The following is a 57,671-nucleotide window of genomic DNA, read 5'->3' as shown; positions in this document are numbered from 1 at the left end:
CATCGCCAGCGCCTCCCGGCTGGTGATTTCCACCGGCGTACAGCGCGAGGCCGATCCGCTGGACATGCTGGCGACCACCTCCATTATTCTGGTCCTGGCGATATTTGATGCCGCCTGCGCCTGTCTGATGAGCGAGAGTGGCTACTCTAAAGAAACGCTGTTAGCCGTGCATCCTGGCGGCGATGTGGGATTAACGCTGAGCCGTGGGCAGTAACGCCAGACAGCTGTTCCGGAGGTAATGGATCTGTTGCCTCCGGTATATTGCTACGTTCACCTTATGTTTTTCACTTATCTGAAATGATAGTACCCGTGAACGTGACCCTGAGCCGGAATCACATGTTCTCCATAATGCTTAACTGACAAACAGTACAGCCACTGGTAGTGTTTTTTTATATTGCAACAAAAGATAAAACAGTGAAAAAACGTGTTAACGCGCTGCGTTTAACTCCCGCCCACTGTTCCTCGCGTTAAAAATTCTGTGACGGTCTCCAGCATTCCTGGCGGAAAGGATTCCATTCTTCATTTCTATGAGCAAACTTTAGCTATTCTTACCAAACATACTTTCGGGAGACTCTACAGATGATGACAACGCTTGCCCCGCCATCTGTACTTTCTGCTCCCCAGCGCCGCTGCCATGTGCTGCTGACGCTGTTCCAGCCGGGGCAAATCGCGACCACCCAGACATTTAGCACCCTCAATGGCGTCGAAGTCGATGTGGTCCGCGAGGATATCATCGGCGCGGGGATTGAAATCCAGCGCTATCATCGTCTTACTATCATTGCCACGCAGAATGGTGGCTACCAGATCGAAGGATCGGCACTCAATCAACGATTGTGCTTTCTGCACTGGCTACGACGCGGCCTGCGGCTGTGCCCGGGCTTTATCACCGGGCAGTTCACACCCGCGTTAAAAATGCAGCTCAAACAACGCGGTATCGCCCGCACGCTGTATGACGACACCAATCTGCATGCGCTCATCAACCTCTGTTCCCGGCGACTGCAAAAACCGTTTGAATGCCGGGATGTCCAGTTTCTGCGCCTGTTTTTACAGTACAGCCTGCTGCAACATCACGCCGGGCTCCACCCGGAGTTTAACCCGCTACAACAGCGCTGGGCGCAATCCTGCGCCGAGTATGCGCTCGCCGAAGAAATCGGTCGTCACTGGCAGCGCCGTGTGATGCAAAGTGCGCCACCGGGCGAGTCGCTGTTTATGGCGCTGCTGTTCTCGATGATCCGCATCCCCGATCCCATTCGCGATAACCATCAGCAGGACCGCCGCCTGCGTCTGGCCATTGCCCGACTGGTGCTACGTTTTCGCGAGAGCGGCAACGTCCGCTTCAGCGACGAACAAGGATTGAACGACCAGTTGTACGTGCATCTTGCTCAGGCGTTGAACCGTAGCGTGTTCGCGATTGGCATTGATAACACCCTGCCGGAGGAGTTCAGTCGGCTCTATCCCCGGCTGGTGCGCACCACGCGAGAAGCGCTCAAGGGATTTGAAGCGGAATACGAAGTGCATTTCTCTGAAGAAGAAGCGGGGCTGGTCGCCGTCATTTTTGGCGCATGGCTGATGCAGGAAAAAGATCTGCACGAGAAGCAAATCATTCTGCTGACGGGCAATAATGAACGACTGGAGACGCATATCGAGCAGCAATTGCGTGAGCTGACCCTGCTGCCGCTGAACGTAAAACATATGCCAATGCAGGACTTTCAGAAACAGGGCTCGCCGCGTGGCGTGGCGCTGATTATTACCCCGTACACCACGCCGCTACCGCTGTTTTCACCGCCGTTGATTCATGCGGATCTGTCGCTTACGCTGCATCAGCAGCAGCAGATCCGCAAAATCCTCGAATCATAACACCGGTGATTGCGCCGTCACTTTAGGCCGCAAGACGATGGCGGGCAGCGCCACCAGCGCCATAACCCAGAATACACCGCTGCCCATATTCTGGTACAGGTAACCAGCGAACACGGTCATAATGGCAATACTGCCGCCCATCGCAATGGCGGAATAGACCGCCTGCAAACGAATCACTTCGCTGCTCTGGCGTGCGGCAATGTAGCGCATGGCCGCCAGGTGACACACGGTAAACGTACCGCAATGCAGGATTTGCACCACGATAAGCCACGGCAGCTCGGTGCTCCAGCCCATCAACCCCCAGCGCACCACGCCACACACGGCGGAGAGCAGCAACAGATCGCGGGCGCTAAAGCGGCGGAACAGCTTGTGGCTGAGAGCGAAGATAATCACTTCCGCGACCACACCCAGTGACCATAAATAGCCCACCGCTGACGCCGAATACCCGGCAGACTGCCAGTAAATAGCGCTGAAACCATAATAGGCGGCGTGCGCCCCTTGCAGCAGGCTCACGCAAGCAAGAAAGCGCCAGCTCTGCATAATAAGCTGACGCCATGCTGGCCATCCGGTACTCTCCTGCTGGCGAACTTCTCCCGCAGGCTGCACGCTCGGGCGGATCATCATACCCAGCAGCATTGACGCCAACGCCAGTGACAGCAGCACCAGGATCACCCGATAGTCATACAGGGTCACCAGCTTACCGGTCAGCGCCGAGCCAATCACAAAGGCCACAGACCCCCACAACCGCACCCGGCCATAGTCCATGGTGATTTGCTTTTGCCAGGTATTCGCCAGCGCATCCGTCAGCGGCACCAGCGGCGAGAAGAACAGGTTAAACCCGACCATCACCACCATCAGCCACGCCACGTGCGTCCCCGCCCAGAAGGCCAGCGCAAACACCAGCGTCAGCAGCGCTAAAATGCGTAAAGCGGAAATCAGACGAGAGGGATCGCTCACGCGCGGCGCAATGAGCAAACTACCGAGAAAACGGGCAATTAACCCCGCGCCTAACAGCAGGCCGATGGTTTCAGGCGTCAGCCCCAACCCTTCGAGCCACACGCTCCAGAAAGGCAGAAAAATCCCGTAGCTAAAAAAGTAGGTGAAATAACCGAGCGCCAGCCAGCGCGTGGAGTGCAAAACCATGATTCCCTCCCGTTTGGAGGCGATAGTCTGGCGATAAACCCCGGCTGGCGCAAGCGAGTATTAACAGGCAGATAACATGATAATTGCCCTATTCTACGCGAATTTGCAGCGCAAAATGGCACTGTTCTCCCTGCGCTAAAAGGCGTAATCCCGGCTGGCCCAGCATGTGGTGGGCATTCACCGGATGCGTCTGCGGTTCGAGGCAAAGGAACTCCTCACCCGACATTCTGAACAGCATAAGCCACGGAGTTTGCGCCAGAATCGTGAGCTTCATCACATCGCGTTGAATGACCGCCTGCCCGCCCCAGCCGGAATACCCCACGTTCAGCCAGGCGTCCTCGCCATACTGTGCGCGAGTGAAATCAGCCGCTGGTGGGATATCGTGCTGCCAGGGTAACGGCAGGTGTTGCTCCCCCTCCGGCCAGTAGCCGCTGGCCGAAAACTGCGCCGTACTGCGCGCATCAAAGGCAAAAAACGGATGGAAGCCACAGCCGTACAACATCGGTTGTTCACCACTGTGGGTGAGGGTCAACGAGGCATGCAGGCTGGATGCTTCCAGTTGATAGCACAGCTGCGCCGTATAGTCGTAACCGCACGGATGCCAGCCGCGTAAGCGCAGCAAACAGCCACTTTGAGTCGCATTAACCACCTCCCAGCGCCGCAGCCAGCCGTCACCGTGTAAGAAGAATTTATCGTCCGCCTCATGCTGCGGCAAAACCACCTCTTCCCCCCGCAGCAGAAAGCGATTACCTGCCACCCGGTTAGCCAGCGGTAACATGGGGAACAGGCCGCAATCCCCCGGTTGTTTCCCCTGGCCCTCACGTAAAACCGGTTGTTGATGTTGTAACGACACCAGACTCAACAGCGACCCGCCCTGAGGGTCAACGCACATCCGCAGATGTGCGTTTTGTAGCATCAAAAGGTTGTCCATTACCGGGCGCTACGTGGTTGGGCCGAAGGGCTGGCTTTACTATGCTGCGCCGCCAGCTGTTCTTCCAGCGCTTCCAGGGTGACGCCCTTGGTTTCCGGCACATGGCGCAGAACGTAAACATAACCCATGGCACAAATCACACCGTACAGCAGGAAGCTCCCAGCCGCACCCAGGCTGGCATTGAGCAGCGGGAAGGTGTAGGTCAGCAGGAAACAGGCAATCCACAGTGCCAGCGTACCCAGCGACATCGCCAGACCACGCACGCGGTTAGGGAAAATTTCCGACAGAAGCACCCAGGTCACCGGGGCCAGCGTCAGGGCGTAAATAGCGATTGCCGCCAACACCAGTACCAACACCGGCCATCCCATAATGCCCAAGCCGTAGGCACTGGCAATCAGCACATAGATAACGGTCAGCCCCGATGCGCCAAACAGCATCAGTTTGCGACGGCCAATTTTGTCCACCAGCGGCAGAGCGGCAAGGGTGAAGACCAGATTAATGATCCCCGTCGCCACGATCGATTTTAACGTACCGTTGATATCGAACCCGGCGGAGGCAAAGATCTCCTGCGCATAGTTGAAGATCACGTTGATTCCACACCACTGCTGGAATACGGCCAGCACCATACCAATAATCACGATCGGTTTGATCTGCGGTTGCAGCAGCGTAGACCAGGCGACCTTGTGATTATCTTTTTGCAGCGTGTGTTCAATCTCCTTCAGGGTTTGCTCTGCATACGCTGTACTGCCAATCCGTTGCAGCATGGCGCGTGCGCGCTCAGGTTTCCCGGCCTTCACCAACCAGCGCGGAGATTCCGGCACAAAGAACATCAGTACAAGAAACGCCAGAGCGGGGACTAACTCGGCACCGAACATCCAGCGCCAGCCCGTCTGACCGTTCCAGCTTTCCACAATCGCCTGCTGGGTCGCGCCAGTGGCAACGGGTTCAGCAATCATCAGATTGATAAGCTGCGCCGCCAGCACGCCAATCACGATGGTCAGTTGGTTAACGGCAACAAAACGACCGCGCTTTTCAGCCGGGCTGACTTCAGCGATGTACAGTGGACTCAGCGCCGACGCCAGACCAATCCCCACCCCGCCGACGATACGATAGACAATAAACATATCGAAATTGCTGGCAACGGCGGTGCCCCAGGCAGAGGCACTGAAGAGTATCGCAGAGAGGATCAGCGGCATTTTTCGACCAAACTTGTCGGCACACCAGCCGGAGATCAGCGCACCAAAAATACAGCCGACCAGCGCCGAGCTCATCGCCCAGCCGGACTGCGCCGGATCGGTAATCGAGAAATACGCTTCATAGAAGGGTTTTGCCCCACCAATCACTACCCAGTCATAGCCAAACAGTAAACCACCGCAGGCCGCAACCAGGCAGATAGTCCAGACATAGCCAATCTTTAAATGTGTCTGCGCGTTATTCATTATCATTCCTCTTTCAGGGAAACGCAGGGAACAGAAGGTTTCAGGTGGGGTTGCCCCCACCCGATCAGGGTGTTACTGGAAAAGCGATATGTTGATGGCGTGACGCAGCAGCAAGGCTTTGTCGTGCGCCGGATGACGTTGCAATAGCGCATCAAGGTCATGCTGGCAGGCAGGCAGATTGCCCAGCCCCAGGTGCCCAAGCGCATTGATGAACAGACAGTGTTGCTGATGTTTCTCGTGTGCAGAGGTATCCAACACCACTAAATCAGGCAGCGACACGGCAAAGAAATCGACGTCCGGCACCTGGTCATGCTGCGTATCAACCCACTGCAGGAAGCTGTGGAACAGCGTGTCCGCTTGCGCGGTGTCCCCCATCGCTTTCAACGCCATGCCTTGCCAGAACAGATAGTCCACCGGCTGGTCGTTGTAATAACGTCCGGCGTCAAGCGAACTACCGCCCCGCGTTGCCCGCACAAAATAGCGCTGGGCCTCGTCATGGTGTCCCTGCTGCTGTGCGCAATATCCCAGCAAATACCAGATGTCGTTATCCGTTTGTCCGGGTAAACGTCCTTCGCCGAGGTTCTGCGGGTAGTGCAGCGCCTGCTGCAGCAAGACGATGGCAGCCGTGAAATCGTTGATGTGAATAGCGGCCAGTGCCCGATGCAGGTGATTGAGCAGATACTGCCCGGTGGCTTTGCCTTCACCGCCTTCCCACGGGTGGAACACGCGCTCGTTGAGCACGGCCGCCGCGGCATCATAGTGACCCACGCCATTCCATAAACTGAGCAGTTCTACCGTCAGGTCATCACGATGGAAAACCACCTCCTTGCTGGCTTCCAGCCTTGCCAAACGCTGTTTAGCCGGTTGTGCCAGTAGTTTATTGAGGTAGTCGAGCTCAAACAGGAAGCGCGCATTTTTCGGCTCCAGCGCCACGGCCTGCGACAGATAACGCTCTGCCAGTTGAGCATCATGCTGCTTGTTCCAGGCATAAATCCCCAGCAATCGGTGTACCGGGGCAAAATCCGGCTCCTGCTCAAGCGTGAATTGCCAGCAGGAGACCGCCTCGTCATAACGTCGTTTGCTATACCAGAAACAGCCGAGCAAATAGCGGGCAAACGCGCTATGCGCCAGCGTTTGTAGCATCTGCACTTCATCCAGCGTATTGGGGAATCGCACACGGTTTTGCAGACACTCGCGAGCGCGCATGATGAAAGACTGAGGGTTATCACTGAGTGAAGCCCGCCACAACATCGGCAGCGTTTCCTGGCTGTCGAGCAGTTCCAGCACATCGCGCGCCGCATCTTGCTGCCCCAAAGAAGTCAGCCAACCCGCCAGCTCGCAGGCATTGGTACCACGTCGCCCGGTAACGTACAGCAGTGCGGCGGCTGAATCTTCGTCCTGACCGATGGCCCAGCGCGCATAGTGCAGGGTGTAACTCAGCGGATAGTCAGCCAGCTGTTGGCGAATATATTCCAGCGCCTGCTCGCTGCGATCAAGCTTCGCCAGCACCAACGCTTTCAGCCCCATCGCCAGGTTATTACTGCCGTTGAAACGCAGACTCTGATCGACCTTCTCCAGCGCACCAGCATAGTCTGCACGCTTCATCGCCAGACGAGCCAGCGACCAGAAGGCGGCATCGCGACAGTTACCGCTCCAGCTTGCCTTGTAGTAACTCTCCCACGCACCGTCATTATCACCCTGACGTTCCAGAGCGGCGGCCAGCAGCATGCTCGCCTCGCCATCACGCGGATTTTTATTGAGTTTATGCGCGCGTTCAAGCGCCGCACGCGCACAGTGCTCGGCCAATGCCCAGTCCGCCCGGTTTAGCGCCAGCGTTCCCAGCGCCACATTATTGCGGTAATCAAGCGGATCAACCTCCAGCGCGCGGCGATAATAATCCTCTGCATAACGGCTGGCGTGATTGTATTGTTCCAGATGCTGACCAATAAAATAGAGTTCATCGGTATTGGACAGCGCCTCTGGCAGTGCCGGCGCAACGGCGGCCGAAGGCAGCGGTAATTCTTCGGCAATGTGCTCTTCGTATTGCAGCAGCGACGAGCCATCCGCGTGGGTCACGGCTATGGTCACCCGCTCGTGACCGCTATCGGACACCTCAGCCAGCCAGCTTTTCCCCGGCTCAAGGGTCAGAATCTGTTCATAAAACGGTTTCCCATCAGCAGAAAGCGTAACCAACACGTCGTGCAGCGGCGCAATAGCGTAAACGCCAACAGAGAGCTGGCCATTGTCACGCACCAGACGCAGCGCCAGTTGAGTGCTGGCGTTTTGCACCATGCCGAGTTCGCTGTAGGGCAGGAAGTTTTGTACGAAGACTTTCTCTTCGTACGGCGCAAGCCAGGTAAAGTCCGGCTGATTATCAGTAAAGACCCCGGTCATCAGTTCAATATACGGCCCGTTGTCATCGGTCAGGTTGCGATCCCAGGCGACGCCAAACTCACCGTATCCCCAGGTCCACTGTTTTTTCCCTGGCGAAACGTGGTGATCGGCGACATGCAGCAGTCCGCCGCGTTCGCCATGGTGCCACGCGCCGACAAAGTCATAGTTCGATTTTTCAGCCATATAGGAGGTCGGAACCGGCACGTTTTTGTAGCGTGAGATATCCACGCCCGCGGAGTAATCCACTTTGTAATAAGTGCCGGTCGCTATCGGGAACGCGGAAACATCGCGCTTACCATGGTCAAAAACGGCAGTCACATCCGGCGGGAACACGCTCTGATGATCGTCCCCGCCCTTCACCGCAGGATTCGCCCACCATAAGAAATGGCGCGGAGTGGCATTACCGTTAAACACTTTTCCGGTTATCTCAATCAGGGCGCGATCCGGATACAGCGTGAATCCTGTCATCACCTGCAAGCCACGCATCGGCTCAACTTCACCCATCCACACCGTGTATTCGCCCTGCTCGCCCTGCTGTTGAGTAAAATCAACCGGCATAAAGGTGGTGGGACGGTGATGCTGAGGCCAGTTAAACTCAATGCCGCCGGAGATCCACGGCCCGAGCAGGCCCACCAGCGCAGGTTTGACGACTTCGTTGTAGTAGACGAAATCGCGCTGTTGTACTTTGTCATAGGCGCGATGAATACGCCCCCCCAACTCCGGCAGCAGCATGATGCGAATGAAGTCATTCTCCATCCACACCGCTTTGTAGTCGCGCATTTCACGCTTGCCGGTTAGCGTATCAATCACGCCATAGGGATACACCGCACCAGAAGATCCCTGATAAACCCGTTTCTCAAGGAACATCGGGTTAACGTCTTCCTCGCCTGCCGTCCACGTTGGGAGGGTGATCGTTTCCTGCCAGACCTTCACTGAACCGTACATGCCGCTCTCCACTCAATAAACAAAAGTAAAAATTTAACTTGAGGCTATTCTGCGGCAGTTAAGTGGCGTTAAAATGCGCAATGCTCACGCAATACAGTAAAGGGAGTTAAGTGAATGCAGCGTTCGGGGTTCAACAACGCCAGGGTTCGCCAGGCGAATAAACAGATCTTTTTGTCGCACCTGTGGCGGGAAAAGCAGCTCAGCAAATCACAACTGGCACAGCTCACCGGCTTGTCGATCCCGGCGGTCAGCAATATTCTCGAAGAGTTGATGGATGAAGGGCGGATCGACCATTCCCGCGAGACATTAAGCCAGCGCGGTTTGAGCAGCGGCAGCTTTCATTTGCCGGAAAAAGGGGCCTGGACATTATGCATCAACGTCACCCCCACCAGCATCACCAGCCAGTTGGCAGATGCGCGCCTGGTCGCAGTCGGTGACTGGCGGCATGAACTGATCAATCCCGAGACGCCAAAAGCGCTATTGACCGCGTTGGCAGCGCACTGGCGGGAATACCGTCGGCACTATCCTGAGGTCACAATCAACCTCGCGCTGGGCGTTCACGGTCAGGTTGATCCGATTACCGGCGCATCAAAGACCATGCCACAGGCACCGTGGAAAACAGCGGTGGAAATAAAGTATTTGCTGGAAGAAATGCTCGGCGTGCAGGTCCTGCTGGATAATGACTGCGTGATGCTGGCGCTGGCGGAAAAGTGGCAGAACCCGGCGGCGAACGGCGATTTTTGCGTGATTAACGTTGATTACGGCATTGGTTCATCGTTCGTCATCAACGACAACATCTGGCGCGGCAGTTTGTTTGGCAGCGGCCAGATTGGACATACCATAATCAACCCTGACGGCATCGCCTGTGACTGCGGTCGTTACGGCTGTCTGGAAACGGTCGCCTCATTAAGCGCCCTGAAAAAGCAGGCTCGCGTGTGGATGAAATCTCAGCCTGCCCCCCATTACGATCCAGAAACGCTGACCACCGATCAGCTGATTGACGCCTGGCAACAGGGCGATGTCCGTATTCAGGCGTGGGCCGAGCACGCTGCCAGCGCCATTGGCCTGAGTTTATATAACTTTTTGAATATATTAAATATTAACCAGATTTGGTTATACGGTCGCAGCTGTGCCTTTGGCGAAAGCTGGCTCAATACGCTGGTACAGCAAACCGGGTTTAATCCGTTTGATCACGGCGATAGCCCACGTGCCAGAGCCACGCAAATAAGTTTCGGTCAGCTTAATCGCTCGCAGCAGTTGATGGGTATTGGCTATCTGTATGTGGAATCACAGCTTAGCGAACTGTCATGATAATGCCGCCAGGGGCACGGCTAAACGATCCTGCGCCAACGCGATAAAATCCTGCAGGGCGGGCTTCAACTCGCCCTTTTTCCAGGCCATCAGCAACGCAATGGTCGGCACATCACCGGCGATAGGGCGAAAAACCACCTGGCCGGTATTAAAATTATTCATATAACCGGGTATCAAAGTCACCCCCAGCCCCATACCAACCAGGTTCATGGTCACCAGAATATTGGTGGCGACCTGCACAATATTGGGTTGGCTTTCCTGCTGTTGAAACCACGCTTTGACAATCTTCGCCAACGCGCCGGAATAGGCCGGATCGGTACTGACAAAGTTCACGCCGTTCAACTGCTGGGCTGAAATCGTTTTCTCGCTGGCTAACGGGTGGTTAACTGGCAGTACCACGACCAGCGGCTCATGAATCAGTTCCAGATAGTCGAGTTCCGGGCTGTAAATCGGATGGCGCATTAAGCCAACATCCAGCTCGCCGCGCAGGATTTTCTCTTCCTGCTCAGTGGTTATCAGGCTCACCAGTTCAATATGCGTGTCCGGTTGTTTTAAACGAAACAGCGGCAGAACCTTCGGCAGCAGATTCACCTCCGCGGAAGGGACAAACCCAATCGAGAAATGACAGTCTTCCTGCACCGCCTTACGGGCGCGAATTTTGGCATTTTCTGCCTGTTCAAGGATCGCCAGCGCATCCTGCAAAAAGCACTCCCCTGCTGCCGTCAGCGCGACTTTGCGTTTATCCCGCACCAGCAGCGTCACTCCGACGCAGGCTTCCAAATCGCGGATCTGGCTGCTTAACGACGGCTGAGAGGTATGCAACTTCTCTGCAGCACGGGTGAAATTCAGCGCCTGCGCCACCGCGACGAAATAGCGTAAGTGCCTCAGTTCCATACCCTGCTCCTTGTTATCGAAAAAACGTCTCAGCTGGTAGATATTTACTATTTCACAGATTGATAACTAACCAGCAACATCCTTGGGGTACAAAAAAAGAAGGTCAATACATCTTAGCTTTCGGGATTAAAAAATATGACCACACCCTCAAATTTAGACATCTACTCACTGATCGACACGCAAAATGGTCGCGTAACCCCACGGATTTATACCGACCCCGACATTTACCAACTGGAACTGGAACGCATCTTCGGACGCTGCTGGCTGTTTCTCGCTCACGAAAGTCAGATCCCGAAGCCGGGTGACTTTTTCAATACCTACATGGGCGAGGATGCGGTGGTGGTCGTGCGACAAAAAGACGGCAGCATCAAAGCCTTTCTCAATCAGTGCCGACACCGCGCCATGCGTGTCAGCTACGCCGACTGCGGCAATACCCGCGCTTTTACCTGTCCGTATCACGGTTGGTCTTACGGCATTAACGGCGAGCTGATTGACGTGCCGCTGGAGCCACGCGCCTACCCGCAAGGGCTGTGCAAGTCCCATTGGGGGCTGAACGAAGTGCCCGGCGTCGAGAGCTACAAGGGGCTAATCTTCGGCAACTGGGACACCACCGCGCCTGCGCTGCGTGATTATCTCGGCGACATCGCCTGGTACCTGGACGGCGTACTGGATCGTCGCGAAGGCGGCACCGAAATCGTTGGCGGCGTACAGAAATGGGTGATCGACTGCAACTGGAAATTCCCCGCTGAGCAGTTCGCCAGCGACCAGTATCACGCGTTGTTTAGCCACGCTTCTGCCGTGCAGGTGCTCGGCGCCAAAGATGACGGCAGCGACAAACGCCTCGGCGACGGGCAAACCGCACGTCCGGTGTGGGAAACTGCCAAAGATGCACTGCAGTTCGGTCAGGATGGGCACGGCAGCGGATTTTTCTTTACTGAAAATCCCGATGCCAACGTCTGGGTCGACGGCGACGTCTCCAGCTACTATCGCGACACCTACGCCGAAGCCGAGCAACGACTGGGCAAGGTTCGCGCTCTGCGTCTGGCGGGTCATAACAACATTTTCCCGACGCTGTCCTGGCTGAACGGCACCGCCACACTACGCATCTGGCACCCGCGCGGGCCGGATCAGGTCGAAGTGTGGGCGTTCTGTATTGCCGATAAAGCGGCCTCTGATGACGTAAAAGCCGCATTTGAAAACAGCGCCACCCGCGCCTTCGGCCCGGCTGGTTTTCTTGAACAAGATGATTCAGAAAACTGGTGCGAGATCCAGAAGCTGCTCAAAGGCCACCGCGCTCGGAACAGCCAGCTGTGTCTGGAAATGGGCTTGGGTCAGGAAAAACGTCGTGAAGACGGCATTCCGGGGATCACCAACTACATCTTCTCGGAAACCGCCGCACGCGGGATGTACCAGCGTTGGGCCGATTTGCTAAGCAGCGAAAGCTGGCAGGAAGTGCAGGAAAAAACCACCGCTTACCAGCAGGAGGTAATGAAATGAGCGCGTTAGTTTCTCTGGAACTGCATCATCGCATTACCCAGTTTCTCTACCACGAAGCCAGCTTGCTGGATGACTGGAAGTTTCGCGACTGGCTGGCGCAGCTTGACGACGAGATCCGTTACACCATGCGTACGACGGTGAATGCCCAGACTCGCGACCGCCGCAAAGGGGTGCAGCCGCCGACCACCTGGATTTTCAACGACAACAAAGATCAGCTCGAGCGCCGCATTGCACGTCTGGAAACCGGCATGGCCTGGGCAGAAGAGCCGCCGTCGCGCACCCGGCATCTGATCAGCAACCTGCAAGTTAGCGAAACCGACGTTCCCGATGTGTTTCGCGTCCGACTGAACTACCTGCTGTCTCGCGCACAAAAAGAGCGGGATGAAACCTTATACGTTGGCATGCGCGTGGACAAAGTACGCCGCTTGCCGGGCGATGAGTGGCGTTTACTGGAGCGTGAGATCGTGCTGGATCAGGCGGTGATCTCCTCCCATAACCTGAGTGTACTGTTCTGATGAATCGTGTATTTGCCTGCCCCGTAGGGGATTTGCCGGAAGGTGAAGCGCTGCGGCTCGACACCTCGCCGGTCATCGCGTTGTTTAACGTTGGCGGTGCATTTTATGCCATTAACGACCGCTGCAGCCACGGTAATGCCTCGATGTCGGAAGGGTATCTGGAAGACGATGCCACCGTGGAGTGCCCACTGCACGCCGCCAGTTTCTGCCTGAAAACCGGCAAAGCGTTGTGCCTGCCCGCCACCGATCCGCTGACCACCTATGCGGTGCACGTGGAAGGCGGCGAGGTATTTATTGATATGCCTGAGGGGGCCTGATGAGCGATTTACGCGATAACGTCGTCTTTATTACCGGCGGCGGTTCCGGCCTGGGCCTGGCGCTGGTCGAGCGCTTTATTGAAGAGGGTGCGCGGGTCGCTACACTGGAGCTCTCCGCTGCCAAAGTCGCCTACCTGCGCGAGCGTTTTGGTGAGCATGTGCTGGCGGTGGAGGGGAATGTCACCCGCTACGCCGACTATCAGCGCGCGGTGGATAACATTCTCACGCGATACGGTACGCTCGATTGCTTTATCGGCAATGCGGGAATTTGGGATCATAACGCCTCGCTGGTAAACACCTCTGCCGAGGCGCTGGAAACCGGCTTTCACGAGTTATTCAATGTCAACGTGCTGGGATATCTGTTGGGGGCCAAAGCCTGCGCCCCCGCGCTTATCGCCAGCGAAGGCAGCATCATTTTTACCCTGTCCAACGCAGCATGGTACCCCGGAGGCGGCGGTCCGCTGTATACCGCCAGCAAGCATGCAGCAACCGGTCTGATTCGCCAGTTAGCCTACGAGCTGGCACCCAAAGTTCGCGTCAACGGCGTGGGGCCATGCGGTATGGCGACCGATCTGCGCGGCCCGCAGGCGCTGGGTCAGAGCGATACATCGATTATGCAGTCGCTAACGCCGGAAAAAATTGCCGCCATTTTGCCGCTGCAGTTTTTCCCGGAGCCGGCAGATTTTACCGGCCCGTATGTGATGCTGGCGTCACGGCGCAATAACCGCACGCTGAGCGGCGTGATGATCAATGCCGACGCCGGTCTGGGCATTCGCGGGATTCGTCACGTTGCCGCCGGACTGGATCTCTGAGGAGGCATTATGTACCACAATATCATCGCCATTGTCGGCGGCGGACAGGCCGCGGCAATGGCGGCAGCCGCACTGCGTCAACAGGGGTTTGACGGCGAGATCCATCTGTTTTCCGATGAGCCGCATCTGCCCTACGAACGCCCTCCACTTTCCAAAACCATGCTGTTGGACGACGTGCCGCAGCTGCAGCCGGTGCTGAACGCAGACTGGTGGCGGGATAATAATGTTCAGCTGCATCTGGGCGTCACCGTTCAAACGCTCGGGCGAGAAACGCAAACGCTGGTACTGGCTGACGGACAGACCTACCCGTGGGATCAATTACTGATTGCCACAGGCGCAGCGGCACGCCCGTTCCCATTACTGGATACGCTCGGTGACCGCGGCTTCACGCTGCGCCACGCCGGAGATGCAGCGCGTCTACGAGACGCGCTCAGCCCCGGGCAGTCGATCGCTATTGTCGGAGCCGGAACCATCGGACTTGAGCTGGCTGCCAGCGCCACGCAGCGCGGTTGTCAGGTCACCGTCATTGAACTGGCTGCCACGGTGATGGGTCGCAACGCTCCGCCGCCGATACAACGTTATCTGGCCGCCCGCCACCAGCAGGCTGGCGTACATTTGTTGCTGAATAATGCGATTGAACAGGTGGCTGGCGGGGAACGCATCGCCCTCACGCTGCAACGTGGCGAACAGCTTCAGGTTGATAGCGTGATCTACGGTATCGGGATTGTCGCCAACGACGGGCTTGCCCGTGATGCGGGTCTTGATGTGGCAAACGGCATTATCATTGATGCGTCGTGCAGAACCGTCGATCCGAACATTTTTGCCGCCGGAGATGTGGCAGTACAGCGTTCGCCAGACGGTACGCTGCAACGTTGCGAAAGCTGGGAAAACGCCAATAATCAGGCGCAAACTGCCGCGGCAGCCATGCTGGGGCTGACACTCCCGACGCTACCTCCGCCCTGGTTCTGGACCGATCAGTTCAGCGACAACCTGCAGTTTATTGGCGATATGCGTAGTGATGGCTGGGTCGTGCGCGGCAGTCCAGATGACGGCAAGGCTATCTGGTTTAACCTGCAAAACGAGGTGATAGTCGGCGCGGTAACGCTCAACCAGGGACGAGAAATGCGGCAGCTGCGCAAGTGGATTCAGGCAAAGAAAAAGCCGCTGTTAGCGGCTTTACTTGATGAGACGGTGACGCTTAAGTCGATATAACTGCCGGATGGCACTGCGTTTATCCGGCCTACAAGTAACTCATATGTAGGCCGGATAAGGTGTTTACACCGCCATCCGGCAATCCGTATGACTTATGCGTAAACCGGGAAGCGAGCGCAGATATCCAGCACTTTGGCTTTAATGCGTTCGATAGTGGCTTCATCATTGATGTTGTCCAGAATGTCACACATCCAGCCAGCCAGTTCTTTCACTTCCGCTTCTTTAAAGCCGCGACGGGTCACTGCCGGAGAACCAATACGGACACCGGAGGTCACGAACGGGCTCTTCGGATCGTTCGGTACGCTGTTTTTGTTAACCGTGATGTTCGCACGGCCCAGCGCCGCATCGGCTTCTTTACCGGTCAAGTTTTTGTCGACCAGATCCAGCAGGAACAGGTGGTTTTCAGTGCCGCCAGAAACCACTTTGTAGCCGCGGTTCAGGAACACTTCAACCATCGCTTTGGCGTTTTTCGCAACCTGCTGCTGGTAAACTTTGAACTCTGGCTCCATCGCTTCTTTCAGCGCCACAGCTTTTGCCGCGATCACGTGCATCAGCGGGCCGCCCTGTGCGCTTGGGAACACAGCGGAGTTCAGTTTTTTGTACAGCTCTTCGCTGCCGTCTTTTGCCAGGATCAGGCCGCCGCGCGGACCCGCCAGGGTTTTGTGGGTCGTGGTGGTAACAACGTGTGCATGCGGAACCGGGTTCGGGTATACGCCTGCAGCAATCAGACCGGCAACGTGTGCCATGTCGACGAACAGGTATGCACCGATGCTGTCAGCGATTTCACGCATTTTTGCCCAGTCAACCACACCGGAGTACGCAGAGAAGCCACCGATAATCATCTTCGGTTTGTGGGCCTGAGCCTGCTTAGCCATGTCTTCGTAGTCAATCTTGCCGGATTCATCGATGCCGTAAGGGACGATGTTGTACAGTTTGCCGGAGAAGTTGACCGGGGAACCGTGAGTCAGGTGACCGCCTTGCGCCAGGTTCATACCCAGAACGGTATCGCCCGGCTGCAGCAGCGCAGTGTAGACCGCGAAGTTAGCCTGAGAACCCGAGTGCGGTTGGACGTTAGCGTAGTCGGCACCAAACAGCTCTTTCGCGCGGTCAATCGCCAGTTGCTCAACGATATCCACATACTCGCAACCGCCGTAGTAGCGCTTGCCCGGATAACCTTCAGCGTATTTGTTGGTCAGCTGAGAACCCTGCGCCTGCATGACACGCGGGCTGGTGTAGTTTTCGGAGGCGATCAGTTCGATGTGCTCTTCCTGACGTACTTTTTCCTGCTCCATAGCCTGCCACAGTTCGGCATCATAATCGGCAATGTTCATTTCACGCTTTAACATCCGCATCTCCTGACTCAGCTAACAATAGAATTTCGGCCTAAAAAGGCAGTCCTGTTGGACGACGGCCAACAGTATAACCGAATCAATCTTCGATAACAGGTCTTGACAAAGGATTTTACGCAAACGATTACCTTCACAGCACACAAGGCTTTGGAGAATAATGACATGGCAAATTTCAACGGATTTCTTTTCAGGTTTGTGATGCAGATTTTTCAAGTTGTAACCTTTACAACGTAAAGTTACAAAGAACCATTTACAATGCAGGGGTATTTTTTATAAGATGTATTTGACATACATCATTAAAGCCTCAGATAAAGGAAGACCGTATGCTTGACGCACAAACCATCGCTACAGTGAAAGCCACTATTCCCCTGCTGGTCGAAACCGGCCCGAAACTGACCGCCCATTTCTACGATCGCATGTTTACGCATAACCCAGAACTCAAAGAAATTTTCAACATGAGTAACCAGCGTAATGGCGATCAGCGTGAAGCGTTGTTTAACGCTATCGCCGCTTACGCCAGCAATATCGACAACCTGGCGGCGCTGTTGCCTGCGGTCGAAAAAATTGCCCAGAAGCATACCAGCTTCCAGATTCAGCCTGAGCAGTACAACATCGTGGGCGGTCACCTGCTGGCAACGCTGGACGAGATGTTCAGCCCAGGGCAAGAAGTGCTGGACGCTTGGGGTAAAGCGTATGGCGTGCTGGCTAACGTCTTCATCAACCGCGAAGCGCAGATTTACAGTGAGAACGCCAACAAAAATGGCGGCTGGGAAGGTACCCGTCCCTTCCGCATTGTGGCAAAAACGCCGCGTAGCGCATTAATTACCAGCTTTGAATTTGAACCCGTCGACGGCGGTGCGGTGGCTGAATACCATCCGGGCCAGTATCTGGGCGTCTGGCTTAAGCCGGAAGGTTTCCCGCATCAGGAAATTCGTCAGTACTCTCTGACCCGCAAACCGGATGGCAAGGGCTACCGCATTGCAGTTAAGCGTGAAGACGGCGGTCAGGTTTCAAGCTGGCTGCATAACCATGCGAAAGTCGGTGACATCGTTCATTTAGCCGCACCGGCAGGCGATTTCTTTATGGATGTCGCCACCGATACTCCGGTGTCGCTGATTTCCGCAGGCGTTGGTCAGACCCCGATGCTGGCAATGCTGGATACACTGGCGAAAGCCGGACACACGGCGCAGGTAAACTGGTTCCACGCGGCAGAAAACGGCGATGTGCATGCCTTTGCTGATGAAGTGAATGAGCTGGGCAACTCACTGCCGCGCTTTAGTGCCCACACCTGGTATCGTGAACCGAATGAAGCAGACCGTGAAAAAGGCGCGTATGACAGCGTGGGCCTGATGGATCTGAATAAACTGGAAGGTGCAATCAGCGATCCGGCGATGCAGTTTTATCTGTGCGGTCCGGTCGGCTTTATGCAGTTTGCCGCGAAGCAGCTGATCGGTCTGGGTGTGAAGAACGAGAATATTCATTACGAATGCTTCGGTCCGCATAAAGTCCTGTAATTACGTCATGCCTGATGGCGCTGCGCTTATCAGGCCTACGGGGTTTTGTAGGCCTGATAAGGTGTTTACACCGCCATCCGGCAAGCACGGCGCGGCTTAAATTGCTGCGTCGTCTTCTTCGCCAGTACGGATACGCACCACGCGTGCCACGTCAAAGACAAAAATCTTACCGTCGCCAATTTTACCCGTTTGAGCCGTGCGAATAATGGTATCGACACAGGTATCCACGATGTCGTCGGTAACCACAATTTCAATTTTTACCTTCGGCAGAAAATCCACCATATACTCCGCACCACGGTACAGCTCGGTATGGCCCTTCTGACGGCCAAAGCCTTTCACTTCCGTTACGGTCATACCGGTAATGCCCACTTCTGCCAGCGCTTCGCGGACGTCGTCGAGCTTGAAGGGTTTAATAATCGCATCAATCTTTTTCATGGTTTTCCTGTCGTTTTTATCGCGTAACCGGCTGCTCACCGTATCATAAATCAGTCGTATTTACGGTGCTACTCTTTAAAGTCGTTTGCATCCAGCTCGTGTCGAGAAAGCAATTTATAGAATTCGGTGCGGTTGCGCCCCGCCATTCGCGCCGCATGCGTTACGTTGCCTTTGGTAATTTGCAGCAGCTTACGCAGGTAGTTCAGTTCAAACTGGTTACGCGCTTCAACAAAGGTTGGCAAGGCGGTATTTTCACCTTCCAGCGCCTGCTCCACCAGCGCGTCACTGATCACTGGCGATGAGGTGAGCGCCACGCATTGTTCGATAACGTTGACCAGTTGACGCACGTTGCCCGGCCAGCTGGCGGTCATTAAACGCTTCATGGCATCGGTCGAGAATGCGCGCACAAACGGTTTGTGCCGTTCAGCGGACTGACGCAGCAGATGGTTTGCCAGCAAGGGAATGTCTTCCGTACGTTCAGCCAGCGGCGGGATCTTCAGGCTCACCACGTTAAGGCGGTAGTAGAGATCCTCACGGAATTCGCCCCGCGCCATCGCTTTGGGTAAGTCGCGGTGCGTTGCGGAGACAATCCGCACGTCAATGTCGATATCACGGTTGCTGCCAAGGGGGCGAACTTTACGCTCCTGCAACACACGCAGCAATTTCACCTGCAATGGCGCGGGCATATCGCCTATCTCATCCAGAAACAGCGTCCCGCCCTCGGCGGCCTGAAATAGCCCCTCACGATTGCTCACCGCCCCGGTAAACGCGCCACGCGCATGACCAAACAGCTCGGACTCGAGCAATTGTTCCGGCAACGCGCCGCAGTTAATCGCAATAAAAGGTTTGCTACCGCGCGGGCTGGCGTTATGGATAGCCTGGGCAAAAATTTCTTTGCCGGTACCGCTTTGGCCGTTAATCAGCACGCTGACGTCCGATTGCGCCACCATACGCGCCTGCTCTAACAGACGCAGCATCAACGGGCTGCGGGTGACAACCGATTCGCGCCAGCCGTCATCGGTCGCCGGGGCAGATTGTTCCAGCGCCCCGTCAATGGCGTTGTATAACGCGTCTTTATCGACCGGTTTGGTCAGAAAACTAAATACGCCCTGCTGAGTTGCAGCTACCGCATCCGGAATTGAACCATGCGCGGTCAGGATAATAACCGGCATACCCGGCTGGACTTTCTGGATTTCGGTAAACAACTGCATGCCGTCCATTTCATCCATGCGCAGATCGCTGATGACCAGATCCACCTTTTCACGGTTAAGCACCCGTAACCCTTCCTGCCCGCTTTCCGCCGTCACGACGCTGTAGCCTTCACTGGTTAAACGCATGCCGAGTAATTTCAACAATCCCGGATCGTCATCGACCAGCAGCAAATGTGCGGGTTTACGGCTTATCATGGCGTTACCTCCTCGCTCGAGGACCCGGTGCCCCCGGCATCGTCAGGTGTGGAGAGTTTTTCATTCCCGTGCAGCGCATCAGGATTATAACTGCCGGCAGGCTTGCGCGTGGAAAGCTGACGCTCAATATCGGTCAGATTTTCCAGTTTGCGGGTAGTGAGATCGAGCTGCGTCTGCAAATGCTGTTGCTGCTGACGCAGCGTATCAAGATCGCTGTCTGACGACTGTTGAAGTTTGCTGTAGCGCATGCGCTCTTCGGCCAACTGTAACTGCAGAGTTTGGCCGCTAAACCAGACCTGATACAGCGGCCGTACCTGCGCCGGAATTTGCGGACTGAGCGCATCAAGTCGCGTCACCACATCTCGTCTTTCCGGCGGCGTGATATTGGCACTGGCGAGCAGGATCCCGCGCTTGAACGCGCCCTGCCAGGTGTCAGTGAGTTGGGTACTGGCTTCACTACGGGCTTGAACCGGCATCAGGCGGTCAGCACAGTCCATGGCGCGCAGCCAGTACAACGGATTGCTGTCCGTAGACTGCCCCTGCAGTGACCAGATATCTGCGCACTCGGTTGAAAGGTAATCCGCCAACTGATGGGGCGGAATTTTCTCCTGTGAAGGATCGCCGATAATATGATCCACCGCGTTCGGCACACACCCCACCAGCGCCAGGCACGGCAAGCTTAGCAATAATGCGCGGCGGAAAAAATGTCGTTTAAGCATTCGGACAACAACGTGTGGCATACTCACCAGACTTAGATTCATTTTAATGGTTTTTCATTGCAGATAGCGGCAGTTCGATGCGAAAACAAACGCCTTGCGCATAATCGTCGACCAGGTACAGCTCCCCCCGCATACGGCGGATGCAATCTCTGGCGATACTGAGTCCTAATCCGCTTCCTTTTACCGCCCCTTTTCGCTGATGGCTTCCCTGGAAAAAAGGCTCGAAGATCATGGTCTTTTCTGCTGGCGGAATCGGCTCGCCGGTATTCATTACGTCAATGTACACCGTCGCACCATGCAAGCTGCTGCGGATGCAAATGGTACCGGATTCAGCACCATAGTGCACCGCATTGGAATAAAGATTGTCCAGCACGCTCGTTAACAGCACCGGCTCTGCCAGACAGCCGCTTTCTGCCAGCGCCACATCAGTATGTATCATTTTGGCGCGCGCGGGCAGACTATGTGCAGAAACCACTCTCTCCACGAGCGGCGCGATTTCAACCCTTTCCAGTTGAATCGCGTCATCGGCCAGCTTGCGGTTGTAATCAAGCAGTTGCTCAATCAGTTTTTGCAGATTGCGGCTGCTGTCATCCAAAATTCCGACAACTTCTTTTTGTTCCGGCGTCAGTGGGCCAACGACCTGATCGGCCAGCAGTTCGGTTCCCTCACGCATACTCGCCAGCGGCGTTTTGAGTTCATGTGAAAGATGGCGTAAAAATTGATGCCGCTGAGATTCAAGCCACGACAGGCGCTCACTCAGCCAGATAATACGCTGCCCCACCGATCGCAGCTCTCGCGGACCGGTAAACGATACGGTATCGCCCAGCGAGCGGCCTTCCCCCAGACGGTTGATCATTCGTTCAATGGATTTTACCGGACCGATGATCATCCGCGTGAACAGCAGCACCATCGCCAGGCTAACGAGAAACAGTACCAGCGCCTGCCAACCAAAGAACTGACCACGTTCAGCAATTTCTTGTTGCAGCTGCTGGCCGCGCGAGAAGACCACGGTTCGCGTGGCCTGCACCATCTCGGTATTGGCATTGGCAAAAGCCTCAAGACGTTCAGCCGCCACACTGTCGGGGCCGCTGTTTTGACACTGCAACTGCGCGAGATCGTTCAGATCCTGGCGAAGCGCCTGATAGAGTTTGACGTCAGGCAACACACCCGCATGGGCATCCAGCATATCGCTGTAACGTTTACGCTGCCCCTGATAAACCTTCGCCAGTGTCGGGTCATCCAGCACGCAGTATTGCCGATAGCTGCGTTCCATCTCCAGTGCCGCGTTAGTCATCGCCTCACTCCGCCGGGCGTCAATCAGCGTGGTGCGGTTGGTTAGCGCCGCCTGGGCGCTTAGGGCATTCAGACTTTGCCATGCCTGCCAGGCCAGAACTAACAGAGGCAGCAGGATCAGCAAAAATGCCAGCGTAACCAACTGACGTAAAGACCGGGGGAAAACAGACCAGCGCTTCAAAGCGTTACTCTCAACGAAAAGGGATAGGACGATGCTAACTGAGGGGAACGCCAGATACAACAAAGCCGGGAATGACCCGGCTTTGTTATGGAATAAGGCGGTGCCTAACTCGACGTTTCGCCCGGAGTTTGATATGCGCAAGGCAAATATCAGAAGTTGGACGGCAGGCACCTTGTTGTGCGTCATTCGAAGTTTATGTAGCGCGTCCCGAAGGGGCTGACATAAGAAGGTGAATGAGCCACTGCTTAGTATTATGCAGCAAGCGTGCCAATATTCAAAACATTATATTAACACAATGATAAATATACAAAATATATTCATTTAATCGATGAATGGTTTTGGCTGTTTTTTGCGCCATGTGTCGCTAATTAGCAACACCTGTAGCACTTAAAAACAAAATACTTATAAATCAATTAATTAAATGTCTCTTTTTGACGACACCACCCTACCCTCGATGTCGGGAATTCCCGACACTTTAATTTTGCGGCGCAAACACTGAGTTTATTGCCGGATGGCGGCGTAAACGCCTTATCCAGCCTACAACCGCTCTTCCCCGTAGGCCTGATAAGCGCAGCGCCATCAGGCAGTATCGCGCACATTGCCAGATGACGGCGTAAGTGCCTTATCCGACCTACAACATAAAAAAAGCCCCTCACGTAGAGGGGCCTTGAACATCACACGGTCGTGTTAGCCGAGTTGTTTACGCGCATTACGGAAGATGCGCATCCACGGGCTGTCCTCGCCCCAGTTTTCCGGGTGCCAGGAGTTGCTCACCGTGCGGAACACACGTTCCGGATGTGGCATCATGATCGTTACGCGGCCATTTTCGGTGGTCACCGCCGTGATCCCGTTTGGCGAACCGTTCGGGTTAGCCGGATAGGTTTCGGTGACTTTACCAAAGTTGTCGACGAAACGTAACGCCACCAAACCTTTACTTTCCAGTGCCGCCAAATGCGCATCATCACAGACTTCCACACGCCCTTCACCGTGAGAAACGGCAATCGGCATCATGGAACCCACCATACCCTGCAGCAGCAGCGACGGGCTTTGCGTTACTTCTACCAGGCTAAAGCGCGCTTCAAAGCGATCGGAGTGGTTACGCACAAAACGTGGCCACAGGTCGCTACCCGGGATCAGTTCACGCAGATTAGACATCATCTGACAGCCGTTACACACCCCGAGCGCCAGCGTCTGCGGGCGATGGAAGAAGGTTTCAAACTCATCACGCACGCGGTTGTTGAACAGAATGGATTTCGCCCAACCTTCACCGGCACCTAATACGTCACCGTAAGAGAATCCGCCACAGGCCACCAGCGCCTGGAAATTCCCCAGACCAATGCGCCCGCCCAGCAGATCGCTCATGTGAACGTCGATGGCGTCAAAGCCCGCGCGGTGGAACGCCGCAGCCATTTCAACGTGAGAGTTAACACCCTGCTCGCGCAGCACGGCCACTTTGGGGCGTGCGCCGGTGGCGATGTACGGGGCTGCAACGTCTTCGTTTATATCAAACGACAGTTTTACGTTAAGACCAGGATCGGCATCGTTGGCTTTGGCGTCATGTTCCTGATCGGCACATTCCGGGTTGTCGCGCAGACGCTGCATCTGCCAGGTGGTTTCTGCCCACCACATACGAAGCGTGGAGCGGCTTTCGCTGAACACCGTCTGACCATTAGCTGTAATCACAAAACGGTCGCTGGCTTCAGCCTGGCCAACATAGTGAACGCAGTCGCCGAGGCCATGCTGTGCCAGCAGCGCTTCTACCGCCTCACGATCCGCCGCGCGAACCTGAATCACCGCACCTAACTCTTCGTTAAACAGTGCCGCCAGGCGGTCATCGCCGAGCGTGCTGATATCCGCCTGAATACCGCAGTGACCGGTAAAGGCCATTTCCGCCAGCGTCACCAGCAGACCACCGTCAGAACGGTCGTGGTAGGCCAACAGCTTACGCGCAGCAACCAGCGCCTGCATGGCATCATAGAAGCCTTTCAGCTGCGTAACGTTGCGGACATCCGCCGGTTTGTCGCCCAGTTGGCGATAGACCTGCGCCAGTGCAGTCGCACCCAACGCGTTATGACCCAGACCAAGGTCAATCAGCAGCAGGGCGTTGTCTTCGGTTGAGAGTTCAGGGGTGATGGTGTGACGGACATCTTCCACACGGGCAAACGCGGTGATCACCAGCGACAGCGGCGAGGTCATTTCACGCTGTTCGTTGCCTTCCTGCCAGCGGGTTTTCATCGACATGGAGTCTTTACCCACCGGGATAGTCAGGCCAAGCGCCGGGCATAGCTCTTCCCCTACCGCTTTGACCGCTTCGTACAACCCAGCATCTTCGCCAGGGTGGCCGGCTGCCGCCATCCAGTTTGCGGAGAGCTTGATACGTTTGATATCGCCAATCTGCGTCGCCGCAATGTTGGTCAGCGCTTCCCCCACTGCCAGACGGGCAGAGGCAGAGAAGTCCAGCAGCGCAACCGGCGCACGCTCACCGAGAGACATCGCTTCACCATAATAGCTATCCAGGCTGGCGGTGGTCACTGCGCAGTTCGCCACCGGGATCTGCCACGGCCCGACCATTTGGTCGCGTGCTACCATGCCGGTGACGGTACGGTCGCCGATGGTTACGAGGAACGTTTTTTCTGCGACGGCAGGCAGGTGCAGCACGCGGTTGACCGCATCGGCCAGCGTAATCTGCTCACGCGCAAGCTGCTCGCCCTTCGCTTTCAGCGTTTGCACATCGCGGGTCATTTTTGGTGTTTTGCCCAGCAGCACATCGAGCGGCAGATCGATCGGCTGATTATCGAAATGACGGTCATTCATCGAAAGATGCTGCTCTTCGGTGGCCTCACCGATTACCGCATACGGTGCGCGCTCGCGCTTACACAGTTCGTCAAACAGGGGCAACTGATCTGCAGCAACCGCCAGGACGTAACGCTCCTGAGATTCGTTACACCAGATCTCCAGCGGACTCATGCCTGGCTCATCACTTAAGATATCGCGCAGCTCAAACTTACCACCACGTCCGCCGTCACTGACCAGCTCAGGCATCGCATTAGACAGACCACCCGCACCCACGTCGTGGATGAACAGAATCGGGTTCGCATCCCCCATCTGCCAGCAGCGGTCGATCACTTCCTGACAACGACGTTCCATTTCTGGGTTGTCGCGCTGTACGGAAGCAAAATCCAGATCGGCATCGGACTGGCCGGAGGCCATTGAAGACGCCGCCCCGCCGCCAAGCCCGATGTTCATTGCCGGACCACCGAGGACGATCAGTTTCGCACCGACGACGATCTCGCCTTTCTGCACGTGATCGGCGCGAATGTTGCCGATCCCACCGGCCAGCATGATGGGTTTGTGATAGCCGCGCAGCTCTTCACCGTTGTGGCTATTCACTTTTTCTTCATAGGTACGGAAATAGCCGGTCAACGCCGGGCGACCGAATTCGTTGTTAAACGCCGCGCCGCCCAGCGGGCCGTCAGTCATGATATCCAGTGCGGTAACGATCCGATCCGGCTTGCCGAAATCTTCTTCCCACGGCTGTTCAAAGCCCGGAATACGCAGGTTGGACACGGAGAAACCCACCAGCCCAGCTTTCGGCTTCGCGCCACGCCCGGTCGCACCCTCGTCGCGGATTTCACCGCCGGAGCCAGTTGCTGCGCCCGGCCATGGAGAGATAGCGGTCGGGTGGTTGTGGGTTTCGACCTTCATCAGGATATGCGCAGGCTCCTGATGGAAATCATAACGACCGGTTTGATGGTCGGCGAAGTAGCGCCCGACCTCAGAGCCTTCCATCACTGCCGCGTTGTCTTTATAGGCAGACAAGACGTGATCCGGCGTGGTTTCGAAGGTGTTTTTAATCATCTTGAACAGCGACTTCGGCTGCGGTTTACCGTCGATTACCCAGTCGGCGTTAAAAATTTTATGGCGGCAGTGCTCAGAGTTGGCCTGCGCAAACATGTACAGCTCGATGTCGTTCGGGTTGCGTCCCAGTTTGATAAACGCATCCTGTAAATAGTCGATTTCATCGTCTGCCAGCGCCAGACCCAAACGCAGGTTCGCGTCGATCAGCGCCTGGCGACCTGCACCCAGCAGGTCAACGCTAGAAACCGGCGCCGGCTGGTGATGAGCAAACAACGCTTGTGCATCGTCCAGCGCAGAGAAAACCGTTTCCATCATGCGGTCGTGTAACACGGCAGCCACTTCCTGCCACTGTTCAGCGCTTAGCGTGGAGGCTTCAACATAGTAGGCAACACCACGTTCCAGACGGCTAATCTGTTGCAAGCCGCAGTTATGGGCAATATCAGTCGCTTTAGAAGACCAGGGGGAGATGGTTCCCGGGCGAGGCGTAACCAGCAGCAGCTTGCCCTCAGGGACGTGGCTGCTGAGACTCGGACCGTATTGCAACAAGCGTGCAAGTTGCGCATGCTCATCCTCGTTTAACGGGGCATTCAGGTCAGCAAAATGGACATACTCGGCGTAAATAGTGTGAACCTGAAGATTGGCCGCCTGAAAACGCGCCAGCAATTTGTTAATACGGAATGCAGACAGTGCAGGCGAACCACGCAGAATTTCCATCATAAGTCTCTCGTCTTCGAAGCGCCTGAGGCGCTTATAAGTGTGCGCAAGGGGGGAAACGGGCGTCATTATAAAGAATCTGCCGCGCCGACGAAACCGTTTGCGTCGAAATAAAATCACAACCGTCAGTTATCCTCAAATGCGGCTCCCCTGCTGAAGGAGTTGCCAACTGACGCAAGTTTAAGCAAAATGCCGCTCATTGATGATGAATTCACTTCTTAATCGCGAGCATAGCAGGCTGAAACAACGCACGGTTCAGAGAATTAACTAATTGAAAAAATTAAAGATTAATTATCTGTTTATCGGCATTTTGACGTTGCTGCTGGCAGCGGCCTTGTGGCCATCCATTCCTTGGTTCGGTAAAGCCGACAATCGTATCGCCGCCATTCAATCGCGGGGAGAGCTGCGCGTCAGTACCATTGACTCTCCGTTAACGCATTCCACCCTTACCGGGAAACGCTTCGGGCTGGATTATGAGCTGGCCCAACAGTTCGCCCGTTATTTAGGCGTGAAGTTAAAAATCACCGTGCGCCAGAATATCAGCCAGCTTTTTGACGACCTCGACAACGGCAAGGCCGATCTGCTCGCCGCCGGTCTGGTCTATAACAGCGAACGGGTCAAAAATTACCAGCCAGGCCCCACCTACTACTCGGTTTCCCAGCAACTGGTGTATCGGGTCGGGCAATATCGTCCACGCACCCTGGCCAACGTGACAGATAAACAATTGACTATCGCCCCCGGGCACGTGGTGGTGAATGACCTGCAACACCTGAAAGAAACAAAATTTCCTGAGCTGAGTTGGAAGGTCGATGATAAAAAGGGCACCACGGAACTGCTCGATGATGTCATCAACGGCAAGCTGGACTACACCATTGCCGATTCCGTAGCGATCAGTCTGTATCAGCGCGTACACCCTGAACTGGCCGTCGCACTGGATGTCTCTGACGAACAACCGGTGACCTGGTTTAGCCCGCTGGACGATGACAATACACTTTCCGCCGCCCTGCTTGATTTCTTTAACACCATCAATGAAGACGGGTTACTGGCTCGGCTGGAAGAAAAATATCTCGGGCATGGCAATGATTTTGACTATGTCGATACCCGCACGTTCTTACGGGCGGTCGACAGCGTATTGCCTGATCTCAAGCCGCTGTTTGAGAAATATGCGCAAGAGATAGACTGGCGATTGCTGGCGGCCATCTCTTATCAGGAATCGCACTGGGATGCGCAGGCCACCTCGCCGACCGGCGTACGTGGTCTGATGATGCTGACCAAAAATACCGCCCAGAGTCTGGGATTAACGGACCGCACCGACGCCGAGCAAAGCATCAGCGGGGGCGCTCGCTATCTGCAAGATATGATGAGTAAAGTTCCGGATACCGTCCCCGAGGGCGAACGGATCTGGTTTGCGCTTGCCGCCTATAATATGGGGTATGCGCATATGCTGGATGCCCGCGCGCTGACGGTAAAAACCAAAGGTAACCCGGACAGTTGGGCCGACGTAAAACAGCGCTTGCCGCTGCTCAGCCAAAAGCCCTGGTACAAAAAACTGACCTATGGCTATGCACGCGGCCACGAAGCCTATGCCTACGTAGAGAATATCCGTAAGTATCAGATAAGTCTGGTGGGATATCTGCAGGAGAAAGAAAAGCAGGCGATCGAAACGCAGCAACTGGCGCAGGATTATCCGGCGGTTTCGCCCGCAGAGTTGTTAGGGAAAGAGAAATTTCCGCTCTCAGCGTTTCTCTCGCAAACCTCGTCGAACTATCTGACGCACACCCCTTCACTGCTGTTTTCCCCGCAGAAGAAGGAGGAAAAGTAGTGGCATGCTCATGCCGGATGGCGGCTTAAAAGCCTTATCCGGCCTACCGCTGTAATCACTCCGTGACGGACTTTTTCAGGGCTTTAATTTCCTGACGACGCATACGGAAGAAGTCACTGAGCAGGGTGGCGCATTCATCACGCAATATGCCTTCTGTCACCTCAACCCGGTGATTCATGCCCGGATGATGCAGTACATCCATTAACGAACCTGCGGCCCCCGTTTTCGCATCACGCGCACCAAATACCACCCGACCGATACGGCTGTGTACCATTGCACCCGCACACATCACACATGGCTCAAGGGTGACGTACAGTGTGGCATCCAGTAAACGGTAATTTTGCAGGACCAGCCCGCCCTGACGCAGCGCCATGATTTCAGCATGAGCGGTGGGATCGTGATGACCAATCGGCCGATTCCAGCCTTCGCCAATCACACGATTATTATGCACCAGAACCGCGCCCACCGGAACCTCACGCTCATCCCAGGCGCGCTTTGCTAGCGTTAACGCATGACGCATCCAGTATTCGTGGCTAAATTCAACATCAGACAAAGGCAGAACTCCAGTAATCAAAGCGGGCGCATTATACACAGACGCTATCGTTTACTCTATTCGAGTTGCTGCAGCTCTCCACGCGGCGTGACGCGCCAACGATGCTGGCAGAACGAGAGCAGCGGATTGTCCTGCTTACTGTCGCTGTAGCCGCTATACAGCGCCAGTGGGGCGCCAATCTGGCGTTCCAGTTGGGTGACTTTCTCATGGCCGAGGCAGCGTAAAGGCAGCACCCAGCCACCGTAACCGCGCGCCATTTGACTGGCGATAAGATTCACCCGAGGCAGCCACGGGGTGTCGAAGTAAACCTGCTCGACCAGCGACTGCGGGGAACCGGTGATCAGCCAAATATCCGCATCAGAGCTTAACAGATAGGTGGTCAGACGCTGCTGCACCAGCGGAAACGCCGTCACGTGATGGCGAAACCAACGCACAAAATCAGCTTGATGGGCTTTAAGGCGTGCTTCTCGCCGACCAAAAGTGCATCCCCACAGGAGCAAACTCATTGGCCAACGGGCGGCGCGCCCTTTGATCAACATCGCCACCGCGATAATCGGTAACAGCGGCAGTACAAGCAGCGCATTCAACGGTTGGCGGCGCAGCAGATAACGCAGAAAACTACCGAACATATCCTGCTGGTGTAACGTACCGTCCAAATCAAAAAAAACAACGCGACGCTCGTGATTGGTCAAACCTTAGTCCTCTGGATCGTTGAACCCCAATAGCCAGGTAAACAAGAACCCGGCGATAACCGCTACCAGATAGCCTAACAGATAGAACATCACTTTTCCGGCAACAATCGTCAGCGCCAGCGGTAATCCCGAGATACCAAAGGTGATAACCGTCGCCACTTTCCAGTAGCTGATCAGCGCCCCACCGACCGCACCACCGAGGCAAGCGCCGATAAACGGTTTACCCAGCGGCAGCGTTACGCCAAAAATCAACGGCTCGCCAATGCCCAGTAACCCGACCGGCAGCGCGCCTTTGATCACTTTTTTCAGTCGTGCGTTACGGGTTTTCATCAGAACAGCAATTGCGGCGCCAATCTGACCGACCCCGGCCATCGCCAGGATGGGAAATAGCGCGTTATAGCCATGCGCCTGCACCAGTTCCACGTGAATCGGCACCAGCCCCTGATGGAGTCCGGTGAGCACCAGCGGCAGAAACGTTCCCGCCAGCACCGCGCCGACCAGGAAACCGCCGCGATCAATCGCCCAGGAGGCGCCGTGGGCAATGGACTCGGAGATCCAGCCACCGAGCGGTTGTAGCGCCACAATCGCAATCGTCCCGGTAATCAGGGTGGTCAGCAACGGATTAAGGATCAACTCCAGCGATTCCGGCAACACCTCGCGGAATTTGCGCTCTATCCAGCACATTAACGCCACCACCAGCAGCACCGCAATCACCCCGCCACGCCCGGGCTGTAGCGCCTCGCCAAACAGGGTAATTTGCGCTAGCTGTGGGCTGGAGAGAATGCCGGCCATTACGCCGCCCATTGCCAGCGAACCCCCAAACACTTTGGCCGTATTCACCCCCACCAGAATATTCATGATGGCAAAAACGGCGCTGCCGAAAATACCTAACAGCCCCAGCATATTGGGATAATGGGTGGCAAAGTCGCCCACAATATCAGGGCGCTTGAGGATGTTGATAATACCGGTAATCAAACCGGAGGCGATAAACGCCGGGATCAGCGGAATAAAGACGTTTGCCAGTTTACGCAGCGCATCGCTCATTGGCGCTTTGTACTTCGCTTTCACCTGAGATTTTGTGCGTTCAATGTCGTGTGCATGCGGACGTTCGCCGTCATCAGCAATCAGAGAACGCATGGCATCCACCACTTTGGCGGCCTTACCGGGACCGACAATAATCTGATGCTGCGCTCCCTGTTTCACATAGCCGCTGACGCCGGGCAGCTGCTTCAGCCGGGGAATATCCAGTTGGTCGTCATCCTGGACTTCTACCCTGACGCGGGTCATACAGTTTTCCAGGCGCAGAATATTTTTTTCTCCGCCAACCCCCAGCAGAATATCGCTGGCAAGCGCCGCCGTTTTGTCCATATGTACCTCTTAGTGTTCTAACGCCGCGCGTAAAAAACCCTGGTGAGCGGAGAGTTTAGCCCTGGCTGCCGTCGCGTCTAGCCCGGTCAGCGCCATCAGAATGGCGGGCTTAACGTCAAAGTCGGTCTGCTTCAGTAACGTTTCAGCGTCTTCGCGCGAAATGCCGGTGGCTTCCACCACCATCCGGCAGGCCCGATCGACCAGCTTGGCGTTGGTCGCTTTCATATCCACCATCAGGTTCTGATACACCTTGCCAAACTTCACCATCGCACCGGTGGAAATCATATTTAGCACCAGTTTCTGCGCGGTGCCCGACTTCAGACGGGTTGAACCGGTCAGCGCCTCCGGACCAACCACCACGGAGATGGCGATATCCGCTTCACGGGCAATAGGTGAGTCCGGATTACAGGAAATCGCGACCGTCGTACAGCCCACCGCATGCGCATATTTCAGGCCGCCAATCACATATGGTGTTCGACCCGATGCCGCCAGACCGACAACCAGATCCTGCGCGGTCAGATTCAGCGCCCGCAGGTCATCTTCCCCAAGCTGCGAGTTATCTTCTGCGCCTTCAACCGCTTTTAATAACGCCCCTGGCCCACCGGCAATCAGCCCGACCACTAATCCGTGCGGTACACCAAAAGTCGGCGGACATTCTGAGGCATCCAGCACGCCGAGACGTCCGCTGGTCCCTGCCCCCATGTAAATAATCCGCCCGCCTGCTTTAAGTGCCTGCGCAGCCGCATCAACCGCCTGCGCAACTTCAGACAGTGTCGCTTTTACTGCTTCCGCTACCAGCGTATCCTGTTGATTAAAACGATGTACCAGCTCAAGCGTGGATAACGCATCGAGATCCATCGTTTGTGGATTGCGGGTTTCTGACACTAACGCACCGAGATTCATTTTTGTTCCTTAGGAATTTTTAATTCATAATAATCCGTCATAATGGAATATTATATTCACTCAGGCGAGTGAAATGTTGTTTTGTAATCGCCATCACGTTTTCGCCAGGAGACAGCATGAACTGTTTGATTCGCATTCGTCAGCGTTACCCTGACCTCGCACAAAGCGATAAAAAGCTTGCGGATTATCTTCTTACGCAACCAGATAATGTGCGTCATCTCAGCTCTCAGCAGCTAGCTTTTGAAGCGGGCGTTAGCCAGTCCAGCGTCGTGAAGTTCGCGCAGAAAATGGGCTTTAAAGGCTTCCCGGCCCTCAAATTGGCGATCAGCGAAGCGCTGGCCAGCAATCCCAATCCGCATTCGGTTCCGGTGCACAATCAGATCCGCGGTGACGATCCTATGCGACTGGTAGGTGAGAAGCTAATTAAGGAGAACGTGGCAGCGATGCATGCCACGCTGGACGTCAATAGCGAAGACAAACTAATGGAAAGCGTCACGATGCTGCGCACAGCCCGACGCATTATCCTCACCGGCATTGGCGCCTCGGGCCTGGTGGCGCAAAATTTTGCCTGGAAGCTATTGAAGATAGGATTTAATGCGGTCGTTGAACGCGATATGCATGCCCTGCTGGCGACCGTACAGGCGCTGGATTCAAACGATCTCCTGCTGGCCATTTCGTATAGCGGAGAGCGACGCGAACTCAATCTGGCCGCGGATGAAACATTACGCACCGGGGCAAAAATCCTCGCCATCACTGGCTTTACTCCCAATGCCCTGCAGCAGCGAGCCACCCGTTGCCTGTACACCATTGCCGAAGAACAGGCCACGCGCAGTGCCGCAATTTCATCAACGCATGCGCAAATGATGTTGACTGATTTACTGTTTATGGCGCTGGTGCAGCAAGATCTCGAACATGCCCCGGAGCGGATCCGCCACAGCGAAGCGCTGGTAAAAAAACTGGTTTGAGCAAAGAATGCGCGTATAATGCCCGCCCGATTTGTGATGTTTTGAGAGTTTCCTGATGGCCCTGTTAATCACTAAAAAGTGTATCAATTGCGATATGTGCGAACCCGAATGCCCGAATGAGGCCATTTCAATGGGTGACAGCATTTACGAGATTAACAGCGACAAGTGTACGGAATGCGTAGGTCATTACGACACGCCAACCTGTCAAAAGGTGTGCCCGATCCCCAATACTATTTTGAAAGATCCGGCACATATCGAAACAGAAGAACAGCTGTGGGATAAGTTTGTGTTAATGCATCACGCAGACAAGCTTTAACTCTCAATAATGACCGTGGCGCAGGCATAGTGACGTTCATCGGCCAGCGTCACGTGCATATGCATAACACCGAGCTTCTCCGCCAGTTTTAACGCCTCTCCCCATAACCGCAAACGCGGCTTGCCGAGTTCATCGTTGAACACTTCGAACTGATTAAATGCCAGCCCGTTACGAATGCCGGTGCCAAAGGCTTTTGCCGCCGCCTCTTTTACCGCAAAACGCTTCGCCAGAAAACGCACCGGCTGCTGATGCGTTTCCCAAATGGTCCATTCGTTGTCGCTGAGGACGCGTCTGGCCAGCCGATCGCCGGAACGGGAGATCACCGCTTCAATGCGCGCAATCTCCACGATGTCCGTGCCTAATCCCAGAATCGCCATTAGCCACGCGCTTCCAGCATTAGACGTTTCATTTCCACTACGGCGTCTTTCAGACCGCTCATCACCGCACGTCCGATGATCGCATGACCAATGTTCAGCTCGTGCATTTCCGGGATCCGCGCAATAGCTTTGACGTTATGGTAAGTCAGGCCGTGACCGGCGTTCACCTTCAGACCCAGGCTGGCAGCAAAGGTCGCAGCTTTGGCGATACGTGCCAGTTCGCTGGCCTGTTCAGCATCGGTTTTCGCATCAGCATAGCAGCCGGTGTGAATTTCAATATACGGCGCGCCAACATCAGCAGCCGCTTTAATTTGTTCTTCATCGGCATCGATAAACAGCGAGACCAGGATCCCCGCATCCGCCAGACGCTTGCAGGCATCACGCATTTTGTCGCGTTGACCCGCCACATCCAAGCCGCCTTCAGTGGTGACTTCCTGACGTTTTTCCGGCACCAGGCAGCAGAAATGCGGCTTGGTTTCAACCGCGATGGCCAGCATCTCTTCCGTCACCGCCATTTCCAGATTCATACGTGTATCCAGCGTTTGACGCAGAATTCGCACGTCTCTGTCAGTAATATGACGACGGTCTTCACGCAGATGAACGGTGATCCCATCCGCCCCCGCTTGCTCAACGATAAATGCCGCCTGAACCGGGTCCGGGTATGCGGTGCCGCGTGCGTTACGTAAAGTGGCAATGTGGTCAATGTTGACGCCTAACAGTAATTCGGCCATGACAATCCTCGTTAATCATTATTTGTTTTTACTGCGCGTTTTGGCAAAAATTGCCGGAACAGTTCCCGGCTTTTTAACGGCTTACCACCAAGATACGGCTTTAACGCCATGCGGGTAAAGCGTTTCGCGGCACGTAACGTATCGGCATCCGGAAATTCACGCGATGCAAGTGCTTTGAGATGGCGTCCGGTAAAGGTGTTGTTATCAATAACGATGCTGGCGATAAACCCTTTTTCTTCCCGATAGCGATAGGTCATGGTGTCGTCCACCGGTTCACCGCTGCCCGCACAGTGGGCAAAATCCACGCCGTAGCCCAGATGACCGAGCAACGCCAGCTCAAAGCGACGCAGGGCGGGCTCTGGTGAACCGGATGTGCCTGCCAACGCCTGGATACAGTTCAGGTAATCGAAAAAGAGTTCAGAAAAGCGGGTCTCGTACTCAAGCACGCGAGAAATGAGTTCGTTGATATACAGACCGCTGTACAGCGTGATTCCGCTAAGCGGAAGTGCCAGAGAGACGGCTTCAGCGCTACGTAGGGTTTTGACCTCACCACGTCCACCAAAGCGAAGTAATAATGGGGTAAAAGGCTGGAGTGCGCCTTTCAGATTGGAACGTTTGGAACGTGCGCCTTTAGCCACAAGGCGCACGCGACCCGACTCTTCCGTGAAAACGTCCAGCACTAAACTGGTTTCGCTCCAGGGGCGACTATGCAGGACAAATGCGCGTTGCCATCCATCCATCATAATACTCGTCGTCTTTCAGAGGAAGGGTTTAGACGTCGTCGCCGTAACCGAGACTGCGCAGCGCGCGTTCGTCATCGGCCCAGCCAGATTTCACTTTCACCCACAGTTCAAGGTGCACAGGCGCTTCGAACATTTCCTGCATGTCTTTACGTGCTTCAATACCGATGGTTTTAATTTTGGCCCCTTTGTTGCCAATTACCATCTTCTTCTGCCCTTCGCGTTCGACAAGGATCAGGCCGTTGATATCGTAGCCGCCACGTTCGTTAGGGATAAAGCGCTCAATCTCAACGGTCACAGAATACGGCAGTTCAGCACCGAGGAAACGCATCAGCTTTTCACGGATGATTTCAGAGGCCATAAAGCGCTGCGAGCGGTCGGTGATGTAATCTTCCGGGAAGTGATGAATCGCTTCCGGCAGATGCTTACGCACGATGCCCGCAACGGTATCGACATTCATGCCGGTTTCGGCAGACATCGGTACGATGTCGAGGAAGTTCATCTGGCTTGCCAGGAACTGCAGGTGCGGCAGCAGATCGGCTTTTTCCTGGACGTTATCCACTTTGTTGACCGCCAGGATAACAGGAGCTTTACCGTCACGAAGTTTGTTCAGCACCATTTCGTCGTCCGGCGTCCAGCGCGTGCCCTCTACGACGAAAATAATCAATTCAACGTCACCAATAGAACTGCTGGCCGCTTTGTTCATCAGGCGGTTGATGGCACGCTTTTCTTCCATGTGCAGGCCCGGGGTATCAACATAAATAGCCTGATACGCGCCTTCGGTATGAATACCGACAATGCGGTGACGGGTCGTCTGCGCCTTACGGGAGGTAATGGAAATCTTCTGCCCAAGCAGATTATTCAACAGGGTGGATTTACCAACGTTCGGGCGACCGACGATGGCAATAAATCCGCAATAGGTTTTTTCTTCGCTCATTCCAGCTCCAGTTTTTTCAACGCCTGTTCGGCGGCAGCCTGCTCAGCCTTACGACGGCTCGAACCTGTGCCAACCACCGGTTCACTCAGGCCGCTAACCTGGCAGTGGATAGTAAATTCTTGATCGTGCGCTTCGCCACGGACCTGTACTACCAGATAAGACGGCAGCGGCAGGTGGCGACCCTGCAAGTATTCCTGCAAACGCGTTTTCGGATCTTTTTGTTTGTCGCCCGGACTAATTTCATCCAGACGGGTTTGATACCAGTTAAGGATCAGTTGTTCAACAGTCTGAATATCACTGTCGAGGAAGACGCCGCCGATCAGTGCTTCGACGGTATCAGCCAGAATAGATTCACGACGGAAGCCGCCGCTTTTCAGTTCGCCCGGCCCCAAACGTAAACATTCGCCGAGATCAAACTCACGGGCTAATTCAGCCAGCGTATTACCGCGCACAAGCGTGGCGCGCATGCGACTCATATCACCTTCGTCCACACGCGGAAAACGATGATACAACGCATTGGCAATAACAAAGCTCAAAATAGAGTCGCCTAAAAATTCTAAACGCTCGTTATGTTTGCTGCTGGCACTGCGGTGAGTTAATGCCTGCTGCAACAGTTCCTGATGATTAAAAGTGTAGCCCAGCTTCCGTTGAAGCCGATTAATTACGATGGGGTTCATGCGATACCAATAAATGAATGCGTCAACAATCCAGCACACGAAACAGACCTGATATACATCACTCGGTTAGCCGTTTCGGCGTCACCTGAATGCGCTTGTATACGAATCAACGCTGTTTCGTGTGCCGTGGCAACCTGACGGTGCCAACCTAAAACTACGGGGGAATATTCTATACACAACGACAAGGGATGTCGTTAGTCTGCGGGAATTTATCCGAGAAATAATTCACGTTGCCGCCATTATGACGACAACGTGAACGATTATCAGCAATTAATGAATACCACCAATACGGCTTAAACGAACACCGGTCGGCCATTCACCTTCTTGCTTGTCGAAACTCATCCAGATGCCCGTCGCTTTACCCACCAGATTCGCTTCCGGTACAAATCCCCAGTAACGGCTGTCCGCGCTGTTGTCGCGGTTATCACCCATCATGAAGTAGTGTCCCGGTGGAACAATCCAGGTCGCCAGTTGCTGCCCCGGTTGGCGGTAGTACATCCCCACCTGATCCTGCGCGATTGGCACGGTCAGAATGCGGTGCGTCACCTCGCCCAGCGTCTCTTTACGTTCGGTCAGGCGAATACCGTTATCTTTCGTTTCGCTCAGCGGCAGTTCGAAGAAACCACTGGTCGCTTCGCCACCGTTACGACGTGCAAACGTCTGCACGAAATCACTCGGCTGAACGTCAGAGTACGTGACCGGCAATGCGTTTTGACACGCCTGACCGGAGCGGCATCCTGGCTGGATCGTGACCTCTTTCGCCACTGGATCGTACGTCACTTTGTCTCCCGGTAAACCGACAGCGCGTTTGATGTAGTCCAGGCGCGGATCCTCTGGGTATTTAAACACCACGACATCACCACGTTTCGGATGGCCCGTTTCGATCAGTGTTTTCTGATAAATCGGATCTTTAATTCCGTAGGCAAATTTCTCCACCAGAATAAAATCACCAATTAACAGCGTCGGCATCATCGAACCCGATGGGATCTGGAACGGCTCATAAATAAATGAACGCACCACCAGTACAATCGCCAGTACCGGGAACACGGATGCTCCGGTTTCCAGCCAGCCCGGCTTCGGGGAGACTTTTTTCAGCGTTGCGTTATCCAGTGAATCACCCGCAGCGGCTTGTGCCGCTGCCTGACGCTCCCGGCGTTTTGGCGCAAAGATAAATTTATCTACGCACCATAAAATGCCCGTCACCAGTGTGGCAATCACCAGAATCAGGGCAAACATATTCGCCATGCCAACTCCTTAGGATTATTTGCTGTCTTTACCGACATGCAGAATGGCGAGGAACGCTTCCTGAGGCAGCTCGACGTTACCGATCTGCTTCATGCGTTTTTTACCTTCTTTCTGTTTCTGCAGCAGCTTTTTCTTACGGCTAATATCACCGCCATAGCACTTAGCCAGAACGTTTTTACGCAGCTGCTTAACCGTTGAACGCGCAATGATGTGCGTACCAATGGCTGCCTGAATCGCGATATCAAACTGCTGGCGTGGGATCAGTTCTTTCATCTTTTCCACCAGCTCACGGCCGCGGCTCTGTGAGTTATCACGGTGGGTAATGAGCGCCAGCGCATCAACACGCTCGTTGTTGATCAGAACATCAACGCGCACCATGTCAGAGGCCTGGAAGCGTTTGAAGTTATAGTCCAGTGACGCATAGCCACGAGACGTTGACTTCAGGCGGTCGAAGAAGTCGAGCACCACTTCTGCCATCGGGATTTCATAGGTCAGCGCCACCTGGTTACCGTGGTAAACCATGTTGGTCTGTACGCCACGCTTCTCGATACACAGCGTGATAACGTTGCCGAGATATGCCTGAGGCAGCAGCATATGACACTCAGCGATCGGCTCGCGCAGCTCATAGATGTTGTTCAGCGGCGGCAGTTTGGACGGGCTATCGACATAGATAGTCTCTTTACCCGTGGTTTCAACTTCGTAAACAACGGTCGGTGCAGTGGTGATCAGGTCCAGATCGTATTCACGTTCCAGACGTTCCTGAATGATCTCCATGTGCAGCAAACCAAGGAAGCCACAGCGGAAGCCGAAGCCCAGCGCGGTAGAGCTTTCCGGTTCATAGAACAGGGAGGCATCGTTCAGGCTCAGCTTACCTAACGCATCACGGAAGTTTTCGTAATCGTCAGAGCTGACCGGGAACAGACCGGCGTAAACCTGCGGTTTCACCTTTTTAAATCCTGGCAGCGCTTTATCTGCCGGATTACGTGCCTGAGTCAGCGTATCGCCGACCGGGGCACCGAGGATGTCTTTAATCGCACAAACCAGCCAACCCACTTCGCCGCACTTCAGTTCGGTACGGTCAACCTGCTTAGGCGTGAAGATCCCCAGACGGTCAGCGTTATACACCTGCCCGGTGCTCATCACTTTGATTTTGTCGCCTTTGCGCATGGTGCCGTTTTTAATACGTACCAGCGAGACCACACCCAGATAGTTATCGAACCAGGAGTCAATGATCAGCGCCTGCAGCGGGCCTTCCGGGTCACCTTCCGGCGGCGGAATTTCGCGCACCAGACGTTCCAGAACGTCGGTCACGCCGACGCCGGTTTTCGCCGAGCAACGAACCGCATCTGTCGCATCGATACCGACGATATCTTCGATCTCTTCCGCTACACGCTCAGGATCGGCAGCCGGCAGGTCAATTTTGTTCAGTACCGGCACTACCTCGAGATCCATTTCCAGGGCGGTATAGCAGTTAGCCAGCGTTTGCGCTTCAACACCCTGTCCGGCGTCAACCACCAGCAGAGCGCCTTCACAGGCGGCAAGCGAGCGCGAAACTTCATACGAGAAGTCAACGTGGCCCGGCGTGTCGATAAAGTTAAGCTGGTAGGTTTCACCATCAGATGATTTGAAATCGAGCGTCACGCTCTGCGCTTTGATAGTAATACCGCGCTCACGCTCAAGATCCATCGAGTCGAGAACCTGCGCTTCCATTTCACGGTCAGACAGGCCACCGCAGATCTGGATAATACGGTCAGACAGCGTTGATTTACCGTGGTCGATGTGAGCTATGATTGAAAAGTTACGTATGTTCTTCATATAGTGTAATTATTGTGCCTTACGCCTGCCTGGGCAGGCTTTGAGAAGTCGCTGTTCTGAGCTTAACGTCGGTTTAAGTGAAACGCCGCATTCTACACTACAACGCTGAGGCGAGGAAATGTTCATAGAGCAAGGATAGCGGGAACTGGAAACAACTTAGCAAAGTCAGTGAAACTTTTACCGAAGTACGGCGAAAATGCCCTATCTGGCCTACGTAGCAACGGTCCTGTAGGCCTGATAAGCGCAGCGCCATCAGGCATATATATCACTGGTGTGTTTCGACGCGAAGAAGGTCAGGCGGGAGAGCAACATTGAGAATCACCGGTTGCCAGGCCTCACGTTCAGCCAGCTTGCGTGAGAAACCACGAGCAATCAGGAATCCACCCACACCGCCCAGTATCGCACCGCTTAACGCGGCGATATCGCTGCCAAACAATACCTGGAACAATGCGGCAAAAACAAACAGCCCCGCCAGCGGAGACAGATAGACTAACATTGCCGAGCCCAACAGGCTGCCTTCAGCAATGCCTAGCTCAACTTTCTGACCGGGAGCCAGCGGTTCAACGCTAGGCACCACAATGGTGTGCGTTGTCTGCGGTCCCAGTTTATTCAGCACACGGCTTCCGCATCCGGCCCTTGAGGCACAGCTGCTGCACGACGCTTTAACGTCACAGCTGACTGTCGCCAAGCCATTTTGCCAGGAAACAACCGTTGCCCACTCTTTGATCATTGTGCAGCCCTGAACTTGATATTGTCCGCGATGCGCTTCGCCGTTTGCGGCGGAAGTTCACCAACGATAGTGATTTCGGCATTATCTCGTACGCTGGTACTGACCGTGCGGCGTCCGGTACGCAGGAGCTGATCGGCGCTGTTTTGCTGCGCGCGGTTCACATTCACAGAGAAGCTGAACAGCCCGTCAGAATAAAGACGCGATTCAATCGGCATATTGTCCATCGTCGGCAGTGGACGACGGCTGCTAGAGACTTCACTGAATCCTTGCGGCAACCACGATGGGCTCCAGTTGAAGTTGGTTTTCTCGCCTGCGGGAACGGATAGCAACGGCGGCAGGTTGGCTTTTGCCAGCGTCTGCATGCTGTCTCCGACGCCGCTATTCACAGTAAAAGCGATCACGCGGAACTGTTCCAGCGTTTCGCCATCCCGGTCAAGAAGATCGACGCGCATCGGTAGCTTAGTTTCGGTGTCCATCCAGACAATGTAGCTGTAACGAGTCCCGTCACGCGCCACGACGCGGAGCACTTCACAAAGCCTGTCGGCAATACGTGTTCGGCCTACCGAGATAAAATCATAGTAGGGTGCGAGACGTTTAAAGTCGGTGTAAATCAGAGATGGCAGAGAATCAACAATATAATCACCGTTCAGCGTGAACGGTTCGAGCCCCGGCTCAAAATAGCTGATTTCATTTCCACGTTGTACGACTTCCCGGCGTGGTCCATCTAATTGCAACAGTTGTGCAAGCGGACGATTATCCAGACGAGCATGACGATAACGTAGGGATTCAACACCCTGTTTATTGATGCTGACGAAGGACAGCTCATAGGTGAGCGACTGGCTGGCCAGATTCATCTGCTGCAATAACGCCCCGGACGCAGGAGTGGCCGAGGCGTTGACAGAGAAGAACAGGCTACCAGCCACAAGTGACATGGCAAACCAAAGTTGCTTCATTACTGCGATTGCGTTCCTAAAGTTTGAATTCCTGGCACCTGTACAGCGGCTTGCTGTGTCTGTGCCTGCTCAAACTGAAGCTGTTCGGAGTGCAGTCGGCGCTGCAGTTCGTAATCCTGCAACATAGCATTGATACGACGACGCTGCTCCTGCACCTGCTGTTGCTGACCGCCGCTGCTGGCCGTCGCGTCAGAAGGTACACCCAAGCTCACCGGACTGGCTTTACCCATCATCGGTAATGTATTAAATACCGGCGTTTCGGGCTGCTGGGACGTTTCAGATTGCCCATTATAGTGCTGGACGCCAACGATAACTGCAAGCGATACGCACGCGGCCACACCCATTTGAGTAAGCTGAGCGGCCCACGGACGCATTTTCTTCCAGAATGGCATTTTCTGCCACTGATGTGGTGCTGGCTGGGCCTCAGGAATCAATGGCGCCGCCTGACGTACTGGCTCATCTGCGATGGCTGCCATTACTCGGTCGGAAATATCGAAATGGAGAACGTCGGCGGTATCACCTCGCATGGAATCGCGGATCAGGTGATAACTCTCCCAGGTTTTTTGCATTTCCGGGTCGTGAGTCAGCTCTTTGAGTAACTCAGTATCCAGCGTTTCGCCATCCATTAAAGCGGAAAGTTTTTCTTTCTGCATGCCTAATACCTTTTCCAGTATCCCGCTACCGTCAACGCCTGATAAGCGGTTGAACTTTATTATCAATAGCTTCCCTCGCTCGGAAGATACGAGAACGCACCGTACCCACCGGACAATCCATGATAGCAGCTATCTCTTCATAGCTCAGGCCATCCAGCTCCCGCAAGGTTATTGCCATGCGTAAATCTTCCGGGAGGGACTCAATAGTTCGGAAAACTATCTGTCTCAGTTCTTCTGACAACATTAAGTTCTCAGGGTTCGAAATTTCTTTCAGCGCACCGCCACTTTCGTAATTTTCTGCTTCTATCGCATCTATATCACTGGAAGGTGGACGACGCCCCTGAGCGACCAGGTAATTCTTCGCTGTATTGACTGCAATACGATACAGCCAGGTATAAAAAGCACTATCTCCCCGGAACGAATCCAGCGCACGATAGGCCTTAATAAATGCTTCCTGTACAACATCGGGAACATCGCCCGACGGTACATAGCGGGAAACCAGGCTCGCCACCTTATGCTGATAGCGAACTACCAGTAAATTAAAGGCTTTCTGATCTCCCTTCTGGACCCGTTCTACCAGGACCTGGTCCGTTAACTGCTCGCTCATCCGAGGTAAAGTCTCCCCAAACCAAATTTCCACGCGCTTTCGAAACGCCACTCCATCAGCTGCACTATGAGCAAGCAATGACTTGGAGTGCTCAAGTTTCGTAAAGTTCCGTTACGCATTTGTTTTTGTTTGTCATGTTGTAGACAGGTCTTATCTCTCATTATAAGTCTACATAACCCGATCAACGCACTATCTGTACAGAAATGCCCATTAAACCGCTTGCAGAGTAACCCAACGGGCACTTTATTTCATCTCCTAATCTGGCGCTAACGGCCTGCTACACAAAATATTTTTCATACTTTACCTCTCACTATGAATTTCTTTCGTGTTTAGCCATTGCAACACAATTAAAAATATAACGTGCAGTTTCGCGCAATGTGGTGCTATGGTGACCAAACACTGTTTAGTAAATTAAACAACAATCATGAATACAACGCCTGAATTATCCTGTGATGTGCTGATTATTGGCAGCGGTGCTGCCGGACTCTCACTGGCTTTGCGCTTGGCTGAGAAACATCGGGTTATTGTCCTGAGTAAAGGGCCTGTGAGTGAAGGCTCTACATTCTATGCCCAGGGAGGCATTGCCGCTGTTTTTGATGAAACCGACAGTATCGATTCTCACGTCGAGGATACGCTGATTGCCGGCGCGGGATTGTGCGATCGCCATGCAGTTGAGTTCGTCGCCAGCAACGCCCGAACGTGCGTCCAGTGGCTCATTGATCAAGGCGTTTTGTTTGATACGCAGGTTCAGCCCAATGGTGAAGAGAGTTATCACCTGACCCGCGAAGGCGGCCATAGCCATCGACGCATCCTGCATGCGGCTGATGCCACCGGCAAAGAGGTTGAAACCACGCTGGTCAGCAAGGCGCAAAATCATCCCAACATTCAGGTGCTGGAACGTAGCAACGCCGTGGACCTGATCATCTCCGATAAAATCGGCTTGCCGGGCACGCGCCGGGTAGTTGGCGCATGGATCTGGAATCGTAATAAAGAAGCCGTCGAAACCTGCCATGCCAAATCCGTCGTGCTGGCCACCGGTGGCGCATCGAAGGTCTATCAGTATACCACCAATCCGGATATCTCCTCAGGCGATGGAATTGCGATGGCCTGGCGCGCAGGGTGTCGTGTCGCCAACCTCGAATTTAATCAGTTTCACCCCACCGCGCTGTATCACCCGCAGGCGCGCAATTTTCTACTGACTGAAGCGCTGCGTGGCGAAGGTGCCCATCTGAAGCGCCCGGACGGCTCACGCTTTATGCCCGACTTTGATGAGCGTGGTGAACTGGCGCCGCGCGATATCGTGGCGCGTGCTATCGATCATGAAATGAAGCGTCTGGGTGCGGACTGCATGTTCATCGACATCAGTCATAAACCGGAAGAATTTGTCCGCCAGCATTTTCCGATGATTTATGAAAAGCTGCTGGGCCTGGGGATCGACCTGACCAAAGAGCCAGTGCCTATCGTGCCAGCTGCGCACTATACCTGCGGTGGCGTGATGGTCGATGATTTTGGTCGGACTGACGTCGACGGTCTGTATGCCATCGGCGAAGTGAGCTACACCGGGCTGCATGGTGCAAATCGTATGGCGTCTAACTCACTGCTGGAGTGCCTGGTCTACGGCTGGTCTGCAGCTGAAGATATTGATCGTAGAATGCCCTACGCACGTAGTGTAAGCACGCTTCCGGGTTGGGATGAAAGCCGGGTTGAAAATCCGGATGAGCTGGTTGTCATCCAGCATAACTGGCATGAACTGCGGCTATTTATGTGGGATTACGTTGGCATTGTACGCACCACTAAACGTCTGGAGCGAGCCCTGCGGCGTATCACGATGCTGCAACAGGAAATCGACGAGTATTACGCCCATTTCCGCGTGTCGAACAATTTACTGGAGCTGCGCAATTTGGTGCAGGTTGCCGAGCTGATTGTGCGCTGCGCAATGATGCGTAAAGAGAGCCGGGGCCTGCACTTCACGCTGGATTATCCAGAGCAGTTGCCTGAATCCGGCCCTTCTATTCTTTCGCCGCTTAGCCATCACATAAACAGATAAAATGCCTGGGTCAGCGCGGTGTAACCTTCTGAGTAACGCTGGTCTGGCCCACGGATCACTAATCTGTCGCTAAAGCACTCCCCAGCCTGCGGGGAGAAAGCCAGCAGGACCCGATGCGGCAGTCGGGCTTCGGTTTCCGCCACATCCGTACGCAGACGCAGATGCCATCCCATGTTTAATGCCTGCTGGGTAAAAGCGTTACCAATCTGCTCCGGCAGTACCACGCAAAAAAAACCCTCTTCTGTAATACTGTCCGCCGCCAGCGTTATCAGCGCCGCATGATCGAGCGTCGTGGTATAACGTGCCTGCTCGCGCTGTGGCGTACCACACTCCACGCCTTGCTCATAATAAGGGGGATTACTGATAATCAGATCAAAGCGCACGGTCTGGCGAGGTATCCACCGTTGAGCATCTTCAGTATGGATCCGGATACGCTGCCCCCACGGAGATTGCGCGATGTTTTCCTCTGCCTGTTGCGCGGCGTCAACATCCAGCTCCACCGCATCAATCAGGACGCTGTTATCTGTACGCTGGGCCAGCATCAGTGCTAACAAACCACTCCCGGTGCCGATATCAAGGATCCGCTTTACGCCTGCGACAGGGGCCCAGGCCCCCAATAAAATTCCGTCAGTCCCAACTTTCATTGCACAACGATCGTGTGCCACAAAAAACTGTTTAAAGGTAAACCCATTACGTCGAAGTACTGATGAAGACTGGGGCATGAAAAACAACCTTCCTGGAAAAAAAACGATAACATAGGATAAAAACAATACCTGAGAAGGTATATCCATACAAACAGATGAAGATTGCAGCCGTAACGTCTATAATCAGCGCCCCACACAGAGGTAGAACATGACTGTAACGACTTTTTCCGAACTTGAACTCGATGAAAGCCTGCTGGATGCCCTCCAGGAAAAAGGTTTCACTCGCCCGACAGCTATTCAGGCAGCCGCCATTCCACCTGCGCTCGATGGCCGTGATGTACTCGGTTCTGCGCCGACAGGCACCGGTAAAACGGCGGCATATTTGCTGCCAGTGTTGCAGCACCTGCTCGACTTTCCGCGCAAAAAATCAGGTCCACCGCGCGTTTTAATTCTGACGCCGACCCGTGAACTGGCAATGCAAGTTGCCGATCACGCCCGTGAACTGGCGAAGAATACGCATCTGGATGTCGCCACCATCACCGGCGGCGTGGCCTACATGAACCATATGGAAGTGTTCAGCGAAAATCAGGACATCGTGGTCGCGACCACCGGGCGTCTGCTGCAATACATTAAAGAAGAGAACTTCGACTGCCATGCGGTTGAAACGCTGATCCTCGATGAAGCCGACCGTATGCTGGATATGGGCTTCGCGCAGGATATCGAGCATATTGCCGGTGAAACCCGCTGGCGCAAGCAGACCATGCTGTTCTCTGCCACTCTGGAAGGCAATGCGGTTAAAGATTTTGCCGAGCGCCTGCTGGAAGATCCGGTTGAGGTTTCTGCGGATCCATCCACCCGCGAACGTAAGAAGATCCATCAGTGGTACTATCGTGCCGATGATATCGAACACAAAACAGCGTTGCTGATTCACCTGTTAAAGCAGCCTGAAGCAACGCGTTCTATCGTCTTTGTGCGTAAACGCGAGCGCGTGCACGAGCTGGCTGGCTGGCTGCGCCAGGCGGGGATCAACAACTGCTATCTCGAAGGCGAGATGGTACAAAGCAAGCGCAACGAAGCGATCAAACGCCTGACCGATGGTCGTGTGAATGTGCTGGTTGCCACCGACGTTGCGGCACGCGGTATCGACATTCCTGATGTCAGCCACGTGTTTAACTACGACATGCCTCGTAGTGGCGATGCCTATTTGCACCGTATTGGCCGTACCGGTCGCGCAGGCCGTAAAGGCACCGCCATTTCTCTGGTAGAAGCGCACGACCACCTGCTGCTCGGCAAAGCGAGTCGCTATGTCGACGAGCAGCTAAAGCCGCGCGTGGTTGACGAACTGCGTCCAACAACGCGCGCGCCAAGTGAGAAGTCTAACGGTAAGCCATCCAAGAAAGTGCTGGCGAAACGTGCAGAGAAAAAAGAGAAAGATAAAGAGAAGCCGCGCGTGAAGAAACGTCACCGCGACGCCAAAAATATCGGCAAGCGTCGCAAGCCGAGCGCAGCTGCCGCGCCGCAGTCTGACAAAGAGTAAACGGTATGCCGGGTTAATGAACCCGGCATTTTTTTACCTTCTTTCAACGACAAAAAAGCGGAACATGCCAGTGCATGTTCCGCTTTTTTTATTATCTGATTACCGGGGGTATAACCCCGCGAGCCTTACAGGCTCTCAGTAAAGGTACGGGCAATAACGTCGCGCTGCTGTTCTGGAGTCAGTGAGTTGAAACGCACCGCATAACCAGAAACACGAATAGTCAGCTGCGGGTATTTTTCCGGGTGCTTAACCGCATCTTCCAGCGTTTCACGACGCAGAACGTTAACGTTCAGGTGCTGGCCACCTTCTACGCGAACTTCTGGCTGTACGTCTACCGGTACTTCACGGTATTCGATTTCGCCCAGTTTGCTGACGGCAACGACTTCATCAGCAGAGAAACCTGCTTTAGCAACGATGCAGCGTGCTTCGCCTTTTTCGCTGTCCAGCAGCCAGAAAGAGTTCAGCAGGTCGTCGTTTGCAGCTTTAGTAATCTGGATACCTGTAATCATGTTGATGCCTCCCCGGCAAAATTATTTGATTTCGGTTGGCCGTCGCGCGGCCAATTGGTAAAACCATTGTTGCTTGAGTGTATATATACCCCTCGCACACCCTTGATTCCTTGATTTAAATCAACAAAAACCACACACGCAAAGTGGTGATGAGTGGATTTTATTGTTTTACATCAACTTACGCTATGCGTGTAGATAAAATTTTTACATAAATTTTCAACTATCTTTAAGGGGTAGTCCCTTGAGAATCGTAGAGAATTTTGCGCCCCAGAGAGAAGCAGTTAAGCTAGGGGGAATGAAATTCGCAGGAGAGCGAGATGACTACCGAATTAACCTGGCACGATGTGCTGACCGAAGAAAAACAGCAACCCTATTTTGTTAACACTTTGCATACCGTCGCCGGTGAACGCCAGTCAGGCATGACGATTTACCCGCCGCAAAAAGATGTGTTTAACGCATTTCGCTTTACCGAGCTTGGCGATGTGAAAGTTGTCATCCTGGGACAGGACCCTTACCACGGTCCCGGCCAGGCGCATGGCCTCGCGTTTTCTGTGCGCCCAGGCGTAGCCACTCCACCGTCATTACTGAATATGTATAAAGAACTCGAAGCGACGGTCCCGGGCTTTACACGCCCCACGCACGGGTATCTGGAAAGCTGGGCACGTCAGGGGGTACTGTTACTGAACACCGTCCTTACCGTCCGGGCAGGACAGGCACATTCGCATGCCAGTCTGGGCTGGGAAACCTTTACGGATAAAGTCATTAGCCTGATTAACGAGCACCGTGAAGGCGTGGTGTTTTTACTCTGGGGCGCGCACGCGCAGAAGAAAGGGGCCATTATTGACGCGCAGCGTCACCATATTCTAAAAGCGCCGCATCCGTCTCCGCTCTCGGCACACCGCGGATTCTTTGGCTGCAATCACTTTGTTCTGGCAAATGAGTGGCTGGAAAAACGCGGTGAAAAACCGATCGACTGGATGCCGGTGCTGCCGGCTGAGAACGAGTAAAAAAAATGCCAGCGATTCGCTGGCATTTTTACTATCAGGCTTTGTTCTGACGCCACCACTCCGCGAGCAGGACGCCCGTCGCGACGGAGACATTGAGCGTTTCTACATTGCCCGTACCGTCGATGGCGACGCACAGATCGTCTGCAGAACATGCCGCTTCCGGCAGCGCATCACGCTCGCGGCCTAACACCAGCACCATTTTTTCTGGCAGCGTGGTGTTGAACAAAGGCTTACCTTTGTCGCTGGAGGTCATCACGACCGTGTAGCCTGCTTTGCGGAAATCATCCAGCACATCCACAATACTGTCGCCAGTGATCGGTTGCACGTGCTCGGCACCGCCTTCCGCGGTACGGATAGCTGCACCGGATTCCAGCAGCGCGGCATCCTGTACGACCACGCCTTTCACACCGAAGTGAGCGCAACTGCGCATCATGCCGCCCAGGTTATGCGGGTTGGCGATATCTTCCAGCGCCAGTACGCAATCCTGCGCCCCCGCCTGGCCAACCCACTGCTTAACGGTTGTACCGTTACGTTTTTTAATCAGGAAACACACGCCGCCATGGTGTTCAGTACCGGAAGCTTTCGCCAGTTCGGCTTCGTCAACCACGTGGTAGGCTTTGCGGTTTGCCGCCATCCAGCGTAATGCTTCTTTAAATCGTGGTGTCACGCTCTGGACAAACCAGGCGCGGACAATGGCGTCCGGACGGCTCTGGAACAGCGCCTGACAGGCATTCTCACCGTAAACGCGGGTTTCTTCCGCACGCTGACGACGTAATACTTCAGGATCGATAAAGCTCTTGCCGCTGATCCCACCGTGATCGGCTTTTTCCGCTACGTCATCGCTCGGCGCGCGGGATACGGTACGCCACGGTGAGTCTTCACGTTTACGGTCGCGTTCAACATCGCGGTCACGTCCACGATCGCGGCCACGTTCACTGTTCGGACCCTTTCTGTCATCACGGGCAGGGCGACGACCGCCTTCGGCTCGGGAAGTACCTGGGCGACCGCCGCCTTTACCGGTACGTGGATTTTGGGTGCGCTTGTCCGAGTCATCGTCACTGCGGACGTACATCACTTTGACCTTGCCGTTTTTGTTCTTCAGTTCGTCGCTCATTTCTTTTCTCCACCTGCTCTGCGCGAAGCGCGCAGATTACCCGATGTGCACGTCGTTAGCCATTATTTCATTTAAAAGCTTATGACTATTGTACTCATTGAATAAAACGCATTGCTGTTTAAAACAGTCTCCCCGATAATATGTAACATAACAGAAACATATCGGCGTGATTGCCGCGAAGTCCACCCTACTCATCCAGAGGTTAGTTATGAATACCGTTTGTACCAGCTGCCAGGCTATCAACCGCATCCCCGAAGATCGTGTTCAGGATACGGCCAAATGCGGACGCTGTGGTCACGACCTGTTTGACGGTGAGGTGATCAATGCGACCGGTGCTACGCTGGATAAGCTGTTAAAAGACGATCTTCCGGTGGTGGTCGATTTCTGGGCGCCATGGTGTGGCCCATGCCGTAACTTCGCCCCCATCTTTGAAGATGTCGCTGAAGAGCGTAGCGGTAAAGTGCGTTTTGTTAAAGTGAATACCGAAGCTGAACGCGAACTCAGCGCACGTTTCGGCATCCGCAGCATTCCGACCATTATGATATTCAAGAAAGGTGAAGTCGTCGATATGCTCAATGGCGCAGTGCCTAAAGCCCCGTTTGATAGCTGGCTTAACGAATCATTATAATCTCTACGGGGCACATCTTGTGCCCCGTTTTGTCCTCTGCGACAATAGCATTTTTCAACGTGCTTCCCGATGACCAATAACGCCGTTCTCCAGTTACGTGCCGAGCGCCTTGCGCGCGCCACGCGCCCTTTTCTTGCCCGAGGTAACCGTATTCGCCGCTGCCAGCGCTGCTTACTGCCGCTGAAACTGTGCCTGTGCGAAACGCTGAGACCTGCCCAGGCGAAGAGTCGTTTTTGCCTGGTAATGTTTGACACCGAACCGATGAAACCCAGCAACACCGGGCGTTTGATTGCTGATATTCTGCCGGATACCGCCGCGTTTCAGTGGTCTCGCACCGAGCCGCCGTCAGCGCTGCTTGAACTGGTTAACAATCCGGATTATCAACCGATGGTGGTCTTCCCGGCATCCTATGCCGACGAGGGCCGTGAGGTCATTTTCACGCCACCTACGGGTAAAACACCGTTGTTCATTATGCTTGATGGCACCTGGCCAGAAGCGCGCAAAATGTTCCGTAAAAGTCCGTACCTCGATAACCTGCCGGTTATCTCCGTCGATTTATCACGTCTTTCCGCTTACCGTCTGCGCGAAGCCCATGCCGAGGGGCAGTATTGCACCGCCGAAGTGGCGATTGCCTTACTGGATCTGGCTGGAGACACGCAGGCAGCCGAAGGATTAAGTGAGCACTTCACGCTTTTTAAAACTCGCTACCTGGCAGGAAAAACCCAACATCAGGGAAGCGTCACAGCAGACTCGACAGAAAACGTTTAAAATCATTCGGTCACTGTGTCATTAAGGAAGCCGATATGAGTCAACGTGGTCTGGAAGCGCTACTGCGACCAAAATCCATTGCGGTGATTGGGGCGTCAATGAAGCCCAATCGTGCGGGTTACCTGATGATGCGTAACTTACTGGCCGGCGGCTTTAATGGACCGGTTTTACCGGTTACGCCGGCCTGGAAAGCGGTGTTGGGCGTGCTGGCCTGGCCCACTATCGCCAGCCTGCCTTTTTCTCCCGATCTCGCCGTGCTGTGTACCAATGCCAGCCGCAACCTGACGCTGCTGGAGGCGCTAGGCGAGAAAGGCTGCAAAACCTGTATTATTTTGTCAGCGCCCACGGCGCAGCACGCTGAACTGCTGGCCTGCGCATCACGCTATAAAATACGTCTGCTCGGCCCCAACAGTCTGGGGCTTCTCGCCCCCTGGCAGGGGCTTAACGCCAGTTTTTCACCGGTACCGATTAAACGCGGCAAGCTGGCATTTATTTCCCAGTCGGCGGCGATTTCCAACACCATTCTGGACTGGGCGCAGCAGCGCGACATGGGGTTTTCCTGGTTTATTGCCCTGGGTGACAGTCTGGACATTGACGTTGATGAGCTGCTTGATTACCTGGCCCGCGACAGTAAAACCAGTGCGATTTTGCTCTACCTTGAACATTTGAGCGATGCCCGCCGTTTTGTCTCGGCGGCACGTAGCGCATCGCGTAACAAACCCATTTTGGTGATTAAAAGCGGTCGCAGCCCGGCGGCTCAGCGCTTGCTGCATACCAGCTCGGGGATGGACCCAGCCTGGGACGCAGCCATTCAGCGTGCCGGTCTGCTGCGCGTGCAGGACACACACGAGCTTTTCTCAGCGGTGGAAACCCTCAGCCACATGCGCCCTTTACGTGGCGACAGGCTGATGATCATCAGTAATGGTGCCGCCCCTGCTGCACTGGCTTTAGATGAGCTGTGGTCGCGAAACGGCAAACTGGCCACGCTAAGCGAAGAGACCTGCCAGAAACTACGCGATGCGTTACCAACCCACGTTGATATCGCCAACCCACTGGATTTGCGCGACGATGCCAGCAGTGAGCATTACGTTAAAACGCTGAATATTTTACTCGCCAGCCAGGATTTCGACGCCCTGATGGTCATCCACTCGCCTAGCGCAGCCGCACCTGGCACCGAAAGCGCGCAGGCGCTGATTGAGGCAGTGAAACAACATCCGCGCGGCAAGTTTGTCTCCTTACTCACTAACTGGTGCGGGGAGTTTTCATCCCAGGAAGCCCGCAGGTTGTTTAGTGAAGCGGGATTACCTACCTATCGTACACCGGAAGGCACCATCACCGCGTTTATGCATATGGTTGAATATCGGCGTAACCAGAAGCAGCTGCGTGAAACACCAGTGCTCCCTGACAGCCTGACGGCCAACACCGCCGAGGCACATAATCTGTTACAACAGGCGATTACTGACGGGGCAACATCGCTGGATACGCATGAAGTTCAGCCTATTTTGCACGCCTATGGCTTGCACACACTGCCCACCTGGATTGCCAGCGACAGCGCAGAAGCCGTACACATCGCCGAACAAATTGGTTATCCGGTAGCGCTCAAGCTACGTTCTCCCGATATCCCGCATAAATCGGAAGTTCAAGGGGTTATGCTCTACCTGCGAACGGCAACCGAAGTGCAGCAGGCCGCCAATGCGATTTTTGATCGGGTGAAAATGGCCTGGCCGCAGGCGCGTATCCACGGTTTGCTTGTCCAGAGTATGGCTAACCGCGCGGGGGCTCAGGAACTGCGCGTGGTCGTCGAACACGATTCGGTATTTGGGCCACTCATTATGTTGGGGGAAGGTGGCGTAGAGTGGCGACCGGAAGAGCAAGCCGTGGTGGCATTGCCGCCGCTGAACATGAACCTCGCACGATATCTGGTGATCCAGGGGATCAAAAACAAAAAGATCCGCGCCCGCAGTGCGCTACGTCCTTTAGACGTCGCCGGTTTAAGCCAGCTTTTGGTTCAGGTGTCCAATTTGATCGTCGATTGCCCGGAAATTCAACGTCTGGATATCCACCCATTACTGGCATCCGCCGGTGAATTCACCGCCCTCGATGTTACGCTGGATATTGCCCCCTTCACGGGCGACAACGAAAGCAGACTGGCCGTGCGTCCCTATCCTCATCAGCTTGAAGAGTGGGTCGAAATGAAAAACGGTGAACGCTGCCTGTTCCGCCCTATTCTGCCGGAGGATGAACCCCATCTGCAGCAGTTCATTTCACAAGTGACGAAGGAAGATCTGTATTACCGCTATTTCAGTGAGATCAATGAATTTACCCATGAAGATTTAGCCAATATGACGCAGATCGACTACGATCGGGAAATGGCCTTTGTGGCGGTACGTTGCCGTGATAACACTGAAGAGATCCTCGGCGTGACGCGCGCAATTTCCGATCCCGATAACATCGATGCCGAATTTGCCGTACTGGTACGATCGGATCTCAAAGGGCTGGGGCTCGGGCGGCGATTGATGGAAAAATTAATTACCTACACCCGAGATCACGGACTGAGACGTCTGAATGGTATTACGATGCCGAACANGCGTAACGAGGGCAATCTCGGATCCTGATAACGTTGACGCCGAGTTTGCCGTGCTGGTTCGTTCTGACCTCAAAGGGCTGGGCTTAGGTCGTCGGTTGATGNCGGACTGAGACGTCTGAATGGTATTACGATGCCGAACAATCGGGGGATGGTCGCCCTGGCCCGAAAACTCGGGTTTGCTGTAGACGTCCAGCTCGAAGAGGGAATTGTTGGGCTAACGCTTAATCTGGCCCAATATGAGGAATCGTGAGTAAGGTACTGGAAATGTTGACCACTTTAACGGGTACTGGTGTTATCATTGCTCGCTTATGTCGTCTGCATAGCACAGAGGACCCTTCAATGAACAGAGAAGAAATGCACTGTGATGTTGTCAAAATTTAAGCGTAATAAACATCAACAACACCTTGCCCAACTACCGAAGATTTCTCAATCAGTTGATGATGTAGATTTCTTTTATGCTCCCGCTAATTTCAGGGAGACTCTGCTGGAGAAAATAGCCAGCGCGACGCGACGTATTTGCATCATCGCCCTGTATCTGGAACAGGACGACGGTGGCAAAAGCATCCTCGACGCGCTTTATGCGGCTAAGCGGCAGCGTCCTGAGCTTGATATCCGGGTGCTTGTCGACTGGCATCGTGCCCAGCGCGGACGCATTGGCGCAGCAGCGTCTAATACCAACGCTGACTGGTACTGCCGAATGGCGCAAGAAAATCCAGGGATCGATATTCCGGTCTACGGCGTACCGATTAACACCCGTGAAGCGCTTGGCGTCCTGCATTTCAAAGGCTTTATCATCGATGATAGCGTTCTGTATAGCGGCGCCAGCCTGAACGACGTTTACCTACATCAGCATGATAAATATCGCTACGATCGCTACCAGTTGATTCGCAATGCGCAAATGGCTGACATCATGTTCGACTGGGTCACGCAGAACCTGATGAATGGTCGCGGCGTGAATCGTCTTGATGATATCAATCGCCCTAAAAGCCCGGAAATTAAAAACGACATCCGCCTGTATCGTCAGGAATTACGTGATGCGTCATTCCATTTCCAGGGTAATGCGGATAATGAACAGCTGTCGGTGACGCCTCTGGTTGGGCTCGGAAAATCCAGTCTGCTGAATAAGACCATTTTCCATCTGATGCCCTGCGCAGAGCAGAAACTTACAATCTGTACCCCTTATTTCAACCTGCCAGCGATACTGGTGCGCAATATTATCCAGCTTCTGCGTGAAGGGAAAAAGGTTGAAATTATCGTGGGCGATAAGACCGCTAACGACTTTTTCATCCCGGAAGATGAGCCGTTTAAGATTATCGGCGCGCTGCCCTATCTGTATGAAATAAACCTGCGCCGCTTCCTGAGCCGACTACAGTATTACGTTAATACCGATCAACTGGTCGTACGCTTATGGAAAGATGATGACAATACTTATCATCTGAAAGGCATGTGGGTGGATGATAAATGGATGCTGCTCACCGGCAACAACCTTAACCCTCGCGCCTGGCGCCTGGATCTGGAAAACGCCATTCTGATCCACGATCCTAAGCAGGAACTGACTCTTCAGCGTGAGAAAGAGCTGGAGCTCATCCGCACACATACTACCGTCGTTAAGCACTATCGCGACCTGCAGAGTATTGCCGACTATCCGGTTAAAGTGCGTAAGCTCATCCGTCGACTCCGCCGTATCCGAATCGACAGATTAATCAGCCGTATTCTGTAACCTGAACCCCGTCGCTGACGGGGTTTTTCCTATGGAGACGACGGTGCGCCTGTTTATTCTCGCCAGTATCCTGACACTTTCTGGTTGTAGCCATATGGCGAACGACAACTGGAGTGGGCAAGACAAAGCACAACACTTTATTGCCTCAGCCATGCTGGCCGCCGCCGGTAACGAGTACGCTCAGCATCAGGGAAACAGCGCCGATCGCAGCGCTGCCATCGGTTTCATGTTCTCCATTAGCCTTGGCGCATCAAAAGAACTTTGGGACAGCCGCCCCACAGGAAGCGGCTGGAGTTGGAAAGATTTTGCCTGGGATGTCGCCGGCGCATCTACCGGCTATGCCGTCTGGCAAATGGCCCACCATTAGAGGCGCAGGCCTTTACCTTTGCGGTGCAGCAGTAATGAGACAAAGAATGCAACCACGGCCAGAGCGGTGACGTACCAGAAAAATGTGGTTTCCATACCAACGGACTTCAGCGACAGCGCAACATATTCGGCCGATCCACCAAACAAGGCATTCGCCACTGCATAAGACAATCCTACCCCCAACGCGCGAACCTGCGCCGGAAACATTTCGGCCTTCAGAATGCCACTGATTGAAGTGTAGAAACTGACGATCAACAAGGCACACATGACCAGACCAAATGCCATATACGGGGAGGTCACATTCTGCAACGCCGTCAGGATAGGAACGGTAAACAACGTGGCTAATGCGCCAAAACACAGCATCGAGGTACGGCGGCCAATTTTATCTGACAACGCGCCGAACAGCGGCTGTACCAGCATAAACACGCACAGTGCCGCCGTCATTATACCGCTGGCCACGTTGGCATGCATACCTGCCGTATTCACCAGGTACTTCTGCATGTAGGTGGTGAAGGTATAGAAACACAACGAACCCGCAGCAGTAAATCCGAGCACCATCACGAAGGCCTTGCGGTTACGCCATAGTCCTTTCAGGGAGCCTGCTTCTTTCAGCGCACGCACATCCTGTTTTGAGGTTTCATCTAACTGACGACGTAACCAAAGCGCGACAATCGCCAGTACGGCTCCCAGCGCAAAGGGAATACGCCAGCCCCATGCTCTGAGCGCTGAGTCTTCTAACGTTTGCTGTAATATCACCACAACCAGCAATGCCAGAAGTTGCCCACCAATCAAGGTCACGTATTGGAATGAGGCATAAAACCCTTTCTTACCTTCCACGGCGACTTCACTCATGTAAGTCGCACTGGTGCCATATTCTCCGCCAACAGACAGCCCCTGAAATAATCTGGCGAGCAGCAGCAGCGCAGGTGCCCAAGTGCCAATGGTTTCATACCCCGGCAGACAGGCGATCACCAGCGATCCCATACACATCATGCATACTGACAATAACATGGACTTTTTACGTCCGTGCTTATCGGCTATCCGGCCAAAAATCCATCCGCCAATAGGCCGCATCAGAAACCCTGCGGCGAAAACCCCAGCAGTCTGTAACAGTTGTGTGGTGGTGTTTCCTGAAGGAAAAAAGATATGGGCAAAATAGAGGGAACAGAAAGAGTAGATGTAGAAGTCAAACCATTCGACCAGATTCCCTGATGATGCCCCTACGATTGCCCATATACGACGACGGGTGTCGCTGTCCGTCAGCACCCGATTCTCAGTTACACTGCTATCAGCCATTAGAATTGTACCCCTGCCAAGGATCTTGTGAATTTATCAATGATGCCTAGTGCATTTTTAGTGAATGAGATGTTATATAATTGTTATTTTTTATTATGGGATATATATCACATTTTTAATTAGCAGGGAAAGGTTTCGGATTTTTACGAGGAGAGCAGGACGGATAAAGCGCTGACGCAGCTATCCACCCGCTTTCACATACAACAGACGCAAAAAAGCCCATCCGTCAGGATGGGCTTCTTCACTTGTTTGATGCCTGGCAGTTTATGGCGGGCGTCCTGCGGGCCGTTGCTTCGCAACGTTCAAATCCGCTCCCGGCAGATTTGTCCTACTCAGGAGAGCACTCACCGACAGACAACAGATAAAACAAAAGGCCCAGTCTTTCGACTGAGCCTTTTGTTTCTATTTGATGCCTGGCAGTTCCCTACTCTCGCATGGGGAGACCCCACACTACCATCGGCGCTACGGCGTTTCACTTCTGAGTTCGGCATGGGGTCAGGTGGGACCACCGCGCTACAGCCGCCAGGCAAATTCTGTTATCAGACCGCTTTCGCGTTCTGATTTTATCTGTATCAAGCTGAATTTGATGTCTTTCTTTCGCCAAAACATCTTTGGCGTTGTAAGGTTA

At 54.3% G+C, this 57,671-nt stretch carries 51 protein-coding genes, 1 rRNA gene and 2 pseudogenes (1 of these 54 running past the window's edge); 22 read left to right on the top strand and 32 right to left on the bottom strand.

Going from position 1 to position 57,671, the window contains the following annotated elements; genetic code table 11:
* Both FDX22_RS12835 and csiE read left to right on the top strand, forming a co-directional pair.
* Positions 1-214: the 3' portion of an SIS domain-containing protein gene (locus FDX22_RS12835; RefSeq protein WP_146717286.1), read on the top strand. It extends 386 nt beyond the left edge of the window; only the last 214 of its 600 coding nucleotides appear in the window; its start codon lies beyond the left edge, outside the window; its stop codon occupies positions 212-214.
* A gap of 365 nt (positions 215-579) precedes the next feature.
* Complete coding sequence (csiE, locus tag FDX22_RS12830) at positions 580-1,857, top strand: stationary phase inducible protein CsiE (protein ID WP_146717285.1); 1,278 nt, start codon at positions 580-582, stop codon at positions 1,855-1,857.
* Here csiE and FDX22_RS12825 read toward each other — a convergent pair.
* The 4 genes from FDX22_RS12825 to FDX22_RS12810 form a co-directional block, all read right to left on the bottom strand.
* Positions 1,852-3,000 (bottom strand): 3-phenylpropionate MFS transporter, encoded by a 1,149-nt coding sequence (locus FDX22_RS12825; protein ID WP_117343501.1) that lies wholly within the window; start codon positions 2,998-3,000, stop codon positions 1,852-1,854. The genes csiE and FDX22_RS12825 overlap by 6 nt on opposite strands.
* An 88-nt stretch (positions 3,001-3,088) precedes the next feature.
* Positions 3,089-3,931: an aldose 1-epimerase gene (locus FDX22_RS12820; protein ID WP_146717284.1), complete on the bottom strand. Its 843-nt coding sequence runs from the start codon at positions 3,929-3,931 to the stop codon at positions 3,089-3,091.
* Positions 3,931-5,370 (bottom strand): sugar porter family MFS transporter, encoded by a 1,440-nt coding sequence (locus FDX22_RS12815; protein ID WP_146717283.1) that lies wholly within the window; start codon positions 5,368-5,370, stop codon positions 3,931-3,933. Before FDX22_RS12815 ends, FDX22_RS12820 begins: the two co-directional genes overlap by 1 nt.
* 72 nt (positions 5,371-5,442) lie before the next feature.
* Complete coding sequence (locus FDX22_RS12810; RefSeq protein ID WP_146717282.1) at positions 5,443-8,709, bottom strand: DUF5107 domain-containing protein; 3,267 nt, start codon at positions 8,707-8,709, stop codon at positions 5,443-5,445.
* Between the two features lie 114 nt (positions 8,710-8,823).
* On the opposite strand from FDX22_RS12810, the gene FDX22_RS12805 reads away from it, so the two are divergent.
* On the top strand, positions 8,824-10,020 hold the full coding sequence (locus FDX22_RS12805) for an ROK family transcriptional regulator (protein WP_115257769.1): 1,197 nt from the start codon (positions 8,824-8,826) through the stop codon (positions 10,018-10,020).
* On the opposite strand, the gene hcaR is transcribed toward FDX22_RS12805, so the two are convergent.
* Entirely contained in the window at positions 10,015-10,914 is a 900-nt protein-coding gene (gene hcaR / locus FDX22_RS12800) for a DNA-binding transcriptional regulator HcaR (RefSeq protein WP_146717281.1), read from the bottom strand. The genes FDX22_RS12805 and hcaR overlap by 6 nt on opposite strands.
* Positions 10,915-11,049: 135 nt before the next feature.
* Here hcaR and hcaE point away from each other — a divergent pair, with 135 nt between their 5' ends.
* The 5 genes from hcaE to hcaD are packed head-to-tail and all read left to right on the top strand — an operon-like array spanning position 11,050 to position 15,267.
* On the top strand, positions 11,050-12,411 hold the full coding sequence (gene hcaE, locus FDX22_RS12795) for a 3-phenylpropionate/cinnamic acid dioxygenase subunit alpha (RefSeq protein WP_115257767.1): 1,362 nt from the start codon (positions 11,050-11,052) through the stop codon (positions 12,409-12,411).
* Positions 12,408-12,926 (top strand): 3-phenylpropionate/cinnamic acid dioxygenase subunit beta, encoded by a 519-nt coding sequence (gene hcaF / locus FDX22_RS12790; protein WP_135911591.1) that lies wholly within the window; start codon positions 12,408-12,410, stop codon positions 12,924-12,926. The genes hcaE and hcaF overlap by 4 nt, the downstream gene beginning before the upstream one ends.
* The gene (gene hcaC / locus FDX22_RS12785) at positions 12,926-13,243 is read left to right on the top strand and encodes a 3-phenylpropionate/cinnamic acid dioxygenase ferredoxin subunit (RefSeq protein ID WP_096756145.1); all 318 of its coding nucleotides are present in this window, start codon (positions 12,926-12,928) and stop codon (positions 13,241-13,243) included. The genes hcaF and hcaC overlap by 1 nt, the downstream gene beginning before the upstream one ends.
* Positions 13,243-14,055, top strand: a complete 813-nt coding sequence (gene hcaB / locus FDX22_RS12780) for a 3-phenylpropionate-dihydrodiol/cinnamic acid-dihydrodiol dehydrogenase (protein WP_115257764.1) — start codon at positions 13,243-13,245, stop codon at positions 14,053-14,055. Before hcaC ends, hcaB begins: the two co-directional genes overlap by 1 nt.
* Positions 14,056-14,064: 9 nt before the next feature.
* Entirely contained in the window at positions 14,065-15,267 is a 1,203-nt protein-coding gene (gene hcaD, locus FDX22_RS12775) for a phenylpropionate dioxygenase ferredoxin reductase subunit (protein WP_117343495.1), read from the top strand.
* Between the two features lie 92 nt (positions 15,268-15,359).
* Here hcaD and glyA read toward each other — a convergent pair whose 3' ends face one another.
* Positions 15,360-16,613: a serine hydroxymethyltransferase gene (glyA, locus tag FDX22_RS12770; protein ID WP_115257762.1), complete on the bottom strand. Its 1,254-nt coding sequence runs from the start codon at positions 16,611-16,613 to the stop codon at positions 15,360-15,362.
* Between the two features lie 326 nt (positions 16,614-16,939).
* Between glyA and hmpA the strand changes: the two genes are divergently transcribed.
* Positions 16,940-18,130, top strand: coding sequence for an NO-inducible flavohemoprotein (hmpA, locus tag FDX22_RS12765; protein WP_115257760.1), 1,191 nt, complete (start codon positions 16,940-16,942; stop codon positions 18,128-18,130).
* 4 nt (positions 18,131-18,134) lie between these two features.
* Positions 18,135-18,230, top strand: a pseudogene (locus FDX22_RS32595) (hypothetical protein); the annotation flags it as partial.
* Here FDX22_RS32595 and glnB read toward each other — a convergent pair.
* The 5 genes from glnB to purL all read right to left on the bottom strand — a co-directional run bounded on the left by glnB (position 18,227) and on the right by purL (position 26,739).
* Entirely contained in the window at positions 18,227-18,565 is a 339-nt protein-coding gene (gene glnB, locus FDX22_RS12760) for a nitrogen regulatory protein P-II (protein WP_002438074.1), read from the bottom strand. The pseudogene FDX22_RS32595 and the gene glnB sit on opposite strands and share 4 nt — an antisense overlap.
* Before the next feature lie 68 nt (positions 18,566-18,633).
* Entirely contained in the window at positions 18,634-19,968 is a 1,335-nt protein-coding gene (gene glrR / locus FDX22_RS12755) for a two-component system response regulator GlrR (protein ID WP_304571763.1), read from the bottom strand.
* Complete coding sequence (gene qseG, locus FDX22_RS12750) at positions 19,968-20,711, bottom strand: two-component system QseEF-associated lipoprotein QseG (RefSeq protein WP_096759355.1); 744 nt, start codon at positions 20,709-20,711, stop codon at positions 19,968-19,970. The genes glrR and qseG overlap by 1 nt, the downstream gene beginning before the upstream one ends.
* Positions 20,712-20,733: 22 nt before the next feature.
* Positions 20,734-22,164 (bottom strand): two component system sensor histidine kinase QseE/GlrK, encoded by a 1,431-nt coding sequence (qseE, locus tag FDX22_RS12745; RefSeq protein ID WP_146717280.1) that lies wholly within the window; start codon positions 22,162-22,164, stop codon positions 20,734-20,736.
* 687 nt (positions 22,165-22,851) lie between these two features.
* Positions 22,852-26,739, bottom strand: a complete 3,888-nt coding sequence (gene purL, locus FDX22_RS12735; protein ID WP_146717279.1) for a phosphoribosylformylglycinamidine synthase — start codon at positions 26,737-26,739, stop codon at positions 22,852-22,854.
* A 268-nt stretch (positions 26,740-27,007) separates the two neighbouring features.
* Here purL and mltF point away from each other — a divergent pair, with 268 nt between their 5' ends.
* Entirely contained in the window at positions 27,008-28,558 is a 1,551-nt protein-coding gene (gene mltF, locus FDX22_RS12730) for a membrane-bound lytic murein transglycosylase MltF (protein WP_117343491.1), read from the top strand.
* 55 nt (positions 28,559-28,613) lie between these two features.
* Here mltF and tadA read toward each other — a convergent pair whose 3' ends face one another.
* Genes tadA through murQ form a run of 4 tightly spaced genes read right to left on the bottom strand, consistent with a single transcriptional unit; the run spans position 28,614 to position 32,074 of the window.
* Complete coding sequence (gene tadA / locus FDX22_RS12725; RefSeq protein WP_137399728.1) at positions 28,614-29,150, bottom strand: tRNA adenosine(34) deaminase TadA; 537 nt, start codon at positions 29,148-29,150, stop codon at positions 28,614-28,616.
* Between the two features lie 17 nt (positions 29,151-29,167).
* Positions 29,168-29,803, bottom strand: coding sequence for a phosphatidylglycerophosphatase C (gene yfhb / locus FDX22_RS12720; protein WP_096756134.1), 636 nt, complete (start codon positions 29,801-29,803; stop codon positions 29,168-29,170).
* A 3-nt stretch (positions 29,804-29,806) separates the two neighbouring features.
* Positions 29,807-31,171, bottom strand: coding sequence for a PTS transporter subunit EIIC (locus FDX22_RS12715; protein WP_115257755.1), 1,365 nt, complete (start codon positions 31,169-31,171; stop codon positions 29,807-29,809).
* 9 nt (positions 31,172-31,180) lie between these two features.
* Positions 31,181-32,074 carry an N-acetylmuramic acid 6-phosphate etherase gene (murQ, locus tag FDX22_RS12710; RefSeq protein ID WP_115257754.1) on the bottom strand — a complete coding sequence of 298 codons (894 nt, stop codon included), beginning with the start codon at positions 32,072-32,074 and terminating at the stop codon, positions 31,181-31,183.
* Positions 32,075-32,190: 116 nt separating this feature from the next.
* Between murQ and FDX22_RS12705 the strand changes: the two genes are divergently transcribed.
* Entirely contained in the window at positions 32,191-33,039 is an 849-nt protein-coding gene (locus FDX22_RS12705; protein ID WP_096756131.1) for a MurR/RpiR family transcriptional regulator, read from the top strand.
* A gap of 55 nt (positions 33,040-33,094) precedes the next feature.
* Complete coding sequence (locus FDX22_RS12700; protein ID WP_096756130.1) at positions 33,095-33,355, top strand: YfhL family 4Fe-4S dicluster ferredoxin; 261 nt, start codon at positions 33,095-33,097, stop codon at positions 33,353-33,355.
* On the opposite strand, the gene acpS is transcribed toward FDX22_RS12700, so the two are convergent.
* The 12 genes from acpS to rseD form a co-directional block, all read right to left on the bottom strand.
* Positions 33,352-33,732, bottom strand: coding sequence for a holo-ACP synthase (acpS, locus tag FDX22_RS12695; protein WP_115257753.1), 381 nt, complete (start codon positions 33,730-33,732; stop codon positions 33,352-33,354). The two genes, FDX22_RS12700 and acpS, sit on opposite strands and share 4 nt — an antisense overlap.
* Positions 33,732-34,463 (bottom strand): pyridoxine 5'-phosphate synthase, encoded by a 732-nt coding sequence (gene pdxJ / locus FDX22_RS12690; protein ID WP_096756128.1) that lies wholly within the window; start codon positions 34,461-34,463, stop codon positions 33,732-33,734. The genes acpS and pdxJ overlap by 1 nt, the downstream gene beginning before the upstream one ends.
* Positions 34,464-34,474: 11 nt before the next feature.
* A complete protein-coding gene (recO, locus tag FDX22_RS12685) occupies positions 34,475-35,203 on the bottom strand; it encodes a DNA repair protein RecO (protein ID WP_096759353.1) in 729 nt (242 codons plus the stop codon).
* A 31-nt stretch (positions 35,204-35,234) separates the two neighbouring features.
* Complete coding sequence (era, locus tag FDX22_RS12680) at positions 35,235-36,140, bottom strand: GTPase Era (protein ID WP_096756127.1); 906 nt, start codon at positions 36,138-36,140, stop codon at positions 35,235-35,237.
* Complete coding sequence (gene rnc, locus FDX22_RS12675) at positions 36,137-36,817, bottom strand: ribonuclease III (protein ID WP_003037579.1); 681 nt, start codon at positions 36,815-36,817, stop codon at positions 36,137-36,139. Before rnc ends, era begins: the two co-directional genes overlap by 4 nt.
* A gap of 270 nt (positions 36,818-37,087) precedes the next feature.
* On the bottom strand, positions 37,088-38,062 hold the full coding sequence (gene lepB / locus FDX22_RS12670) for a signal peptidase I (RefSeq protein WP_096756126.1): 975 nt from the start codon (positions 38,060-38,062) through the stop codon (positions 37,088-37,090).
* A 15-nt stretch (positions 38,063-38,077) separates the two neighbouring features.
* The gene (gene lepA, locus FDX22_RS12665; RefSeq protein ID WP_096756125.1) at positions 38,078-39,877 is read right to left on the bottom strand and encodes a translation elongation factor 4; all 1,800 of its coding nucleotides are present in this window, start codon (positions 39,875-39,877) and stop codon (positions 38,078-38,080) included.
* A 265-nt stretch (positions 39,878-40,142) separates the two neighbouring features.
* On the bottom strand, positions 40,143-40,607 hold the full coding sequence (rseC, locus tag FDX22_RS12660) for a SoxR-reducing system protein RseC (RefSeq protein ID WP_115257751.1): 465 nt from the start codon (positions 40,605-40,607) through the stop codon (positions 40,143-40,145).
* Positions 40,604-41,560 (bottom strand): sigma-E factor regulatory protein RseB, encoded by a 957-nt coding sequence (gene rseB / locus FDX22_RS12655; protein WP_117343490.1) that lies wholly within the window; start codon positions 41,558-41,560, stop codon positions 40,604-40,606. The genes rseC and rseB overlap by 4 nt, the downstream gene beginning before the upstream one ends.
* The gene (gene rseA / locus FDX22_RS12650; protein ID WP_115257749.1) at positions 41,560-42,213 is read right to left on the bottom strand and encodes an anti-sigma-E factor RseA; all 654 of its coding nucleotides are present in this window, start codon (positions 42,211-42,213) and stop codon (positions 41,560-41,562) included. The genes rseB and rseA overlap by 1 nt, the downstream gene beginning before the upstream one ends.
* Before the next feature lie 31 nt (positions 42,214-42,244).
* Complete coding sequence (rpoE, locus tag FDX22_RS12645; RefSeq protein ID WP_003037573.1) at positions 42,245-42,820, bottom strand: RNA polymerase sigma factor RpoE; 576 nt, start codon at positions 42,818-42,820, stop codon at positions 42,245-42,247.
* Positions 42,817-42,981, bottom strand: coding sequence for a rpoE leader peptide RseD (gene rseD / locus FDX22_RS12640; protein WP_135911581.1), 165 nt, complete (start codon positions 42,979-42,981; stop codon positions 42,817-42,819). The genes rpoE and rseD overlap by 4 nt, the downstream gene beginning before the upstream one ends.
* Positions 42,982-43,244: 263 nt before the next feature.
* Here rseD and nadB point away from each other — a divergent pair, with 263 nt between their 5' ends.
* On the top strand, positions 43,245-44,867 hold the full coding sequence (gene nadB, locus FDX22_RS12635; protein ID WP_117343489.1) for an L-aspartate oxidase: 1,623 nt from the start codon (positions 43,245-43,247) through the stop codon (positions 44,865-44,867).
* Here nadB and trmN read toward each other — a convergent pair.
* A complete protein-coding gene (gene trmN / locus FDX22_RS12630; protein ID WP_115257747.1) occupies positions 44,852-45,589 on the bottom strand; it encodes a tRNA(1)(Val) (adenine(37)-N(6))-methyltransferase TrmN in 738 nt (245 codons plus the stop codon). The genes nadB and trmN overlap by 16 nt on opposite strands.
* Positions 45,590-45,719: 130 nt before the next feature.
* Between trmN and srmB the strand changes: the two genes are divergently transcribed.
* Positions 45,720-47,048: an ATP-dependent RNA helicase SrmB gene (srmB, locus tag FDX22_RS12625; protein ID WP_096756119.1), complete on the top strand. Its 1,329-nt coding sequence runs from the start codon at positions 45,720-45,722 to the stop codon at positions 47,046-47,048.
* 125 nt (positions 47,049-47,173) lie between these two features.
* On the opposite strand, the gene grcA is transcribed toward srmB, so the two are convergent.
* A complete protein-coding gene (gene grcA, locus FDX22_RS12620) occupies positions 47,174-47,557 on the bottom strand; it encodes an autonomous glycyl radical cofactor GrcA (RefSeq protein WP_096756118.1) in 384 nt (127 codons plus the stop codon).
* 317 nt (positions 47,558-47,874) lie between these two features.
* Here grcA and ung point away from each other — a divergent pair, with 317 nt between their 5' ends.
* Entirely contained in the window at positions 47,875-48,564 is a 690-nt protein-coding gene (gene ung, locus FDX22_RS12615; protein ID WP_135911580.1) for a uracil-DNA glycosylase, read from the top strand.
* A 34-nt stretch (positions 48,565-48,598) separates the two neighbouring features.
* Here the strand turns inward: ung and FDX22_RS12610 are convergent, their stop codons facing one another.
* Positions 48,599-49,678 (bottom strand): tRNA/rRNA methyltransferase, encoded by a 1,080-nt coding sequence (locus FDX22_RS12610; protein WP_096756115.1) that lies wholly within the window; start codon positions 49,676-49,678, stop codon positions 48,599-48,601.
* A 208-nt stretch (positions 49,679-49,886) separates the two neighbouring features.
* On the opposite strand from FDX22_RS12610, the gene trxC reads away from it, so the two are divergent.
* The 6 genes and pseudogenes from trxC to FDX22_RS12585 all read left to right on the top strand — a co-directional run bounded on the left by trxC (position 49,887) and on the right by FDX22_RS12585 (position 55,748).
* On the top strand, positions 49,887-50,306 hold the full coding sequence (gene trxC, locus FDX22_RS12605) for a thioredoxin TrxC (RefSeq protein WP_045446319.1): 420 nt from the start codon (positions 49,887-49,889) through the stop codon (positions 50,304-50,306).
* 69 nt (positions 50,307-50,375) lie between these two features.
* Positions 50,376-51,074: a tRNA-uridine aminocarboxypropyltransferase gene (tapT, locus tag FDX22_RS12600; RefSeq protein ID WP_096756114.1), complete on the top strand. Its 699-nt coding sequence runs from the start codon at positions 50,376-50,378 to the stop codon at positions 51,072-51,074.
* Between the two features lie 35 nt (positions 51,075-51,109).
* The gene (gene pat, locus FDX22_RS12595) at positions 51,110-53,689 is read left to right on the top strand and encodes a protein lysine acetyltransferase (RefSeq protein WP_146717278.1); all 2,580 of its coding nucleotides are present in this window, start codon (positions 51,110-51,112) and stop codon (positions 53,687-53,689) included.
* Positions 53,664-53,911 (top strand): annotated as a pseudogene (locus FDX22_RS32590) (acetyltransferase); the annotation flags it as partial. The gene pat and the pseudogene FDX22_RS32590, both read left to right, overlap by 26 nt.
* Positions 53,912-54,025: 114 nt before the next feature.
* Positions 54,026-55,381, top strand: a complete 1,356-nt coding sequence (gene pssA / locus FDX22_RS12590; protein ID WP_146717310.1) for a CDP-diacylglycerol--serine O-phosphatidyltransferase — start codon at positions 54,026-54,028, stop codon at positions 55,379-55,381.
* Positions 55,382-55,412: 31 nt separating this feature from the next.
* Positions 55,413-55,748: a YfiM family lipoprotein gene (locus FDX22_RS12585; RefSeq protein ID WP_217438869.1), complete on the top strand. Its 336-nt coding sequence runs from the start codon at positions 55,413-55,415 to the stop codon at positions 55,746-55,748.
* Here FDX22_RS12585 and FDX22_RS12580 read toward each other — a convergent pair.
* Positions 55,745-57,043, bottom strand: coding sequence for an MFS transporter (locus FDX22_RS12580; RefSeq protein ID WP_115257745.1), 1,299 nt, complete (start codon positions 57,041-57,043; stop codon positions 55,745-55,747). The two genes, FDX22_RS12585 and FDX22_RS12580, sit on opposite strands and share 4 nt — an antisense overlap.
* 411 nt (positions 57,044-57,454) lie before the next feature.
* Positions 57,455-57,570, bottom strand: a 5S ribosomal RNA gene (gene rrf, locus FDX22_RS12570).
* Between the last annotated feature and the right edge of the window lie 101 nt (positions 57,571-57,671).

Origin of the sequence: Citrobacter sp. TBCS-14, from assembly GCF_005280805.1 — a bacterium.
GTDB classification, from domain to species: domain Bacteria; phylum Pseudomonadota; class Gammaproteobacteria; order Enterobacterales; family Enterobacteriaceae; genus Citrobacter; species Citrobacter gillenii.
The sequence above is the reverse complement of the archived record's forward strand: the minus strand, read 5'-3'. Positions and strand labels throughout refer to the sequence as shown.

What these genes read in the sequence shown, in the direction of transcription:
- csiE (WP_146717285.1), top strand. Translation starts at nt 580, where the DNA reads ATGATGACAACGCTTGCCCCGCCATCTGTACTTTCTGCTCCCCAGCGC.
- FDX22_RS12825 (WP_117343501.1), bottom strand. Translation starts at nt 3,000, where the DNA reads ATGGTTTTGCACTCCACGCGCTGGCTGGCGCTCGGTTATTTCACCTAC.
- FDX22_RS12820 (WP_146717284.1), bottom strand. Translation starts at nt 3,931, where the DNA reads ATGGACAACCTTTTGATGCTACAAAACGCACATCTGCGGATGTGCGTT.
- FDX22_RS12815 (WP_146717283.1), bottom strand. Translation starts at nt 5,370, where the DNA reads ATGAATAACGCGCAGACACATTTAAAGATTGGCTATGTCTGGACTATC.
- FDX22_RS12810 (WP_146717282.1), bottom strand. Translation starts at nt 8,709, where the DNA reads ATGTACGGTTCAGTGAAGGTCTGGCAGGAAACGATCACCCTCCCAACG.
- FDX22_RS12805 (WP_115257769.1), top strand. Translation starts at nt 8,824, where the DNA reads ATGCAGCGTTCGGGGTTCAACAACGCCAGGGTTCGCCAGGCGAATAAA.
- hcaR (WP_146717281.1), bottom strand. Translation starts at nt 10,914, where the DNA reads ATGGAACTGAGGCACTTACGCTATTTCGTCGCGGTGGCGCAGGCGCTG.
- hcaE (WP_115257767.1), top strand. Translation starts at nt 11,050, where the DNA reads ATGACCACACCCTCAAATTTAGACATCTACTCACTGATCGACACGCAA.
- hcaF (WP_135911591.1), top strand. Translation starts at nt 12,408, where the DNA reads ATGAGCGCGTTAGTTTCTCTGGAACTGCATCATCGCATTACCCAGTTT.
- hcaC (WP_096756145.1), top strand. Translation starts at nt 12,926, where the DNA reads ATGAATCGTGTATTTGCCTGCCCCGTAGGGGATTTGCCGGAAGGTGAA.
- hcaB (WP_115257764.1), top strand. Translation starts at nt 13,243, where the DNA reads ATGAGCGATTTACGCGATAACGTCGTCTTTATTACCGGCGGCGGTTCC.
- hcaD (WP_117343495.1), top strand. Translation starts at nt 14,065, where the DNA reads ATGTACCACAATATCATCGCCATTGTCGGCGGCGGACAGGCCGCGGCA.
- glyA (WP_115257762.1), bottom strand. Translation starts at nt 16,613, where the DNA reads ATGTTAAAGCGTGAAATGAACATTGCCGATTATGATGCCGAACTGTGG.
- hmpA (WP_115257760.1), top strand. Translation starts at nt 16,940, where the DNA reads ATGCTTGACGCACAAACCATCGCTACAGTGAAAGCCACTATTCCCCTG.
- glnB (WP_002438074.1), bottom strand. Translation starts at nt 18,565, where the DNA reads ATGAAAAAGATTGATGCGATTATTAAACCCTTCAAGCTCGACGACGTC.
- qseG (WP_096759355.1), bottom strand. Translation starts at nt 20,711, where the DNA reads ATGCCACACGTTGTTGTCCGAATGCTTAAACGACATTTTTTCCGCCGC.
- purL (WP_146717279.1), bottom strand. Translation starts at nt 26,739, where the DNA reads ATGATGGAAATTCTGCGTGGTTCGCCTGCACTGTCTGCATTCCGTATT.
- FDX22_RS12715 (WP_115257755.1), bottom strand. Translation starts at nt 31,171, where the DNA reads ATGGACAAAACGGCGGCGCTTGCCAGCGATATTCTGCTGGGGGTTGGC.
- murQ (WP_115257754.1), bottom strand. Translation starts at nt 32,074, where the DNA reads ATGAATCTCGGTGCGTTAGTGTCAGAAACCCGCAATCCACAAACGATG.
- FDX22_RS12705 (WP_096756131.1), top strand. Translation starts at nt 32,191, where the DNA reads ATGAACTGTTTGATTCGCATTCGTCAGCGTTACCCTGACCTCGCACAA.
- FDX22_RS12700 (WP_096756130.1), top strand. Translation starts at nt 33,095, where the DNA reads ATGGCCCTGTTAATCACTAAAAAGTGTATCAATTGCGATATGTGCGAA.
- acpS (WP_115257753.1), bottom strand. Translation starts at nt 33,732, where the DNA reads ATGGCGATTCTGGGATTAGGCACGGACATCGTGGAGATTGCGCGCATT.
- pdxJ (WP_096756128.1), bottom strand. Translation starts at nt 34,463, where the DNA reads ATGGCCGAATTACTGTTAGGCGTCAACATTGACCACATTGCCACTTTA.
- recO (WP_096759353.1), bottom strand. Translation starts at nt 35,203, where the DNA reads ATGGATGGATGGCAACGCGCATTTGTCCTGCATAGTCGCCCCTGGAGC.
- era (WP_096756127.1), bottom strand. Translation starts at nt 36,140, where the DNA reads ATGAGCGAAGAAAAAACCTATTGCGGATTTATTGCCATCGTCGGTCGC.
- rnc (WP_003037579.1), bottom strand. Translation starts at nt 36,817, where the DNA reads ATGAACCCCATCGTAATTAATCGGCTTCAACGGAAGCTGGGCTACACT.
- lepB (WP_096756126.1), bottom strand. Translation starts at nt 38,062, where the DNA reads ATGGCGAATATGTTTGCCCTGATTCTGGTGATTGCCACACTGGTGACG.
- lepA (WP_096756125.1), bottom strand. Translation starts at nt 39,877, where the DNA reads ATGAAGAACATACGTAACTTTTCAATCATAGCTCACATCGACCACGGT.
- rseC (WP_115257751.1), bottom strand. Translation starts at nt 40,607, where the DNA reads ATGATCAAAGAGTGGGCAACGGTTGTTTCCTGGCAAAATGGCTTGGCG.
- rseB (WP_117343490.1), bottom strand. Translation starts at nt 41,560, where the DNA reads ATGAAGCAACTTTGGTTTGCCATGTCACTTGTGGCTGGTAGCCTGTTC.
- rseA (WP_115257749.1), bottom strand. Translation starts at nt 42,213, where the DNA reads ATGCAGAAAGAAAAACTTTCCGCTTTAATGGATGGCGAAACGCTGGAT.
- rpoE (WP_003037573.1), bottom strand. Translation starts at nt 42,820, where the DNA reads ATGAGCGAGCAGTTAACGGACCAGGTCCTGGTAGAACGGGTCCAGAAG.
- rseD (WP_135911581.1), bottom strand. Translation starts at nt 42,981, where the DNA reads ATGAGAGATAAGACCTGTCTACAACATGACAAACAAAAACAAATGCGT.
- nadB (WP_117343489.1), top strand. Translation starts at nt 43,245, where the DNA reads ATGAATACAACGCCTGAATTATCCTGTGATGTGCTGATTATTGGCAGC.
- trmN (WP_115257747.1), bottom strand. Translation starts at nt 45,589, where the DNA reads ATGCCCCAGTCTTCATCAGTACTTCGACGTAATGGGTTTACCTTTAAA.
- srmB (WP_096756119.1), top strand. Translation starts at nt 45,720, where the DNA reads ATGACTGTAACGACTTTTTCCGAACTTGAACTCGATGAAAGCCTGCTG.
- grcA (WP_096756118.1), bottom strand. Translation starts at nt 47,557, where the DNA reads ATGATTACAGGTATCCAGATTACTAAAGCTGCAAACGACGACCTGCTG.
- ung (WP_135911580.1), top strand. Translation starts at nt 47,875, where the DNA reads ATGACTACCGAATTAACCTGGCACGATGTGCTGACCGAAGAAAAACAG.
- FDX22_RS12610 (WP_096756115.1), bottom strand. Translation starts at nt 49,678, where the DNA reads ATGAGCGACGAACTGAAGAACAAAAACGGCAAGGTCAAAGTGATGTAC.
- trxC (WP_045446319.1), top strand. Translation starts at nt 49,887, where the DNA reads ATGAATACCGTTTGTACCAGCTGCCAGGCTATCAACCGCATCCCCGAA.
- tapT (WP_096756114.1), top strand. Translation starts at nt 50,376, where the DNA reads ATGACCAATAACGCCGTTCTCCAGTTACGTGCCGAGCGCCTTGCGCGC.
- pssA (WP_146717310.1), top strand. Translation starts at nt 54,026, where the DNA reads ATGTTGTCAAAATTTAAGCGTAATAAACATCAACAACACCTTGCCCAA.
- FDX22_RS12585 (WP_217438869.1), top strand. Translation starts at nt 55,413, where the DNA reads ATGGAGACGACGGTGCGCCTGTTTATTCTCGCCAGTATCCTGACACTT.
- FDX22_RS12580 (WP_115257745.1), bottom strand. Translation starts at nt 57,043, where the DNA reads ATGGCTGATAGCAGTGTAACTGAGAATCGGGTGCTGACGGACAGCGAC.